The following is a 57,671-nucleotide window of genomic DNA, read 5'->3' as shown; positions in this document are numbered from 1 at the left end:
CGGGAATAATCAGACCGAATGATCTGTCCTTGCTGAAAGGTATGCGAACCGGAAATGAAAAACTGGGTCCGATCGTCCCCTCCTGACATGGACATGTCGTATATTTGTAGCCTTCCGTCCCGGTATAGGGCTCCCAGCCAATCGGTGGTTTCCAACTCCCGGTCTCCAGGACTACCAAAAAGCTGCTCTGCTTCCAAAGGATTCAACCCTGCATTGATATAAGCCTGTCGCTTGATGGAGGCCAATTGATTGGCATTCATCATGTCGTAAAACGCTATTGGCTGCACAATCCCTTCCTGTGCACTGATACGCACGTTGGTCTTACCCTGTTTACCCCTCTTGGTGGTTATCAAGACCACACCATTGGAGGCCTGCGCTCCGTAAATGGAAGCCGCCGCCGCATCTTTAAATACTTCGATAGACTCGATATCATTTGGATTGATAGATGCCAGTGCATTTTGAGAACCTTGCCCAGATAGTCCGCCGGGGGCTATCTGCACCCCATCCACGATATACAGCGGTTGAGTCCCGGCATTAATCGACCCTACCCCGCGAATTCGAACATTCAGCGTGCCGCCGGGCTGGCCAGAGGCCGCAGTGACTTGTACACCAGCTACCCGACCCTGCATCGCACGGTCAAAGGACTGCATCGGCAGATCCTGAAAAATCTCCCCTTTCACTGAAGCGATGGCCCCCGTGACTTCGCGGCGTGTTTGGTCACCATAAGCGGTCACCACCACCTCTGAGAGAGAAGTCAGTTCTGGCTGCATGGAAATCGTCAGGCTGGTCCTACTGCCAATTGCCACCTCTTGGGTTTGCAACCCCACAAAACGAAACACCAACACATTCCTGTCGTCTGGGACAGACAATTGAAAATTACCGTCCAAATCGGTAATGGTGCCCTGCGTGGTCCCGCGGATGACAACAGTAACACCCGGTATCGGTTCCCCATCTTCAGCGGAAGTCACCACCCCACGGACCTGGCGCACCTGTGCCTCCACGGTGATAGATACTGCAAACAGGAAAATAAACGCCAGTAATGCTTTCCTCATATCGAATTTTTTAAGCAGTTTACGTCTTCCCAATATATCAAAATTACCACCATAAATAATCGCCTTCCGTTACTTTATTTCTAAACCCATAAATGCTTTGTTTACTGTGCGATCATTTTTTCCGGATTGTATCTAGTCTCCTTCTTGCTGCACAGTGGAAATATTCCATGATCCAATTTCCCTAATTGGAATCGGTTGCAACTTGCTTTGAATCAAGTGGCATCTCCAAATAAACACCTTAACTTCGATTGAGTTTGAAAAAATCGCAAACATTATAATACAAACGGTAGATATTTTTTTGACCAACTACCCTGAATCACAAAATCACGACCTCGATTCTTCTGTTCAAGGCTCGATTTTCCTCTGAATCGTTGGGTACCAAGGGAGATTTATCTCCCTTTCCCAAAACATCTACGGTCTCGGAGGCTACACCTGCCTGAATCAAAAAATCTCTCACACTCTCTGCACGCTGACGGCTTAGCTTTTCATTGTACGCTGTATTCCCTACATTGTCTGTGTGGCCTTCGATTCGAATGCGCAACCCGGGATTTTGGGTTAAAAAAGCCTTGAGTCTGTTTAGCGACGCAATGGAGTTTTCCTTCAAATCTGTTCTATCGAAATCAAAAAAAACATTCTCGAAAATAAAGTAAGTCCCACTTTCAATCGGATCGAGAGAAATAACCAAGTTATCCCGATTTTTGAGGCTGTCCTTTTCCACGTTGAAAATCTTAGGAACAAAACCCTCTCTCTCCACATACAGCCCAGCCTGACCCTTGTCGGGATACAGCATCAAGAATTGCCCCGTCTTGCCGTCTGACCGAAACTCGTACATGGTACTGTCATTTTCCAACGCCACCAACGATAACCTAGCATCTATGGGCTCGCCAGTCTTGGCATCAAGGACCATCCCCTCGGTGACCAGTATTTTTTCCCCCAGGTAGATGTCCTGGGGAAAATTGAACCGATACAAGAAACTACTGTCTGGTCTGCCTTCGTGGAAGATATTCTCAGTATAGTAGGCATAATCCATCTGGGCCGTGATAAATAGTGCCAATTGGTCATTTTGGTCGTTTATTGGATAACCGAGGTTTTGTGGCTCCCCAAACTCACCTCCACTGAAGCGGGACAGGAACAAGTCCTTGCCTCCAAACCCCAGGTGCCCATCCGACGCAAAAAACAGAACCTCGTTATTGAAAAAAATATAGGGGGAAACCTCGTCTCTTTCTGTATTCACCTTGGGTCCCAGATTTTTTGCCACACCCCAAGACCCGTCGTCCAATCGCTCAGAATACCAGATATCGTTTCCTCCAAACCCTTCCCGGCGATTGGAAGAAAAGAAAAGTACCCGACCATCGGCCGATAAGGAGGGTTGGGAATCCCAAAATCTGGAATTGACGTTCTTCCCCATATTCACCGGCCTTTGCCATACACCCTTTAATTTTTGGGAAAGGTACAGGTCACAACTACCAAAGGAGTCGGGGGTGTCACAGGAAGTGAAAATCAATAAATTACCATCTGCAGAGATGGTGCAGGTACCTTCATTGTATCGGGAATTAATGGATTGGGAAATGGGCTGTGGTGGGGACCAATTCTCCTCGTCGTCCAAATACGCCACGTAGATATCCTCGTGTTCGTGGTTTTGGAGACCATCCCGTTTGGTAAAAAGTATCTTTTTGCTATCTGCTGTCAATACTGGGAAGTATTGAAGTCTAAACCCGTTGAGAGGGTCAGGCAAGCGTTCCTTGTGGATATCCAGCTGCTCACCCAACTGCTCTGAAATAAACTCCAACTGACGACTTCGTTGCTGAAAACGCTCGGTTTCCTTCAAAGACTCCTCAAGCAGGGGAACACTGGCCTCGAAGGTTTCGATCGCAGCCTGAAAATCTCCCTTTTGAAAATGGATTTCTGAAATAAGCCAGCCAAACCGTCCTTTAAAGCCCTGCTGATTCTTTACTCTCCGAGCTCCCTTTTCTGCAATCTCCATGGCCTTGTCCAGACTACCCCGGGTCAACAGCACTTGGGAATGGCGCAGGTAGGCCTCAAAAAAATCGCTGCTTCGTTCATAGGCCGCTTGATAGCTTTTTGCGGCTTCATCCCACTGCCTGGTCCCGGAAAACTGCTCCCCCTCTTCGTACAATCGAATCGCCCGCCGGTCTATGATGGAATACTCCTGCCCAAAAGTGAATAAAGGACTGAGAAGGAGAATTACAAGGAGGCTATTCCGGGCAATCATACATCAAGGAATATTCATGAATTTATGGGTCTGTAGAGAAATCTGCCAGGTTGGGTGATTTTTCGCATAAGTTATGATTTTTTCCAGCATTACACCAGACTTTGACCATTCCGGCTGCAATAATTTGACACAGCGATCCGAAACCCTTGCAGCATGCTCCTCGGCAAACTGGAAATCACTCTTGTTGTAAACCACCACCTTCAATTCGTTCGCCTTGTCGTAGATATCGGGATGTGGCTCCTTGAACTTTTTGGGCGAAAAACACACCCAGTCAAACTCTCCCGTAAAGCGATGTGCTCCGGAAGTTTCAATATTTATCTGGAAACCATTTTCCTTCAACATGCGCGTCAATGGCCCTAGGTCATGCATCAAGGGCTCCCCTCCCGTGATTACAGCCAACCTTGCAGGATGGGTTAGTGCCCCCGCTACGATGTCTGCAATATCCACCGCCGGCCACCGATCCAAATCCCAAGAATCCTTCACATCGCACCATACACAACCCACGTCACATCCTCCTAGCCGAATGAAATAAGCCGGATGTCCGGTAAATTTACCTTCGCCTTGAATCGTATAAAAAGCTTCCATCAAAGGTAATTTCAACCCTTGTGTAGCTGCTGTAGTTTCTTCCATGAAATTTTTGGTAAAGCGGGTGATTGAACCGCTGGTGAATGTTTTTATGTAAACGAGGAAATCAAGGATAAATTTTCCGCTCCGCCGCTAAAAGCGTATTATAGAGCAAGGATGCGATGGTCATGGGACCTACTCCTCCAGGAACAGGTGTAATGGCAGAGGCCTTAGAAGCGACCTCGTCAAACTTTACGTCACCGATTAAGCGAAAGCCGCTCTTCTTCGATTCGTCAGCGACTCGGTGTATACCTACATCAATTACCACAGCTCCTTCCTTGACCATCTCAGCAGTCACAAATTCTGGACGCCCCAATGCAACAATAAGGATATCTGCAGACTTGGCTATTTCTGCTAGATCTTTGGTACGGCTATGGGTGATGGTAACCGTGCAATTGCCCGGGTAGTCGTTTCTGGCCATCAGGATACTCATGGGTGATCCAACGATGTGGCTTCTTCCAATGACCACGCAATGCTTTCCGGACGTTTCTATTTCATAACGCTTCAAAAGCTCTAGGATACCATATGGCGTAGCAGAAACATACGTGGGCCAATTCAATGCCATTCGGCCAACATTGGCAGGTGTAAAGCCATCCACATCCTTTTCGGGTTTGATCTTGGCCGTTACTTTCTCCACCGAAATATGCTTGGGAAGGGGTAATTGTACTATCAGCCCATCGATGTCTGCGTCATCATTGATACGCTGCACTTCATGAAGCAATGCATCTTCGGTGATGTCCGCGTCCAGCCGAACGAGGGTAGATTGGAATCCTACCTGCTCACAGGCTTTTACCTTTGCCCCCACGTAGGTTTGACTCGCTCCGTCTTCACCTACCAAAACCGCCGCCAGATGAGGGATTTTTCCTCCCGATGCCTTGATTTCTGCTACCCGCGAGGCTATTTCAGATTTGATTTGCTCAGAAGTCTTTTTCCCGTCTATAAGTATCGCCATGTTGAACGTTTTCTGGTACGAATTCAAAAATTAATAAAATCGGTTTGATGGTCCCGCATCATGAGACGCCATCCTCGGAGGCCGCAAATGCACCCCTAGTTATGCATAACGCTTAGTCCAGTTTAAGTACTGCCATGAATGCCTCCTGAGGCACCTCTACGTTACCGACCTGGCGCATGCGCTTCTTCCCTTTCTTCTGTTTTTCAAGTAGCTTACGCTTACGGGAAATATCACCGCCATAACACTTTGCCAACACGTTTTTACGCATTGCCTTTACAGTTTCCCTGGCAATGATCTTGGAACCTATCGCAGCCTGAATCGCAATCTCAAACATCTGCCTGGGCACAAGTTCTTTGAGTTTTTCGCAAAGCCTCCTTCCCCATTCGTAGGCCTTGTCACGATGCACGATGGCTGAAAGCGCATCCACCGGCTCCCCATTCAGCATGACGTCCAAGCGGACCATGTGGGACTGCCTAAATCCAATCAGCTCATAATCCAGCGACGCATATCCCCGCGAAATGGTTTTTAGCTTATCGAAGAAATCGAATACGATCTCCACCAACGGCATTTCAAACGCCAACTCCACGCGCTCTGCAGTTAGATAAACCTGATTCTTGATCAGCCCTCGCTTATCCATACAAAGCTGGATAACAGGACCCACATACTCCGCAGCCGTGATGATTGAAACCTTCACGAAGGGCTCCTCAATATGCTTGAAGAGATTTGGTTCCGGCATGTCGGAGGGAGCATTGACCACTTTGTATTGGTCATTGTTCATCAGGGCCCTAAACTGCACGGAAGGAACGGTGGTGATCACCGTCATGTCAAATTCCCGCTCCAGACGCTCTTGTATGATCTCCATGTGCAGCATACCCAAAAAACCACAGCGGAACCCAAATCCGAGGGCCGCAGAAGTCTCTGGTTCCCACACCAAAGAGGCATCGTTCAATTGGAGCTTTTCCATAGAGGCCCTTAGTTCCTCAAAATCGGTGGTCTCCACGGGATAGATCCCCGCAAAAACCATGGGTTTGACGTTTTCAAAACCCTGAATACTTGCTGCACAAGGTCGCTTTACATGGGTGATCGTATCCCCCACTTTGACTTCCTTGGCTACTTTTATTCCAGAGACCAAGTAACCAACATTACCGGCTTTCATCGTCTGCTGGGGCTTTTGCTGAATTCCCAATATGCCAATCTCATCCGCTTCGTATTCCTTGCCGGTATTGACGAATTTGATTTTATCCCCTTTGTTCATGGTACCGTTAAAGATGCGGAAGATAACTTCCACGCCTCGGAACGGATTGTACACCGAGTCAAAGATCATAGCCTGGAGGGGTGCCTCTTCGTCTCCTTTGGGTGCGGGAATTCGCTCTACGACGGCATTGAGTATTTCCTCAATCCCCAAACCTTCCTTGCCGGAGGCCAATATGATGTCATCTCGGTCGCAACCTATCAGGTCCATGACCTCGTCTGCAACCACCTCTGGATCTGCTCCTGGAAGGTCAATCTTGTTCAGTACGGGAATGATCTCCAAATCGTGCCCGATCGCCAAGTATAAATTTGAAATGGTCTGTGCCTCCACACCTTGGGAAGCATCCACGATCAGCAGCGCTCCCTCACAGGCAGCGATGGACCGGGAAACCTCGTAAGAAAAATCCACGTGACCGGGGGTATCTATCAGGTTAAGCGTATATTCCTCCCCTTGATAGGTGTATTTCATCTGAATCGCGTGGGACTTGATGGTAATTCCTCTCTCGCGCTCCAGATCCATATTATCCAAAAGCTGATCCTGCATCTCTCGTTCCGTGACCGTGTTGGTAAATTGCAGCAGGCGATCTGCCAAGGTGCTCTTTCCGTGGTCGATGTGGGCGATGATACAGAAGTTTCGTATTCGTTGCATATCCATAATTGGGTGCAAAAATAGTAAATAGTTAGGGTATTAGAATGCTTATAGGCATTATATTCTCACCACAGTGGCTGACTGTCAAACCTAAAAAGCGTTTGCACTGTTTACAATAAAACTTATTTTGCCCTAAATTTGAGACATGCTGTTCAATGCGTTGAAAATTGTTGCCTTTTTGTGTATCCTACTAACCCTGAACCATGGTACTGTGCAGGGAAAGATTGCCAACGACGATGAAAAAGTGGCCATCACTCCCAACCGAACGTTGGAATGGAAAGACTTCAAAACTGTGAAAGTAATCCAAGGAAAAACTAGCATCAATGCCCTTTGTCTAAGCACCTGCGACATCGAGATCCAACAAGTAATCCCCAAAGGAAACTACGTACAACTGAATGTGAAAGCGATCGTAAAGCATCAGAAGGATCTTTCCCAAGTGACCGAAAACTTCCTTACGAACAATACCGACGATACCAAAGCGCAGGTTTTGCACCATGAAAACGGGCATTTTCTCATTGCCCAGATTATTGGCTACCGTATAGTCAAAGATGCTCAGGGGTTTCAGTTTCATCCAAAAAACTACAAAGCACAACTCAATCAGATCATCAACGGGCACTTCCGTTCTTGGAAACAAATGGATCAGCTCTACGATTTGGAGACGACCAAACCTCGGAACCCCGCGATGCAGAAGAAATGGGACGAGTATTTTTCCAAAGAACTCACCAAACTGAAAGCCGCCATCAACTAACTTTATCACACGTGGAATCAATTGCTAAGCAAAAGTTCAGCGAAAGCATCGGTGAATACCTCCTTTACATGTACCAAATGGAAGACCTGATCCGGTCCTACCAGTTCAACCTACCGGAAATAAGACACTATGTGGTCTCCCATTACCCTATTTCGGATGAGGAAAAGGAGAAAACCATGGAATGGTTTGCCGATTTGTGTTTGCAAATGAAAGCGGAAAACATCGAACAGAACGGACACCTTAGCACCGTCCAAAAGCACGTTGACCAGCTTGCAGACCTACATTGGCGATTGTTAAAATCGGACAGGGAGTACTTCGACCTATACCAACACGCCAAACCCCATGTGATCAACCTGGTATTGGGGGCCGGATCAGCGGATCCCGGACATGAAATCCAAGTATGCGTCCATGCGGTATATGGTCTCTTGCTGTGCCGCCTGCACGGCAAACAAGTGCCCGAATCAATAATAGAAGCCACCGCCCACTTTGGAAAAGTCCTCCAATACCTAGATAAAGCCTATATCCGGTAAAAGTTTTTTGGTGAAATCTGGGCACGGTCAATCAGGACTCTTGTAATTAGAAGTATCTTTGCAATGTCTCAGTAGAAACCCTGGTCAAATGCGAACAAACTCCTTTTATTATTTTTCTTGGCTAACTATTGGTATATACTGGATGCATCTCTCCGCATCACTGGCCCAAACCAACGCAAGTGCCGAGGCTTGGATTAATGAGCTGCAGCTTGGCATGCCCCTAGAACCTCTAAAGCCTTCCGTCTACCTAATTACTGGAAAAGAACAGGTGTATCGAAACAATCCCTGGCTGGCACAGAGTTACCTCCGAAACCTAGACCGTGGGATCCTGGAGGCTATTTATGAAGGAACAACCGCCAACTACCTCAATGGACGAAAAGCATCGGACACCAAACTTCATTTTTTCAACGAGCAGGTCTATAAAATCCGATGGACCTTCGAACGTAAGGATCTAGGCAATCCCAAAACACACTTAGAAGACTTTAAGGCTTACTTTATCAAAAAATACGGCAACCCCACACAAGAAATTTCAGGAGACACGTTTATCTGGGAAAAAGCTGGCCAACGTATGCAGCTCTTTGCAGACCATGAATCCTTACAGGTGGAGCTGCGGGACAATGAAATCGAAAAGAAACTTAAAAGCCTCTAATTTTCTTCGTTGCCGCCATCCTATCAACCTGGACGGACGCTGGGCCCACAATTGCTCAGGTTTCGATCCATTCGTATATGCTACTGTAACCAGCTTTTTCATCCACGTAATCCAAAAAGCGTGCGTAAAATGGATGACTCGCCAGCGTGGAACTGTCGCCCACAACGATCAAGCGGCGCTTCGCCCGGGTCAACGCCACATTCATACGGCGAACATCCGACAAAAACCCAATTTCTCCTCCTGCATTACTTCGAACCAGACTGATCAGAATCAGGTCTCTTTCCTGCCCTTGAAAACCATCTATCGTATCAATGGTAAGTATGGATTCCATGGAACGAAGCAACACAAAGGCTTCCTCATCCGCTACCAATTCCTTGAGGTATTCCACTTGGGCACGATAGGGGGAAATCACGCCAACATTCCAACCGTTTTCCTGAAAAACCTTTTTTCCAATCCGTTTTACGAGATCTGTCAGCACCTGGAGCCCAAACCTCCCCTCCTCGTTGTTTCGAGTACTTAACGTTTCTTTATCGGTAAATTCCGTGTATCCACTCCCGGCGGTGTCGATGAATGTCAGGGTGGGCTCATCGCCCAACTGATGGGAGATTGTATTGGGGGCGGCAACCAGTCTGTTTTGATAAAAATACCGGCTGGAAAAACCCATGATCGCTTCGGGCATTCTATATTGGGTCCAAAGCATACAGGAAGCCTCGATTTGTCGGGCTATCACTTTCTCAAAAAGGGTCTCACTCAGTCCCTTTTTTGCGGCCTCTATGGATTTAACGGTTGGGGGCAGTTGGCAGTGATCGCCCGCCATGACCACCTTGTCGCTGATGAGCAACGGTATCCACGTGGCTGGCTCCAGCCCTTGGGAGGCTTCGTCGATAAAAACCACCGGAAAACGCATTCCCTTAAGCGCGGATGAAGCGGCACCCGAAAGCGTCGTTGCAATCACCCGGGCCTGCTGCAATACATCAAATCGAATATAATCCTCCAAATGAGCAATCTCTTCCTTTACCCGGCGGGATTCATCGTACAGGCGCTGCTTCTGGCTTCTTTCCTGTGCGCCAAAATGCCTCTTATATTTACCAGCCTGACGCTTTAGTTCTGCCTGGGATTTTTTGAGCCTTTTCAGATCCTTATAGCTCGGATGACTAGAAATCTTGGCATCTAGGGTCTGATTGATAATTTGGTCGTCCACCCGGGCAGGATGTCCAATTCTCACGGTATCAATCCCCGTATCGGAAAGCTTTTCTACCAACAGATCCACGGCCGCATTGCTGGGAGCGCAAACAAGCACCTGAACGTACCGCTTAAGCACTTCCGAAATCGACGCCACCAAGGTGGTAGTCTTGCCTGTGCCGGGAGGACCGTGAATTACCGCCACATCTTTGGCCCTGTTAACCAAGCAAACTGCTTCAGATTGGCCTTCATTTAACCCAATGGGTTGGTAATTCTGCCCCGCATCCTCCTCAAATTGTGCCTGCTGCTCTCCCAACAGCACACGTTTTAGGGTTGCCAATCTCCCGGTTTCTGCCCGCCATACCGCATTAAGGGTAGACTCCATCTGCCGATAGGTATTCTCATCAAAGAGCAAATCTACGCCAAGTTTCCCCTCGTTAAGCCAGTCAGGTGCATGTTCTACACCCAATGTCAGCATCATCACATCTCCTTTGACATAATTGACCACGCCGTTCAGGCTGTCTTTGGAGCTGTCTCCTTCTCCGGTGTTAGAAAACAAGGCCACCGACTTGCCTGATTGAAAGCCATGTGACAGGGTACTACCGTTTTGGCGGACTTCGATCAGTACCTTATCCGCCAAGCCTGTCCTTACCCGCTGTACCTGAACGGGGTACCAACAGGTTCCCGCCGCTTTTCGTTCTACAATAGACTTGCCCCAAGTGCGCCGTTTAAACTGCTCCAAATCCTCTTTCCATTCCGTTCTTAAAAGATTTTTAACGATTAATAATTCTTCCTGTATATTTGCCATGTTGTTTACTTACCCATCATTCTTGTAATAGCAGTCGCCAAAGTTAATTGTTTTATTCTTTGTGAATTTTCTTGCACACGCATATTTGTCATTTGACCAACCAAAGGTACTGGTGGGCAATTTTATCGGCGATTTTGTAAAAGGAGACCTTACAAAACAGTTCGATGCCGAAATAGTTATTGGGATCAACTTACATCGGGCTATCGACCGATTCACCGATTTACACCCGGTGGTCAAGGAATCTCAGGAACTACTAAAGCCCATTTTTGCTAGGTACTCCTCTGTGATCACGGATATGTTTTTTGATTACTTTTTAGCAAGAAACTGGCCACAGTACCATGCTGTTCCGCTCGAAGTGTACGTAGAGTCGGTATACCAACTGATGGAAGAACATGCGCCCATCCATCCGCCAAAATTCAGGGAAGCCTTCAAATACATGCGAAAAGAAAACTGGCTAGTCGCCTATGGAACTCCTTCCGGAATCCAACGGGCCCTAACGGGCATTTCTTACCGCACCACCTTTAAATCACATTTGGAAAAAGCACCTCTTTACCTAGAAAAACACCACGCCGATTTTGAACGTTGTTTTAATGCATTCTTTCCGGATCTAATCCGGTTTTCGGAAGAAAAATTGCAGGAGCTTAGATCGCAAACCCTATGATACATTGTAGACCAAAAACCAAAACCTATGTTTCGCTTGGTACGATTGTACTGATTTTGACAGTAGGCTTGATATACTTGCTGGTGGACTTTTCCCGTGGTCCGACGTACAGTTTTTGGTTTTACCTGATCGGTTGCACGCTAATAACCGTGGTTTTACTGATGTTGATGGTCAAGATGATGGCGGGATTTAAGTTCATCTCCGCAGGAAACAATGAATTGGTGGTACGCATTCCGATGAAGTCCCTGAAGGCCACCTATTCCATTTCGTCCATTTTGGGCTGGCAGGAAGAAATCATCAAAGCCAACAACCGACAGTTCAAGCAACTAAGCATCCTTTTTGATCGAAATACTTCCTTTTCCATCAGCAATCACGAACACGAGCGATACGAAGAGTTGGTCAAGTACCTCCAACGAAAAATCCCGAAGAAAAAGATCAAATCCTGATTTTCTCCGGGATGCGGTATGAGGGACGGACTGGCGAGAACCTAATGGCTCCAAACAAAGCCGTCAATTTTTTCGAGGCACGCCTTTAATAGGTCTATGCTGGCAGCAATGTCTTCTTTGTGGGCCATTTCGATCACTTGGTGTAAATGGCGGGTGGGAATGGAAATTGCGCCTGCAATCGCGCCTTGCTTTCCCATACGCTGTACACCGGCCGTATCGGTACCGCCAGCTGTAAGAATTTCCGGCTGCCACGGGATGCCTTGCTCGTTGGCTGTTTCTTTCATAAAGGTAACCATACGATAGTCACAGATAGCGGATGCGTCCATGATCTTGATGGCCGTACCCTTGCCCAGTTCGGTGATTTTCTCGTACGGAGATGCTCCAGGCACATCGTAGGCTATCGTGGTGTCCAGTGCAATTCCAAAATCCGGGTTAATTAAGTGCGCCGATACGCTGGCACCCCGTAGACCTACCTCCTCCTGTACCGTAAAAGTGGCATACACGTCGTAGGCAGGATCTTGGAGGGTTCTCAGCGTTTCGAGCAATATGAACACGGCCACCCGATTGTCTATCGACTTACAGTTAACGCAGTCACCCATATCAATCAGCTCCCGCTCTCGGGTAATAGGATCCCCAACCGTCACGTATTTTTCCACCTCTTCCTTCTTCATGCCGAGGTCTATAAAAAAATCGGTAGTTTTTGGAAGCTTTTGCCGCTCCTCCTGTGTCATAACATGAATGGGCTTGCTACCCATTACTCCCATCAGATTCTTCTTACCGTGTACAATCACCCGCTGTGCGGTCAGCGTCTTTGGGTCAAACCCTCCCAGGGTATGAAAACGCAAAAATCCATTCTCATCGATATGCGTTACGATAAACCCTATTTCATCCATGTGGGCTGCTACCATGACACGCTTTTTCTCGGGGTTTCGACTTCCCTCTTTCACGGCAATGATATTCCCCATATTATCTACTTCCACCGTATCTACCAAGGGACTGACCTCCGCCAAAATAAAATCCCTGATCTCCTTTTCAAATCCCGGTGCTCCGGGAAGTTCACAGATTCTCTTTAATAGTCCGACGTTGATACTCATCATTTTTTGGGTGTAATTTCCGGTATGCTTTGTATGAATAGATTGACAAAAAAGGCAGCACATCACTGCCTATCTAATCCCGAGATGGCTATTTCTTAATACGCTCTCACACCTTTTCCTTCCATGTAATTCACAAAGGCTCGGTTCACGACTTTCATACCTCCATGGGTGGGAAAGTTCCCCGTAAAATACCAGTCGCCCAAATGGTCAGGGCAGGATAGGTTGAGATTCGCTACGGTTTGGTAGATCACACTAACCTCCGCCTGAATGGCGTCAGAAGTGATGATTTGTGCTATTTTGTCTGAAATCTCCTGATCGGTAAAGTTGGCGTAGATTTCTTTTACGAAGTTCTCTTCTGCATTCGGGTAAGCGAGGCATTTATCTTTGACCTGATCCAGCACGTAATCCTGACCTCTCTCCCTCAGCAAGGCCACGGCACCGCGAAATGCGATAAATTCCTTCATCTTGGACATGTCTATGCCGTAGCAATCGGGAAACCGAATCTGCGGAGCGGAGGAAACGACGATGATTCGCTTGGGATTCAGCTTGTCCAGAGTGGTCAGGATACTTTTCTCCAAGGTGGTACCCCGGACGATACTGTCATCGATAACCACAATCGTATCCAACCCAGGCCGAATCACCTCGTAGGTGGTATCATACACATTGGATACCATCACATCCCGGTCGTTATCGTTGGTAATAAATGTCCGTAGCTTGACATCCTTGGCCACGAGCTTTTCTACCCGCGGACGGAAGCTCAGCAACTCCTCCAAATCATCCAGATGGGGCTTCCCTTCCAGCAAAACTTCTTTTCGCTTGGCACAGAGGTAATCCTCTAGGCCTTCGATCATTCCATAAAAGGAAGTTTCCGCGGTGTTTGGAATATAGGAAAACACCGTATTCTTGACATCAAAATCTATGGCCTTGAGAATTTGCGGCACCAGCGCTCGTCCGAGCTTCTTTCGTTCCTGATAAATATCCGGATCGGTACCCCGTGAAAAATAAATTCGCTCAAAACTACAGGATTTTTTCTCTTTGGGTGGTAAAATTTCATACTCTCCGTACGTTCCGTCCTTATTGACGATCAACGCGTGGCCGGGCTTAATTTCCTTAATCGCACTGTATTCAACATTAAAGGCCGTTTTAATAGGAGGTTTCTCTGAGGCGATCACGACAATTTCATCGTCTGCATAGTAATATGCCGGCCGAATGCCAATCGGATCACGGACTACAAAACTGGCCCCGTTACCAATCAGTCCCGCCATGGCGTATCCACCGTCAAAATCCCGGCAGCTACGTCGTAGGATTCTCGCCACGTCCAGTTCCTGTTCGATGTATTCGGTAATATCTTTGTTCGGCAATCCCCTGTATTTATCAAAGATTCGCTGATTCTCCTCATCCAAAAAGTGTCCGATCTTCTCCATCACGGTGACGGTGTCGGTCTTTTCCTTTGGGTGCTGTCCTAATTTGACCAGATTCCCAAAAAGCTCCTCCACATTGGTCATGTTGAAGTTTCCTGCCATCACCAGATTTCGGCTTCGCCAGTTATTCTGTCTCAAAAAGGGATGACAGGTTTCGATACTGTTCTCTCCGTGCGTACCGTATCTCAGGTGCCCCAGCCACACTTCCCCGCTAAACGCAATATTTTCTTTGATCCAGTCTGCATCTTCCAGGTTTTCCTGCGTACCTGTCTTCTTGGCCTTTTTAAACTTTTTGGCGATCTTTCCAAATATGCTGGTCACCGCATCCGTCTCCACCGATCGGTATCGGCTGATGTATCGGGTACCTGGGCAAGTATTAATCTTGATGTTGGCCACCCCGGCACCGTCTTGCCCCCTATTGATCTGCTTTTGCATCAACACGTAAAGGCGGTTGGCAGCGTAAAGAGGCGTATTGTATTTATCTATATAGTATTGAAGGGGTTTCCTAAGCCTGATCATGGCTATTCCGCACTCGTGTTTGATCTGATCACTCATAGGTCTGGCGTGAAGTAATATGCATACAAAGGTAACGCATTTTTTTAGAATTAAATTCTAGAAAAAGCACAACATCCTTTATCGAAAAAAAAATCCAAGCACCCTTGGTTGATTTAAAAAAATTTCGCCTACGGAGCTGTACTCCTCCGCGAATAGAATAATCTCGCCGAAAATGCCGCTATTCCCAAAGAGGATACCGTTCGAGCTTGACCGACTTTCCAAAAAACAAGGCGGTGGCATGCTGAAAAGAGGCTGTGAAGTCCGATACCAAAAAGCGATCATCTCCCTTCGGCAGGTCATTCAATAAACCACGGATTTCCAAAAAATGCTTCATCGCCCGTGCTACGATTTCTGAACTGTCAATCACATCTACTTGAAACTCGAAATAGGCATCAATCTGCTTTTTGATTAAGGGATAATGCGTACATCCCAGTACCAATGCCTGTATATCTTTAAAAGCCTCGTGCCCCAAATACGACTGAATGATGGTATCACTCACCTCATCCCGCTGAAAACCCTCCTCGATCATGGGGGCCAGCAAGGGTGTGGCCAACGAATGCAGGGTGATCGCTGCTTGCAGTGCCTCCACCTTTTTAAAATATACGCCGGAGTTTATGGTCTGCTTGGTGCCTATCAGCCCCACACGTTGCCCTGCATGCTGCACACCCAGATATTCCACCACCGGATCAATCACATTAAATACATGGGCCCGAGAAGCTGCATACTCCTTAACCAGTTCAAAGGCCGCTGCAGAAGCCGAATTGCAAGCTATCAGGATCAACTTGCAGCCAGCCTTTAATAGCACATCGGCGATCTTCACCGAGTAGGCCTGTATCGCCGCAGTGCTCTTATCGCCATAGGGCAAATGGGCAGTATCCCCAAAATAAATCAACTGCTCCCCGGGAAGCAATTCCCGAACAGCTTTCGCGACGGTCAACCCACCGATTCCAGAGTCAAAAATACCTATGGGCTGATTGGCATTCATCGCACACATGGCGTGTTTTTCATTTGCAAAGGCTATAAAAAACCCCCAAGCGCCTGGCTTGGGGGCATCTGTGCAAGCAGAGAGTGAAGAATATATTACGAGCTACAAATATACAAAATATTATTACCTCACATAAAACTGCCCACTGAAAATCGTTTGAAGGGTTTATTGCCCCGTTCGTTTTGAATAGGCATGGTGGGCCAGCGCTACCTTTAACTCAAAGTAGCTGTACTTCTCCCCAAAAAACTCCTTTAAGGGCTTTAAGAAACCGGTATCTTGCTTGCGGTATTCTCCCAAAATCTCGTCCACTTCATCCACCGTCAAAAAACTGCCCACCGGTATTTTCCCCTGTTCTATCAGATCAACCAGATGACCTTCTACGGTCTTAGGGCTAAGCGCACGCTCTTGGGCGATTCCCTCCAGATCCAACCCTCGCTCAAAAAATCGGAGGGTTTCAGATACCGTGCCTGCAGGCGCACTTTTGGCAGCCTTCTTGATTGGCTGCGGCATCGGTTTTTTGGGCTTAAGCTGGTTTTCTATGATGTAATTTCGGATAAGACGGAGGAAATCATCCCCGAATCGCTCTGCCTTTAGCTGCCCCACTCCATGAATTCGCCGGAAGGCCATCGCATCCTCTGGATAATGAACTGCCATCTCTACCAGTGTAGCATCGGAAAACACCAGGTAAGGAGGCACGCCCAGCTTTCGGGCAAGGCTAAAACGCAGATTTTTCAACTTCTCAAAGAGACCCTTATCGTAACTATCCTCTCCGACCAGACCTTGCCGGAATTCATCACTCTCCAGCGCAAGCTGAATCTTTTCCTTACTCTTTAACTTGTCCCAAGCTAGTGGACTCAGGGAAAGCACCGGATAGGGATCCCCTACACTTACCAAATATCCCTCCCGTATCAGTGCATTGCCAAGCTTTTTCCAGTAGTCTTCGGATTGGCTTTTTCCGATTCCAAAGACGCTAAGGGATTTGTGGGCTCCTTGAATCTTTGCGGAGGCGGACCCTCTCAGCACCAGAATAACATAGCCCATCCCAAAGCTTTCACCCAAACGGACTACCGCCGAAAGAAACATTTGTGCAGGAACGGTGGCATCGAGCTGCTTTCCCGCTCGAAAACACACGTCACAGTTTCCACAATCCTCACTAGGCTTCTCGCCGAAATAGGTCAACAGGTAACGTCTTCTACAGCTATTTAACTGGCAAAACTGAACCATCTTGGCCAGTTTAGCCTTGGCTACCTCTACGTATTCGGGGCTATCTGCATTTTCGAGCATTCTGGTTAGGGTGACACTATCTCCATAGCTGTAGAACAACAGCGCCTCGCTGGGCAATCCGTCACGTCCCGCTCTGCCTGTTTCCTGATAGTACGACTCAATGCTTTGGGGCATATTCATGTGTACTACAAACCGGACGTTTGACTTGTCTATCCCCATCCCAAATGCGATGGTAGCCACCATGATCTTTACTTCATCCTTGATAAACAGGTCCTGATGCCGGTCCCTAACCTCCTTTTCCAATCCGGCATGGTAAGGAAGCGCACTGAACCCTAAGCCAGCCAACTTTTCCGCAGTGTCTTCCACACTCTTTCGGGAAAGGCAATAGATGATACCAGAATCTTCGGATCGGCCAGAGAGAAATCCCATGAGCTTCTGAAAAGAATCGCTGCGAAGTGCCACCTGATAGGAGATATTGGGACGATCAAAGGAGGAAATAAACCATAAAGGGTCCTTGAGCAGCAGTTTTTCGGCAATATCCTTTCGGGTTTGGGGATCGGCCGTGGCAGTGAGCGCCAGAAAGGGAATATCGGGAAACGCTTCCCGTAGCATGCCAATCTTTAGGTATTCCGGGCGGAAATCATGGCCCCACTGGGACACGCAGTGCGCTTCGTCTACAGCCACCAAGGACAGGTTTGCCTTCTGCAAAAACCCGTTCCAACCGTTAGATCCTGAAAAAAGCCTCTCCGGGGCTACACAAAGCAATTTTACCTTTCCCTGCAGCACCTGCTCGGAGATAAACCGCTGCTCGCTGACGCTCTGGGTGGAATTGATAAAAGCAGCCGGTATACCCAACCCGTTCAGTGCATCTACCTGATCTTTCATCAATGCAATCAGCGGAGAGATGACCAGCGTAAGGCCGGACACCACCATGGCTGGCACTTGGTAACACACCGATTTACCTGCCCCTGTCGGCATCAGGGCGATGCTATCGTGCCCTTGCAGCACCGCCGTTATCACAGCCTCTTGGCTGCCGCGAAACTTATTGTAGCCGAAAAAATCGGTTAATACCTGCAATGGATTCATGCCAAAAACGAATTAGGTGGTAAATGAAAGCCCCAAATTAAAAAAATCCGGCCAATGGAAGAAAGCGCCTTTGGGTTAAAAATAAAGGAAGGCCTATTTTTTAATCACTTTCAGTCGGGTAACTTCCGTTCCCACCGTCAACTCGAGCACATACATGCCCTTGGGCACCTGTTTGATTGCATCTGCCAGCAGACCGTTTAAATGAGGCACATCCGAGGCTATGATTACAGAAGCATGGGAAAAAGAAATCAATCGCGCTTGAATAGCATCGGAATCAGCTATACTGCCCTCGTAGTGTATACGGAAGGCATCTCCGGTAAGCGGATTCGGGAATACCTGCCAAGAGGCTCCCACCAATGCTCGCTTTGGAAGGCGAAGTGGCCGCAGTTCGGTATAGTAGCTACTGCCATCCAGGTCTACCTGCTTGATACGGAGGTAGAGGATTTCCTCCGCGCCGTGCGGAAGGGTGGCGCTGAATCGGTAATGCTGCACCTCTGTGGCATGGCCTGCTGCCGCTACCCTTCCCAAAACCTGAAAATCAGCCAACCCGGTGCGGGAGTATTCCACTTCAAAATGGCTGGACTCCGACTCACTGGCAGTAGACCAATCCGCTACCAGCGACTTTCGGTCGTCAGATAAAGCAACCTCAAATGATAGAAAATCGACGGGGAGGAAGGAGCAAGGTAAAAATTTCCCCTGATTCTCCTCTACCGTTCCAGGTCCGGTTTCTTTTGGGACGGGATAGTTTCCACAGATGTAAACCTTGCCATTTTCTTTGGCTGTCATTGTTGCGTTGCCTTGTACAGAAATATCTTTTTCGACAACTATTGTACTATTCCCTCCAAAATTCACTAGTGCTACCAGCGAGTGAAATACTCTCCTCTACGTTAACTAGTGCATCTCCATAGGTATTGAGTTGATTACTAGACCCTCCCCGAATAACCAACCCACGTGTTTGAAATTCACCCCAGATTTCAACTTTACGGTTCAATCCTTGAATATCAATAACCTCTGAATTAATAAAATTACCTCCAGCCAGTACATTTAAAGTTGTATTGTTATTTATCTTGGTATCATTGGCAGACACCTTCCCTGTTTTATCCCCGGATACATTTAATTGTGTTGGTGTCGCAGACGGTCCCCCCGGTCCTTGGTTTAAAATCAATTCACCATTGACTCGTATCTCAGCTCCATTATTGGTAATAAACTCAATTGACCGCCCTGCCGCAATCGTTACATTTTGATCAAAAATCAGCAAACCGTCGGCACCCTCCGCTGTGATGCTTACAAAATTCCCACCAAATGTTCTGTTTCCAGGCACATTCATTGGATGTCGAATAATCACTGACACAGGACATGCATTCGCGTTGGGCGAGAAGGGTGGCGAGAGAGAGGTGCTGTTTGTACACCCTAACACGTTGACTTTAGTCCAGCAAGCAGGGTTCGTCCATTCAGTGCAACCCCCACCAACGGTCGTATAGGTTTGCGCAGAGAGATCCGACCCAAAAAAAAGGAACAGTGGAATCAGGTAAAAATAAATGGTGTTTTTTGCTATTTGGATCATTTTTAATGCATTTCAACCCATAAAAACGAAAGTAGCGAGAAATCACGAAACTAAAAAATATGGCTTTTAGCGAAGCACTAAGCCAATTAATATTATAATAAATGCCAAGCAATAAATAAACACTATTTAATACCAGATCAATTACAAAAATGACAAAAACCAGCTTGAAAAAAATCGGTAGACGATCCGCATTTTTTTTCTCCTTACAGCTAATTCTCCATAAAAATCGGTTTTTGTACCCTGTCACTACTGCTTTCCTTCAACTACGTGGCTGCTAATAGAAAAACCAAGACCCATGGTATAGAACAATCTCCCTCCCAGGCCCTACGCCGAAACGCTCATGCACTTTTGCCTGTCCGGAGAGGTAGAAAAATAAATACGTGCTGCACCCACCCCTCCTCTTCTCAAATACAAAATTTTATTGATATCTTTCAGACGGATTTTTACGGTAGCCTGTATTTTTCCATTAAACAAAATCAGTAATTCGTTTACCCCGCTAGCACCGGGACTTCCATGATTTTTAAAAAAAGGTTTTGCTGGTTTTTTGTAGCGACAGCTCTATGGTCGCTTCTGCCGATTATCCTGTCCCATGCACAGATCGACAACAGGCTTCCCTTTCGACAAAGGGTAGGAAACCCTGCCCCGGAAAACAACCTTTTTCGGATCAAGGGAGATTTCACGATCATCGGCAACACCAACCTGACCCTCGCCGAATACGACGACAACAAAGAGAACTCGCTGAAAGAAATGGTTTTTGTAGACATCGACCAGGATGCCGCAACGGCAAACTCATCTTCGGCAACCTTGGTGTTTTCTCAGGAAAATGGAGCCGACCCATCCTGTTCAGACATCCTATATGCCGGTCTCTATTGGTCGGGTCGGGCCAAGGAGGGACTCGGGGTGAGTTTTGACGTACTTCAAGGCTACCTGCCCGGACAACCCCAGCAAATAGACAAGGCTGTTCAGCAACTTTATCAATACGACAGTCTTCATTATTCCAACCTTTCTTCTCTCTCCTTCTCTATAGAAGACGAAGACTATTCGCTGTATCCCTTGTTTATGCTGACTTCAAAGACAGGCCTGGAGGACATCGTGTTTGAATTCAGAAATCGCGGCCCCGACAGGGTGCGCGTTGGATTTGGCGGGTTTGATAACATGCAACCTGTCACCGGTCTGAAAATCAGCCAAACCGATACGACCATCACCGCAACCTTTGACCCGGTCACCTTTTCCGAAAACGGAATGCTTTTCTACGTGGATAAGATTACCCGCTCATCTGGCACGGGCTATGATTCCTATGTAAATGAGCACAACAGCCTAGAAATCACCATCTCCGGCACCTTTATTCCCCAAGTACCCCAAATTAAGCGGTTTGACAAGCGAAAAGTCAAAATAAAAGGTCCGTCCGCCTCGGAGTATATCGATGTCACCGCTACAGGAAACCAGATCCTATTCCCGACGAGAGACCTGCGGGACATGTATGTGGGATACGCTGATATCACCCAATACGTAAAAACCCATGGCCAAGGAGAGTATACGGTTGCCGACTTGGCCTTAACCGGGGGCATAGGAGATGCCACCGGAAACTACGGCCATTGGGGCCTGGTCGTGGTGTATCAAAACGCCGCAATGCACTGGAGGGACGTGACCATATTCGACGGGTTTGCGTTGGTACAGGCTCTTGACTTTGCAGAACATAGTGGCGAAATCAGCATAGACGGATTCGAGACCGTGAAACAGGGACCTGTAAACTTAAAACTCGGCGTCATGGCAGGAGAAGGGGACCGGACGATTGAAGGAGATTTTTTGGAAATCATCAACCAACAGGGCGAATGGACTCGACTAAGCCACCCACTCAACTCCTTCGAGAACTTCTTCAATTCCTCGATCTATACACCCGTCTCCAACCGGGACGGTTTCTTGGTACAGAATCCCAGATACCCAGAATTATTGAACAATACTGGCATCGACATTGTCCAATGGGAAATTCCCAATCCAAACAACTCGATCATAGGGAATAGTCAGACATCAACCCGATTTCGTTTCGGAACCAAGCAGGACATCTATAATATTTACGCGATGGCATTTTCGGTACGCAGCTACCTGCCAGAAATTCAGGCATTGCATCAGTTAACAGCGATAAATGACACCCTTCCAGGGGAAGAACCATCGGTAAAGCCCGGGGAGGAGATGACCTTTAGCTTGGAGATCAGAAACCGGGGAACGGAAGAAACATCAGAAACCCATGTCGTTATCCCCCTCCCATACAATACCACATTCGTAAATGCCCAAACAATGCCTTCCGACCACGGTAACATCCTTTTTAACCCGGATTTGGGTATAGCAGGTTCAATAATTTGGGAAATCGGACCGGTCCCATTGGCTACCAACCGCGACGTTCCAATTGCATCGTTGCTGTATACGCTCAAGGTTACCGAGGATTGTACCATACTGGCAAATAGCCAATGCGAAGCGACCATTTCCGTCCAGGGAGGTATTTATGGGACCGGTAAAACTACCCAAAGTACTTTTGCCAACATACCGTTTATTCAAGGTATTGAGGAAGATGGCTGTGTGGGCAAGGAGATAATTGATCCTGTGGAGCTCGCGCTGACCGGCGTAGCGGAATTTGTGGAGGCTCAATGCGGAGATGTGGAACTTACTCCGGGCTTGGGTACTATAGCCCTTCCCGATTTTTGCCAGGGAGACTCCCCTGTGGATTTGGGCACCTTGATTAAACCTACCCGTGAGGGGTTTTCTATCTTTTATTTTTCAGATGTACAAAGTCAAAGCCCATTTTACGAGTACACAGTAAATACCGGTTTGGTCGGCACAGATACGGTCTGGGTAGCAGAGGGACCCTCGATTACCTGCACAGGCCAGCGGGTACCCGTGAGATTGAATGTACGTCCAAGATCGCCAGCACCCAACGTATACAATCAACGTGTTTGCAGCGATGAGTCGGTTCTGGCCTATGGAATCCAACACAACGGGGCCTATCAGCTGCGTTACTACGTAGACAACGATCCCGAGAGCGATCCAATCTCTGGCACGCCATCTGCGGATTTGGCGGTACCTGGAATACATACTGTCTGGGTAAGTCAATTTAAAGAGAATGAGTGCGAGAGCCTGCGACGTGAGGTAAAGATAGATGTACGGGATTGCAGTTTATTTGCTGATATCAAAGTCAGTATTCAGTCGGACATTCAGGCATTTACTACTGCGGGAGAGGTGGTCACCTACACGATAGAGCTGACAAATACCGGAAAAGTGTTGCTCACAGAAATCCACCTGATGGAAAGCCGGAGCAATACGTCATGGGACATCCCGCAGTTGGAAGTAGGGGAACGGTTGAGTTTCACCGTTACCTATACAATTACCCCTGATGATTTAACCATTGGGAGTCTGTACAACTACGTCTATACAGTGGGATTTGCAAATGAATTCGGCCAGGTAAGCCACGAGGATCAGTCCACCATCTACCTGTTGCCAAGAGGATTTCTGGACTTCCAAGTCACCCCCTTCGACGAAAACTGCCCCGACCAAGGCAGCCCTACCGGGAAGATAGAGCTTAAATTCCTTTCCAGCCGTCAAAGCGGGAGTTACCTGCTCGTGAGCGAGCAAGACGGCAATGAATACAGTGGAGGGTTTGAACAACAAAATCTGCTGAACGTCAACGTGCCGGTCGGCACGTACCGTATGACCCTCATCCACCCAGACGGCTATGTGCATCGCATAAACGAGTCCTTTGAAGTCAAAAAGAAGGAACGCGTTGAATTTGCAGTTCCAGGTCCCATCGATGCTTGCCTCGCTTACACCTTCCTCGCGGATGGCTCCCTAAACCTCGACTACATTCTCCGCGGTCCCGATGGTGCCCTCATTCGTCCTAGCCAGACAAACAGCTATGAACTGGTTCAAAGTGGCACCTACACGCTGTGGGGATCAGACCCTACCGGTAGCAGGTGCCCAATGTCAAAAACCTTCCAGGCTACCATTAGCCAGCCGGCCAATCTCAGCCTTGACGTCACGCCATTTTGTGGAGACCAAGCTTTTACCACCATCCAAGTAGATGCCCAAGGGCTATTGGTGCATTGGTTCCTATTGGAAGAAGGAAAGGAAGTTCCACTGCCTTGGGCCGAAGGATACGAATTACTATTTGTGGAAATCGAAGGAGACTACTTGGCTACCCTTACCGACACGGACGGCTGCAGGGTTGCAAAAGGCCAGGCATCTATCAAACGGGCGAATGTGCTGGCCCCGGCGTTAGAACCGCTCTATAGCATTTGTTCCGCCAAAAAAGTAGGGGTAACCCTACAGGCAGGCAGGGAGTTTGCCCAATCGGAGTGGTATAGAGAGGGTATTTTGGTCAGTACCGCTCCGCTCTTTTCTGTTGAAACGGAAGGCACGTATACCTTAGTAGCGACGGATGAGTCTGGCTGCGAACACAGCGTTGGTTTTGAAGTGGAAGATAAGTGCAAATCCACTCTTCGCTATCCCAATGCAGTCGTGCCTGGTAATCCCGAAAAAGCGTTTCTGCTTTATCCCGACAATTTGGTAGAGTGGCTGGAAGTGGCTATCCAAAACCGGTGGGGAGAATTGATTTATTTTTGCCAGGATAAAACCCCCATCTCCGGCAAGCCATCTTCCTGTATGTGGGACGGCACCATCCATGGGCAGCGGGTCATCAACGGGTCCTATTCTGTCCAGATCCGGTATGAAATCAAGGGGCATGGAGAAGTTGTGGTCGAGCGAGGGGGCATTTTCGTCGTGGATTAGTCGTTTTAGAGCATGGTTTGGCCTAGCAAAAGCAAGCCATTTCATTTTCAGACCGGCTTCGATCCCTATAAAACGTCAAGCCCTATCCCTCAATGCTTCATGATTTTTAGGTGATGAACTTGGCTATCTGTTGCCACTTCGATCAGGCAAATGCCCTTAGGGGCTAATCGTATTTCCTCTGCAACCATCAGAGATAGAATCTCTAGGCTTTCAGCCTTAAGCAACTTACTGCCACTCCAGGATTTGAAAGTTGCCGAAATGGTTGTTGGTGCTGTGGCAGGCTGCTCAAAACGAATTTGAAATTTATCCCCATTGGTGGGATTGGGAAACGCAATAAGCTTCGAAGAAGTACTGGGTGCGTTATCCACCTGAACACCGATCACATCGGAATAAACCTCCTTGCCATCGTAGTCAACTTGCTTTACGCGATAGTAAACCATCCCTTTTACTGCGGGGAGACGTGAATCGAAAAAATCGTACGATGATGGAAGGTCTGACCATCCAACAGCCTGAATAACCTCCAATTCGGTGAATTCTTGGATGCCGCCTATAGACCGTTCAAGAATAAAATGGCTATTATTTTTCTCCGAAGCTGTGGTCCAGGATACTCGGACATGACTTTGAGTCTGAAAAAAAACTGCGGTCACCGATTCCCACAAAACCGGCAGGCGAACACAGCCTTCACCGTAAAAACTATCTCCTTGCACCTCAATGTTGGACGCACTCCGCTGAGTGGAGTTTGGATAATCACAAATAAACACCGCAGAGCTGTTAACTGTAGTAACGGAACCATTAGTAGCTGTTAGCCTTCCACCTATGTTAAGCTCCGAAAACTGACCGGTCTGGATTTCACCGTCTGGTAGAGTCACATTTCTGACCACGACACCACTGCTGTTTTGTGCAAGTGTCAGTCGAGCCCCCCCACTCATCTCAAGACCCTCATCCAATCGAAAGCTCGCCGAATTCTCTAGTCGAAACCTGGAACCATTGGAGAAACTTACCTGCTGGCCCAAAATGGCCGTCGCAAAATCCTTCATTTGAATAGCACCATTTTGTCTGGCTTCTGTCTTTCCGCCCACCACCAACTTCGAACTTCCATTAAGATCCAACAACCCTCCAGCCAGGGTTAAATCATTGACTACTTCGATGGAGGCCTGCAACCCCGTCGCATTCACCGTTCCTCCGGATGAAAAGGCCAATTCCCCTGTTTGAAATTTACCCTGTATGTTCAGCGTAGCATTGGTTCTTAAGGTAGTCTCACCTTTTACAATCAGCTCTGCCCCTTCTTCCACCGTTACTACCGGACTGCTATTTCCAATAAATAGATCGTCTACTACCCACTTAGCCCCTCTCGGAATCGTCAAAGATACAGCCCGATCCAGCCTCAGCGTACCTCCAATATGCAGCTCCGCTCCCGACTCCATCCGGATGTAAGGAGCGGAGCCACCACCTCCACTCATGGTCACATCCCCGGAAAAATCCAATCTTCCACTAGAAGCAATTTCCACCCCTGCAAAGACGCCGGAGCCGAAATTATTGATATTTCCGTTGTAAACAACATGGTGCCGAACAAGCACAGATACGGCACATCCATTGTTTTTAGATGTCGGAGGAAAACCGGTGGAATTATTCCGATTGCAATTGTCACCGATAGACCATACTGATGCATCCTGCCAATCGCCATTTTTAACAGAGGTAAAAACCTGGGCACGCACTGACCCAGCATAGCCAAACACCAATCCCAAAAAAATGCCGACAAAAAGGAGTGTAAATCGGTTGGTAAGTTGATGCTGCTGTGACATAAGTACTGGTTTTATATGGTTGACAGAAACAAACCTACAGCGGATAGTCTGTTCATTTTAAATTAATCGTCAAACCTGGAAAATAGACCGGTGAACCTCTTTAAATAAGAGGTGAAAAAAATTTGAAATGCTTTTTTTGATATTTAAAACGCTTTTTAATAACTACATGACCAATATTGTGGACTACCCACTATTACGCTATTCAGTCGGTACAAAAAAAGAAATCCTGCTCTATTGCTAAAGCAGGATCCATTATTTTGTAGTATATCGGAGAATACTATCCGTTCATACTGATCAAAAATTCGGCGTTGTCACGGGTACCGCGCATACGCTGCAACAAAAATTCCATTGCCTCTTGCGATGTCATGTCAGACATCAATTTACGGAGTATCCATACCCGCTGCATTTCCTCTTTGTCCATTAATAGATCTTCCCTACGTGTACCCGATCCAGGCACGTCAATGGCAGGATAGATCCTCCTATTGGATAATTTCCTATCCAAGGAAAGTTCCATATTACCGGTTCCCTTAAATTCCTCGAAGATTACTTCGTCCATTTTGGAACCTGTCTCTACCAATGCCGTGGCAATAATGGTCAGAGACCCTCCGTTTTCCACGTTCCGGGCCGCACCAAAAAAGCGCTTTGGCTTGTGCAGCGCATTGGCATCCACACCACCAGAGAGAATTTTACCGGAAGATGGGACTACGGTATTGTGCGCACGTGCCAAACGGGTGATGGAATCCAGCAGGATGACCACATCATGACCACATTCTACCATTCGTTTCGCCTTTTCAAGCACCAAAGACGCCACCTTTACGTGACGCTCAGCCTGCTCGTCGAATGTGGACGAAATCACCTCAGCTTTTACGGAGCGGGCCATGTCGGTTACTTCTTCAGGCCGCTCGTCGATAAGCAGGATCATCAGATGAACTTCCGGATGGTTTTCAGCGATGGCATTTGCTATCTTTTGTAAAAGAACCGTTTTACCGGTTTTGGGCTGTGCCACGATCATACCCCGCTGCCCCTTACCAATGGGTGCAAACAGGTCCACAATTCGTGTGGAATAGTTGTCCGGTGTAGTAGTCAGTTTCAGGCGTTCTTCGGGAAATAATGGGGTAAGGTATTCAAAAGGAATCCTATCCCTGATCTCATCCGTGGTTTTTCCATTAACAGAGATCACTTTCAGCAAGGCAAAGTACTTTTCCCCTTCTTTAGGTGGACGGATCTGTCCCTTGATGTTATCACCGGTTTTCAGTCCAAAAAGCTTAATTTGAGAAGGGGAAACATAGATATCATCCGGCGAAGCCAGGTAATTGTAATCCAAAGAACGAAGAAACCCGTACCCATCGGACATAATTTCCAGTACGCCCACGTTTTCAATGATGCCGTCAAAGTCCTTGATGGTCATTGCAATTTTTTTCTTAGACATGTAGGGCGCCGGAGAGTCAGAAGCCGGAATTTGCGGCTGCTCTTCGAAGTCCTTCATATTTTTTCTTTTGGGAAGCTCAACTTCCGAAGAGGAACTTGCCTCCGAAGCCATCCTTTCCTCTTCCAAATCCACAACAGCCCTTCTTCTAGGCCGGAAGCTTCTGGATTTTTGATCGTCACCTGAAGCAGTCGCCTGTTCCTTTTTGGCTTCAGCGGGAGCTGAACTATTCTCCGGCTTAGCTACCGGCTCCTTTGCAGGTGTGGGATCCTTGCGTTCTTCCGCCTTCGGTGCGATACGATCTTCCCGCTTCCTAGGTCTGTTTTCCCTGTTTTCACGAGGTGTAGGCTTTGATGCGGGCTCTTCTTTGTCTGTTGCTGCTGAATTGCTTTCGGGTGTCTCTTTCGGGATTTCCGTCACGTTTTGCCTTCGGAACTTGGGCTTCTCTTCTTTAGCGGAAACGGCCTGATCGGTAGGGTCACTTTTAGGGGTAACGGAGGCGGGGACGGGCTCCTCCACCTCTACTTTGGAGGGCTTTTTCTTGGGGAGATCGGTCTCGGGTAAAATAGCCTGCTGATCGAGGATGGCATAGACTAGTTCATCCTTCTTTAGCGACTTAAAATTTTTCACGCCAAGTTCTTCGGCTATTTCCTTGAGTTCGGACAACAGCCTAATTCGTAATTCTTCTATGTTATACATAAAAAACGTATGAGGGTAATATCAACTGATTAAATGTGAGTGATGTATATCTTGATTGCTGTAAAAAGGTACTCAGATTATACTAAAATCTCCAGGAATGGGATTTTGGACACAATGACGCTACAATATTACAGTAACATAAATTAAAACGCAAACATTAGCAAAAATGTTGCGATTCATGCGGAAACACAAAGGTAATCAAAAAACACCAATTTCACGTAAGAATTTTCACGTTTACAAAAAACAGGGGACACAGCGCTTTCTTAGGTACCTGTAGGGGAAATGCTTATCTTTGTGGCAAAATCAAAGAGAGACTTCCCATTACACGTATTTTATGCTGCAAGTATCGTTTATAAGAGAGAATTTTGACCAAGCTGTGCTGGGCCTACGCAAACGGAACCTGAACGACGCAGAAGCGCTGCTCAAGCAAGCGATTGAACTTGACGACGATCGCAAAAGCATTCAACTGCAACGCGATCAGCTTCAAGCAGAGTCCAACAGCATCTCCAAGTCTATCGGCCAACTCATGAAAAGCGGTCAAATAGCCGAAGCGGAAAAAGTGAAGTCACGCACCAGTGAAATCAAGCTTCAGGTAAAGGAACTGGAGGTCAGCTACACCGAAAAGGAATTGCAACTAACCCAACTTTTGTATACGCTGCCCAATATCCCGCATGAATCCGTACCGGCGGGCAAATCAGCCGATGACAATGAGATCGTTCTCTCCCATGGTGCCATACCCGTATTGAATGTAGACGAGAAGCTGGCCCATTGGGACCTGATCAAAAAATACGATATCATCGATTTTGAATTGGGCGTGAAAATTTCCGGAGCAGGGTTTCCCGTATATAAAGGAAAGGGCGCACGGCTACAACGGGCATTGATCAACTTTTTCTTGGATGAAGCCCTACAGGCAGGATATGTAGAAATACAACCTCCCATCCTCGTCAATGAAGACAGTGGCTACGGCACCGGGCAACTTCCCGACAAGGAGGGGCAAATGTATTTTGCAACCGAAGACAACCTGTACCTCATTCCCACGGCTGAGGTGCCCATCACCAATATCTATCGAAATGAAATAGTTCAGGAAGAACAGCTTCCGATCAGAAATGTGGGGTACACGCCTTGCTTCAGACGGGAGGCAGGCAGTTGGGGAGCTCATGTGCGCGGCCTAAACCGCCTGCATCAGTTCGACAAAGTAGAGATTGTCCACATCTCCCATCCAGACAAATCCTATGAAGCGCTGGAAGAAATGAGTGCCTACGTACAAGGCCTGCTTAAAAAGCTAGGGCTGCCCTACCGCGTGTTGAGGCTATGTGGCGGAGACATGGGCTTTACTTCTGCACTTACCTATGACATGGAAGTATTTTCCGCTGCCCAGGAAAGGTGGCTGGAAGTAAGCTCCGTCAGCAACTTTGAGGCGTTTCAGGCAAATAGGCTAAAACTACGCTTCAGGGACGAAAGTAAAAAGATGAACCTAGCGCATACCCTAAATGGAAGTGCACTCGCATTGCCCCGGATTGTAGCAGCCATACTGGAAAACAACCAACAAGCAGCGGGCATCAAAATGCCGGAAGTGCTCGTTCCCTACTTGGGATTCGAGTGGATCCAGTAAAAACAGCACTACCATCGTACCAAAAAGGTCTTGATTCCACTCATCGGTGGAATCAAGACCTTTCTTTTTGCCTCAGTGAGGGGGCTTTCCTCTAGCTTGTCTGACCGCTCATATTCCCAATCGCTCCTGCCAACCTTTCACCTCGGCCACCAACTCGTCCAATACCTGCATTTGTGCCCTTTCCAAAGGACCTTCGGTGCTGCGGCACTTTACGGGTGTCTCAAAGCCCCGTTTGGATAAAAAGTAGCGCGCTCCAAGCTGGTATTGCCGTCCGATCTTTTGCTCTGCCACCCTGAGTTGTTCCTGTAGCCAATCCACATCGCTTCGGCGGCTTGGATTTGCGGCATGGTCGCACATCCATGAGATGATTTCCGGGTAAAAATTACCAGCGATTGGAGAAAGCCCTGCACCTCCATACTGCAACGAAGCTGCTGCACTGCCGATATGCGCATTGTAAATTCCTAGTTCAGTTCCCTCACTTTTATCCAGCTTGGCTCGTATTTGATCGATGTCTTCGGTGGTATCCTTGTGATAAATAAACCGGTCAGACGCTACCATGAAATCCATAACCTCCGGGGTCACAATGCGCTTATAGGGTGAGGGGCACTCGTAAGTACCTAGTGGGATTCCCGACGTCTGCGATAAAAACTCATCGAGCCGTTGGATCAAGTGTTCGTCTGACTCGGACTTTTCCGCAAAATGACTGGTAATCAAGATCACGGCATCTACTCCTGTGTCGTGCATTTTCCTGGCAAAATCCGCCTGATCCCCGATGCTATCCCCAAACGATCCCGTCGCCACTACGGGAATTTTGCCTCCAACATGATTTACCACATAGCTAGTCAGTTGAATTCGCTCTTCATCGGACAGGTGATACATTTCACTGCTCAGGCAGTTGGCAAAAAAGCCCTTCGCACCTGCCTGTAGGTAATAGTCCATCAGACGGCTCATGCCACTATAGTCTATCGATCCATCTGCCCGGTAAACTGTCAACATCACAGGAACAAACCGGTGGGGAGCCGAAGGTGGTATTGGAGAGCCAGGCAATCGGGAGCTAAATGACTGACCTATAGCATCCATACCAACAGATGCCATTCCCAAGCCCATACCAAGCTTGCTTAAAAAGTTTCTTCTCGACACGTCAACAGGCAATTTCATCATGCATGGGGTTAGTGTGTAACTAGCGTTCATTTAGTCATAGTGTAAAAGGGTAAGCGATTCGATGGCTCCCTTACACCTGCTCTATGGCATACTGCCAAGCCCCCAAAATAGACCAGTCTATCACAGGTTTTTCTCTCCTATCTCTTTTGACGTGCCAAATACGGTACTTTACCAATACTTTGTATCTTTGCCGCATCATGTGGGAGGAAATCATCGCTTTGGTAAAGAAAGAGGCTACGCTGGAGTGGCGGCAAAAATACGCCCTAAACGGCATATTGCTCTACGTGATCAGCGCGGTCTACGTCACCTACTTGAGCGTGGGGGTAAAAGGCGGAGCGCTACAGGTCCCCACTTGGAACGCCTTATATTGGATTATCATCCTTTTCTCTGCCGTCAACGCAGTGGCCAAGAGTTTTATCCAGGAGAGCCAAGGCAGACAATTGTACTACTATATGATCGCCTCACCTGAAGCCATCATCCTTTCCAAAACCCTCTACAATACCGGGCTAACCATGGTGCTTTCCCTATTGGGATACTCCGTTTTTTCGGTCGTAATGGGAAATCCGGTTCAGGATCAATTCCTGTTTTTGTTAAATCTGCTATTGGGAGCCATAGGGTTTTCTTCCTGCCTCACCATGGTGTCTTCCATTGCAGGCAAAGCCGGTAACAACGGTACACTGATGGCCATACTGAGTTTCCCCATCCTCATCCCCATTCTGCTCCTTACTATTCAAATTTCCCAAAACGCGATAGACGGCCTGGACCGGAGTGTCAGCTACGATAAAATCATCACACTACTGGCTATCAATGGGTTAATTGGCGCGTCTTCCTACATACTCTTTCCTTACCTCTGGAAAAGCTAACCGGATAGACCGACCAGCCCTGCAAAATAACTGCCCAAATAGGCCCCGCTATGCTTGGTCAAATAAACCCTGTAATGATACGGAAATAGGGATTTATACCTTACTTTTGTGTCGCCCCTCCTTGAAACTGAACATCCTGGAAGGGTCACACGTAAAGGTGATTACTAGACAAGAAAAATTGCCATTCCGACACCCTGCGGGTATAGGGCAAATGAAAATCAATACATAGGTATGAAAGCAACTTGGTGGAAAGTGTTGGCTATTGTCCTGTTGGCTTACACCGTCATTGCAGGAATCTTGGCGGACGTTCCGAGACTCCCCATTCTCAACGAAACGATCCGCGCCCTGTATTTTCATGTCACCATGTGGTTCAGCATGATTATTATGCTCACGGTAGGCATTGTATACAGCATACGCTTTTTGAAAAACAATCGGCTGGAGGATGATGACATGGCTGTGGAGTTCACGAATGGCGCTATCTTATTTGGTGTCATCGGCATCGTCACCGGCAGCCTTTGGGCCCGTTTCACCTGGGGAGCCTATTGGACTAACGACCCTAAGTTGAATGCCGCAGCAGTAGGGCTACTGATGTATTTCGCCTACCTTATCCTGAGAAACTCCCTAACGGACATGCATCAGCGGGCAAAAATCAGCGCCGTATATAGCATCTTCGCCTACGCTGCATTTATCCCCCTCATATTTATTCTGCCCCGACTAACCGACAGCCTTCATCCCGGAAATGGTGGAAACCCAGGATTCAATGCGTACGACATGGACAGTCAGCTTCGGATGGTCTTTTATCCGGCGATTATCGGATGGACACTCTTGGGTACCTGGATCAGTACCGTACGCGTAAGGGTACGGCGATTGGAGCGAAAAATGGAGGAAACGTTAATTAACCAATAGACAGATGAAAAAATTGTTATTCATTTCGCTGATCATGCTTTCCCTTTCTCTACAGGCGCAGGATAAAATCGAAATAACTGGAGAGGATTACCAAAACACAGGAGTAGAGATGGCCGACATCATGCGATCAAATGGCAAAATCTTCGTTTTGGTGGGAATAATTGGAATTGTTTTGGGTGGAATTTTGGTTTATGTGATACAAACCGACCGAAAGATCTCCAAATTGGAAGAGCAATATAAAGAGCTCTCCTAATACCGAGAAAACTACTACCGTCAGAGGGAGGAAGAATCATCTAAGAATGAGCCTGCATTCCTGAAAAAAACGGTCGTGTAACACGTTATAAAAAATATTTACAGATGAAGAAAGGACATATCATTGGACTGGGTATCATTGGCATAGCCATTATGATCATTATCACCTCCATAGGAGATGCCAGTACATACGAGAGTTTCTCGACTGCCCGCATGTTGGCCAGTAACGGAGACCTGAAAGCGATTCACGTCGTGGGTGAGCTCAAAAAGAACGAAGCAGGAAAAGTGGTAGGCATAGAGGTGGGAGAAGACAAAACCTCCTTCACCTTCCTGATGGTAGATAACGATGGCACCGAGCAGCGTGTATATTACAATGAACCAGTCCCTGCCGACTTCGAGCGTTCCGAGCAGGTGGTCGTGATTGGTTCGTACAAAAACGAATCCATCTTTGTGGCCGAAAAAATTCTGATGAAATGCCCTTCTAAATACCAGGAGACAGACGTTCAAGCTGCTTCCATGTGATTCCGTTTCCCACCTTATTAATCAACCCAAAGGATAATGATCAATACCTTCGTTGGTAATTTGGGGCACATGATGACGATCGTCGCTTTTGTGACAGCCATCATCACTGCCTTTTCCTACTTTCAATACATCAAAGCAGCGGAGCTTGAAAAGGCTTCTTGGAGGAAGTTTAGCCGCATCGTCTTTTATGTGCACGCTGTTGCCAGCGTGGGGATGGCCGTGGCTTTGTTTGAAATAATCTACAGCCACCGTTTCGAGTATTTCTACGCCTATTCGCATTCTTCCATGGCACTTCCGGTGCATTACATGATTTCCAGTTTTTGGGAAGGACAAGAAGGTGCATTTATTCTGTGGATATTTTGGAACGTGGTGCTTGGGCTCATTCTCATTCATACCAACAAGTTTTGGGAAGGCCCTGTGATGTTGGTATTTGCGTTGGTGCAGGCATTTCTGGTTTCGATGATTTTGGGAGTAGTGATCGGCGACCTAAAAATCGGAAGTTCCCCCTTCATCTTATTGCGAGACGTGTCAGACGCCCCCATCTTCCAGATCAACCCGGATTTTATCCCGCAGGATGGCACCGGATTGAACCCCCTACTCCAGAACATCTGGATGGTAATCCACCCTCCTACCCTATTTTTGGGGTATGCCTCCACATTGGTTCCCTTCGCCTACCTAATGGGTGGACTGATTATGAAAAAATATTCCGAGTGGGTCAGACCTGCACTCCCATGGGCGATATTTTCTGCCATGATATTGGGAATGGGGATCATCATGGGGGCTTATTGGGCGTATGTTACGCTGAACTTTGGAGGGTACTGGAACTGGGACCCCGTAGAAAATGCCGTATATGTGCCCTGGCTGGTGATGGTTGCGGCCATACACACCATGATCACCTATAAGAAAAGTAGTACTGCACTCAAGACTTCTATCGTCTTGGTCATCAGTTCCTTTATATTGGTGCTCTATGCTACTTTCTTGGTCCGTAGCGGAGTGCTGGGTGACTCATCCGTGCACTCTTTTACCGATCTGGGGCTTTCGGGGCAGCTGTTGATCTATATGTTGTTCTTTCTCTTTGCGGCAGTTTTCTTTGCCGTCAAGGAATGGAAACACATCCCGACTTCTGAAAAGGAGGCCTCTGTATATTCCAGGGAGTTTTGGATTTTTATTGGGGCTACCACATTGGGTTTGATGGCTTTTCAAGTAATCGTACCTACCTCTATACCTGTTTATAATGCAATCGTAGAAGGATTGGGTGGCATATCCAACATGGCTCCACCTGCCGACCAAGTAGGTTTTTATACCAAATTCCAACTTTGGTTTGCCGTTGCCTTGGCGTTATTGACCGGCATTGGCCAGTATTTCTGGTGGAACAAGATGGACAAAAAGGATCTGAAGGAGGCCTTGGTGACCCCTTACATCATATCCATGATTTTGGCGGCGATCATCATCACGCTCGGAAAGGTCTACGACATTAGCTATATCGTGGTGGTTCTGGCAGGTGCATTTACCATCGTCGCAAATGGGTCTATTTTGATCAAGTTGATTAAGTCGGGTTCCCTAAAACTCACCGGGGGATCAATGGCGCATATAGGGCTGGGCATGGTACTGATTGGCGTGATGTTCTCCTCGGGATATTCTGACACCATCTCCATTAACATGTCTGGATTGACCTATAAGAAAGATTGGGAGGACGAACTCAACAAACAAAACGTACTTTTATGGATTAACAAACCCCTTCAGATGAAGGAGTACGAAGTGATTTACCGCGGGCGCCATAAGAAAGTATCGGGGGTACCGGGGTATGTAAAGGCAGATTTGTTGGAGTCTACCGACGGTGTCAATCAGGCCATTGCGCTAGATGATATCCGGGTAAAAGACAGGCTGTACCACCGAAAAGGGGACACGGTGGACATCGTCTTGGAACAAAACAGCTACTTTAAGGTAGAGTACTACCAGAACGATGAATTGAAATTTACGCTGTATCCCATGTCACAGCCAAATCCTACCATGGGATTGATCTCTTCGCCGGATTCCAAGCGTTATTTATCCAGAGACTTGTATACCCACGTTTCTGCTATCAACGATTATACCGATCCCGAATGGAAGGATGATCAATTCGAAGGTGCAGCACCGGGTGAGCAGTTTTTCATCAATGATTTTGTGACGTATTTTGAAGGCGCAGAAATTGTGAAAGATGTGGAAGGAATGGATCTCATGGAAGGGGATATCGCCGTAAAAGCCACTCTGATTATCAATGATTACGATGTGGAAAAAAGGCTGGAGCCCATCTTCCTTATTCGCGGAAATCAGGTAGGAAAAATCTCCCATGTGGATCATGATCTCGGCATCAAGGTTGAAATAGAAAACATTCTCCCGGAAGAAAATAAGTTCATGTTTAAATACAACACCTACCAAAAGGACTATGTGGTGATGAAAGCGTCAGTTAAGCCCTTTATCAATGTCCTTTGGTTGGGGACCATTATCATGCTGATCGGGTTTACTGTGGCCATTTACCGCCGGTACGATGAGTTTACCAAAATGCGAAACAAAGGGTTGGAATAAATTTTCGAGACATATTGACTATCTTCATAGCCCCTGACCTTGTCTGGGGCTTTGTTGTTGTAAATTCACTGGAACGATGGAATTTAAAATCGCCATACTAGGTACCGGAAACGTTGCTTGGCACCTAAGTGGGGCGCTGGAAAGCGCCGGGCACATCATCACGGAGGTCTACGGACGAAACCTGCAGCATGCCGAAAAAATAACCGATCGACTCTATGCTACCGAAGCAAAGGACGATCTAGACTTTAGCGAAAGCGAAGCTGAAATCTTTATCCTTGCGGTGTGTGACCAAGCCATTGCATCCCTAGCAGATGCCGTGATTTTGCCCGAAGGCAGTATATTGGTACACACAAGCGGTAGCATGCCGCTAGAAATCCTTGGCTATAGCTCCGCGTCCTATACCGGCATTCTATACCCCCTACAGTCCTTTAGCAAACACCATCGGTTGGATTTTTCAGACGTAGCACTCCTATTGGAATCCGACGACGCAGACACGCTGAAAAAACTACGCAAACTAGCCGGCAGTTTGAAGTCGCCGCACTATACGGTCAAAAGTAAAGACCGAAAGGCTGTACACGTGGCCGCGGTTTTCGCCAGCAATTTTACCAATCACCTGATCGGCATTGCCGAAGGAATCATGGAACGTCAGAGCCTGGACTTTGAAATGCTCAAACCCCTGATTATAGAACAAATCAGCAAAGCTTTAGAGATCGGCGCTACAAGAGCCCAAACGGGACCGGCCCTGCGAGAGGATCTTGATACGCTTGAAAGCCACCATCACTTCCTTCAATACGACGAACAACTGGCGGAGATTTACCGTATAATCTCCCAAAACATACTGGACGCTTCGTCTTCCCGAGGGTTTTAATAGCCCCGAAAGATCTCTATGGCAAATGCTGAATCGGCATTGCCCCATGTGAATAGTACAAACTACAACCTATGCCTCCAAAAAAAATTAAACAGGTCAGCGAGTTGACAGAATGGGAATGGGAGGAGTTGGATTCTGGCAAGCAATCGTTGGTGTCCGCAGCGCAAAAAGCGCTAGAAACGGCTTATGCCCCTTACTCTCAGTTTTTAGTTGGCGCTGCTGTATTGCTGGACAACGAAAACGTCTTTGCCGCGAGCAATCAGGAAAACGTTTCTTTTCCCGTAGGAACCTGCGCTGAACGGCTTGCATTAGGGTATGCCTATGGGCAGTTCCCCAAAGCCAAACCCTTAAAAATTGCCATAGCTGCCCGGCGAACATCCGACCTCTCTACCTACGCGGCCGTGACTCCCTGTGGGATGTGCCGCCAAAGCATTAGCGAGTACGAAGTTTTATTCGGGCAGGAGATGGAGATCCTCATCCTGACACCCCAAAAAACGGTACTGATCGGTGAGGGGATCAAACAGTTCCTGCCCTTTAAGTTCGAAGACCTCAATCGCTAACTCCATGAACTCCTTTTATCAAGGAAAGGCCCGTTTTTCATACGACAAATCTTACCTGTGCTCGTCCAAACCAGGTCTTGGGGTCCTAGAGATTTGGATGGTATTGCATGGCTATGGCCAATTGGCACCCTTTTTTTTACGTAAATTCCGACCGCTATTCCACCCGGAAAGACTTATTATCGCCCCCGAAGGTATCAACCATTTTTATCAAGAGGGATATTCCGGGAGGGTAGGTGCCAACTGGATGACTTCCCATGAAAGAGAAAATGACATCAAAAACACCCTATCGTACTTGGACGAGGTCCTGATAGAAACGCTTCAGCAAATACCCATCACCCCCACTATCAATGTACTGGGTTTTTCCCAAGGCGCGGCAACCCTTAGTCGTTGGGTTGCCCAGTCCGCCCATCCCGTAAAAAAACTGGTGCTTTGGGGAGGGGGACTGGCACACGATCTGGATGTGGCAGCCTTTCGTGAAAACATATCCAACACCTCCATAATCCTCGCAGTTGGCAACCGGGACGAATTCCTTACACCCGAAAGACAGCGGGAGCAGGAAACCCTTTGGAGCGAGGTAAATCCGGGAAATCGGCAGATAAAAACCTATGACGGCGGACACGAGTTGGACGATCGGCTATTGTATGAGATTTTTACCACCTAGCTTTTCTTGGCAAAGGTTCCTTTCATTTGCTTATCCAGATTAAAAAAAAACTTATTATATTGAAAGGCTATTAAAATCTAACCGATTAGAAACATGCTTTTCAAAACTCCGCATTTTCTTTTCCCAACGCTGCTTCTCGCCATTATCCTACAGGGCTGCGGGCAGCCTGAAGAGGAAGATTCCCGAAAATGGTACAAAGGAAACCTGCATACCCACTCCTATTGGAGCGATGGAGACGAATTTCCTGAAATAATCATGGACTGGTACAAATCCCATGGCTATCATTTCGTGGCTCTGACCGACCACAACATATTTGCAGAGGGTGAAAAGTGGGTAACGATCAACGAAGACAGCGTCTACCAGACAGCCTTTCAGAAATACCTGAAGCAATATGGTGAAGACTGGGTCAATTACACCGATGAAGACGGAACTGTACAGGTGCAATTAAAAACGTATGCCGAATACGCACCCTTGTTTGAAGAAGAAGAGCGTTTTCTGATGATCCCGGCACAGGAAATTTCCGATGGATACAAAGGCAAACCCCTGCACCTGAACGTCACCAACTTGGATAAAATATTCCTGCCCACTGGTGGTGAAAGTGTGGCAGAGGTGCTCCAAAACAATATCAATGCAGTGCTAGAGCGAAGACGGGAAACCGGCCAACCCATGCTGGTACATATCAATCACCCCAACTTTCGCTGGGCAATCACCCTGCAGGATATCGTGAAGCTGAAAGGAGAGCGCTTTTTTGAAGTGTACAATGGCCACCCGCAGGTTCACAACATGGGGGATGGCCTGCGAATGGGCACCGAGCGGATGTGGGATTTCATCAACATCGCCTACATCCAAAAAGGTCAACCCCTCCTCTATGGATTGGCTACAGACGATAGCCATAATTACCACCACCTGGGAAGAGAATTTAGCAACTCCGGGCGGGGCTGGGTCATGGTATTGGCCGATTCCCTAAAACCAGGAGCATTGATTGACGCGCTGGAGGAAGGGGATTTTTACGCTACCACCGGAGTAAACTTGGACAAAATCGGCTATACAGACAACACCCTGTACGTAAAAGCTACCGAAGAATCCGGTGTGTCCTACACCATTGAATTTATTGGTTGTCGGGAAGGGGAACGTGAAACCGAAGTATTGGCTACTGTAAATGGATCAGAGGCACGCTTTGAAGTGACTCCGGACCTACTTTTTGTAAGGGCAAAAATCACCTCTACCCGCAGACAGACCAACCCCGTGGAGGACATGGAATTTGAGATGGCCTGGGTACAACCTGTCAGGCCGTCCTAGGTTGGTTTCCAGTCATTCTTATCTAAACCGAACCTCATTCAACGCATGCATTTAAAAATTATCCCCCTAGGCCTCCTGATCTTCTGTGTCGCCACTATCGATCAACTTGTGCTAGGACAGCAAATGGACTTTGAGGACTACGATCCCAAATCCACCTTAGTGGTACCCGAAAACCCCGTGTACCGTGCTAAATTCCCATTTGTAGACATACATAGTCACCAATCCAATGTAACCCAAGAGCGAATCAACCTCTTGCTACGGGAAATGGGTGAGTTAAATATGGCCACCATGGTCAATCTGAGCGGAAAATCCTTTGCTCGCGGACGCAGTGAGATCGATGCTCAAGAGTACCTGAATTCCATGATTCGACGGTTCAACGGGGTAGCACCCGGTAGGTTCGTCGTCTTCACCAACCTCTCATTTGAAAACTTCGGAAGCCCGAATTGGACCAAAAAAGCGGTTGCTGAACTGGAAACCGACGTGAAAAATGGAGCCAAGGGACTGAAGATATTCAAGAACCTGGGCCTTTCCGTTAGAGATATCAACGGAAAACGAGTACCGGTGGATCACCCTCATCTGGACCCCATCTGGGCCAAATGTGGTGAACTGGGTATTCCCGTGTTGATACACTCCGCAGACCCTGCCCCCTTCTGGGAGCCCATGAATGCCGAAAACGAACGGTGGCTAGAACTTAAGATACACCCAGGAAGGCGTAGAGGTGCCGACAACCCCGCTCCCTTTGAGCAGATCATCGCAGAACAGCACCGCGTATTCCGGAAACATCCCGCTACAACTTTCATCAATGCCCACATGGGCTGGATGGCCAATGACCTAGACAAAGCCTCAAAACACTTAGACACCTATCCCAACGTCAATTTTGGCATCGGAGCAGTGATCGCTGAATTTGGCAGACAGCCCCGGAGAGCTAGGGAATTCTTTATCCAATACCAAGACCGGCTGCTATTTGGAAAAGATGCGTACAACAAAGAAGAGTTTTACACCTACTTCCGGGTACTGGAAACCGAGGATGAATACTTCCCTTACTACAAAAAATACCACGCCTTTTGGCGCATGTATGGACTAGGTCTACCGGATGAGGTATTGAAAAAAGTGTACTACCAAAATGCCCTCCGCATCATCCCCAATATGGACAAAAGCCTGTTTCCCAATTAGCGCTGGAACAGGCCCGTAGTCGTTATCGAATAGCCCACACCCTCCGTCCGAAATTCGGAAGATGGGCGTGGGTCATTCATTAAAGGGCTAAAAATGAAAGGTTTTGGTATTTCCATTGGCATCTTTTACTTCCATATATACCTTGTCCACTGTGGTATCGGCCAGGCGATAGTCTCTGGAAAAGCCTGCATATTCCTCTACATAATCGAAATTGATTTTACGCTGGGTTCGACTATCGTAGAACGTTACTTCCGTGCCGGGTTTTTCAATACCAAACACGGTAAGTGTAATTAGCTTATTGCCTGTGGCCTTTGCGTAAGCGAATAGCTTCTTTTCAAGAGGTTTCTTAGACGTCACCGGAAAAGTAACCGCATCTTCTTTGCTGCTTACATGAACCCTGTACTCCCCTTCGGGTATTTGAGTAAGGTTAAAGGGTACAGATACCGGTTCGTTTGCGCGAAAGGATACCTTATCAATCATTTTACCCTTTTCGTTGTAAATAGAGACCGTCACTTTCCCTACTGCTTCTTTGATGATCAGATTGAAGCGTTGGTCTTTAAATTCCAGTACTGCCACTTCCTCCAGCTTCTTTTCCGGGAAAATGGGATTGGCAAATGACATAGTAGAAACCGAAATTGCAAGAAATAAGGTTATCAGCGTTTTCATGGTGTAAGAGGTTTTGGTTGACTTGTTTGTTGTTGTTTGACTCACCCATTGCCAATGCCATACCATATGCCAATTGCCCCCTCCAATAGCTAGCAGAAGCAGCTCAAAAAATGTACAAAACAGGGTCCTGTATGGCCACATAAACACTTGCCGACCTAGCTAAAATGTCTCAAAATCGGACACCTGTACAAAAAAATGCTTTCCAAACAGTACACTTTCTGCGGTAAATCTCCTCAACCTACCTCATGCAAAGGTTGCATCGCGGATCAAAAAAAAAGAATCTATTTTTCTTTACAACTCCCTAATATTCTATGGTTTAAAAATCCTTATGTTTCAGTATCGGACACTCCAATGTACCATTCTGACACATGCCCCGACCAAAGGCACAAGCAATCCTAGAGAATCCCCAAGCACCAAAAAAAAAAGCCTCCGCATTCTTTGACCGATTGGATCGAGTCACAGAATGCGGAGGCCCGTTAAAGAAAGTACCCCTCGTTAGAACGGCCTGCCTAGTGCTGCATACCAGATTCCTCCCAAAATATGGGTCAAGAAAGATTCGTCCTGAAACGCTTCGTCGGTATGTCCCAACCCGGTATAGAATATTCTCCCTCCGTCAAATACATGGTACCAAGAAATCGGATGGTCCACCATTCCCATGGATTGCCCGTTTCGCTGCCCCACATCATAGGATGTTTCGTCGAGCTTTACCAATACATTCACACTTTTATTGAAGTTCTTGAAAGCGTACCATTCGTCGGTCATCAGCCAGTTCTCCTGCAGGTGATAGGTGGATGGGTGGTTCCGGTTTACTACTTTCAGCCTGGCCGTCTGCTGATGGGGATGGTGCGCAAACTGCGCTCCAATCATGTCGTTGTACCACTTCCAGTCGTATTCGGTATCAGTGGCACTGTGGATGCCTACCACGCCTTTTCCGCTTTGGACAAACTCCTGAAAAGCCGCCTTTTGCTCGTCATTGAAGATGGTCCCGGTTGTACTCATCAAAATGATCACATCGTACTTCTCCAGCTTCTCTTTGGTGAACTCTGCTTCGTCTTCGGTGGTATATACTTGAAATCGATGCTTAGAAGCCAGCTTTTTGATAGCCATCACGCCGTCGGGAATAGATTGATGGCGGAATCCCTTGGTTTTACTAAACACCAAAGCCCTAAACTGGCTTTGTGCCTGACTTTCAGTCGTATGAAACGAAAGCAACGCCAGCATTACGATTGCTAAGGACAATGCCTTTACTCGGAAATTTTTGCTCATGGGTATTGTTTTTTGAAACTAAGGTCGATTATACAATTATTATTCTACAATTTCGAATTTTTCCGCGGCTACTTTTCTGGAGAATGCATCAAAATGCCACCATTCCGAGCCAATCCCTTTAAATCCAGCGCCATTCATCACGCCCCTTAGTAGTTCACGGTTTTGGATATGCGTCTGTGTAATCTTTCCCTCCCGTAGCATCTGATCCTCCCTGTCAGGATAGGCAGGATACCCAAAAAAATCGTAATGGGTACCCATATCCAATGCTTCGCCCGACTGCTTGTGTGCCAGCGTAAGGTCTACCGCTACGCCATAATTGTGTAAGCTTCCACGTCGAGGATCTGCTACGTATAAGGGCTTTAGGCTGTCCGGCTTATCCAGATTATCCCATAAAATCCACTGCACGGACCGGGGCCGGACACCATCGTATATCAAAAGCGTCAACTCGGGGTGACGCTGCTGTAGCAGCCCATATGCCTTCTTCAGCATCTCCGCCACCTCGGGCTGCAAATAGGCGTTTTGCAAATCCCCATACACATCCATCCCAAAGAAGTTATCCGTAGTAGAATACTTCAAATCAACCAACGCTTCGGGGATCACTTCCTGAACATTTGCCAAACCCGCATCAATCAATCGTTGCTCCAACTCACCAACCGTTGGTGGGGTGTCAGATATGCGCTCCATGGTCGCCGAAACCTCTACTTTCGGCTGCGCAGTAGGTGACGCGGCTTTCTCCGGTCCGGACTGGCCACAACCCATCGCCCATACGGCGAGGATCAGAAGTTTCGCCTGCCTCACGTTTGATTGCGGTTAAATACCGTGGCGCTGGCCTGGGCAAGCGGCAATAGCAACACATCTGCCATCACCACGTGCCTGGGGCGGGTGACAGCGAAAGCGATAATCTCAGCCACATCATCGGCAGTAAGTGGGTCAAATCCGTTATATACCCCCGACGCCCGGTCAGAATCCCCTTTGAAACGAACCAGTGAAAACTCTGTCTCCACCGCTCCGGGGTGAACGCCCATTACTTTTATCCCATAGGGATTAAGGTCTACGCGCATACTTTTGGTTAGGGCATCCACGGCATATTTCGAGGCACAGTACACGTTACCCTTGGGGTAAACCTCTTTTCCGGCTATAGAACCTATATTGATGACCTGCCCACTTTTGCGATCTACCATCCCTGGAATAACCTTTCTAGATACATATAGTAATCCTTTGACATTGATATCCATCATGGAGTCCCAATCTTCCACGTCACCCTGGTCTATGGTATCTAGACCGTGGGCATTCCCCGCATTATTGATCAAAACCTCTATCTCCTGCCATTCCATTGGCAGGGACTCAAACGCCTGATTTACCGCCGCCTGATCCCGAACATCAAAAGACAAATACTTATAGGGCGTCTCAGGAGGAAGGACCTTGGCCAACTCCTCTAGACGCTCAATCCGCCGTCCACAGGCGATGATGGCAAATCCTGCCTTAGCCAAATGGATGGCAGTCGACCACCCAATACCGGAGGTGGCGCCAGTAATACACGCTATCTTTTTTTCCATGCCTGAATTTAAAAAATTCCCCGAAGGGATAAAACCCCGAAGCAGTTAAAATACCGGCTTGGTAAAACTATTGAAAGTTCAGGTAAAGGGTAATGCTCTTTCGGCGGATATCACTGACGGAATCGGTGACCCTGGGATCACCAAATCCGGGCCGGTAGAGGTTTGTCAATCCGTGTGAAAAACGGATCTCGGGAGAAAACTTGAAATATTTAAAATACAGATCAAACCCCATTCCCATCTCCAAGGCCAGATCCCGACCCCTAAGAACCACAGGGTCCTCATCCGCTTCCTCCTGATTCTTGGTACGCAGTTGCCCGTTAACACCGCCAATGAAAAACATGCGGGTATTGTTAAACCGCTCAGATTTATACTTAAACAGTACGGGCAGTTCAACCAAGGTCTCCTCGGTCATCAAAGGAACAGTATTGATTCCAACTCCTCCCGCAACATTTGAGGCGTCGGTAAATACCTGCACCTCCGTCTTATGTTCGTAAAACCCGACTTTGGGGGTTAGCATGAGGTTCAACTGATCGTGTAGGCGTGTGGTCACCAAAAACCCCAACGCAAACCCCGGCGAAAACGTGGGCATTACCGCCCTGACATTTGACAATCCGGCATTGGCAGGATCCATAAACGCCTCGGAGTATTTCACCCGCAAGGTACTGTTGTGGGCCGCTAAAAAGAACCCGTAGGAAATAAACTGATCATCGTTTCCAGAGGGGTGTATTTCGATATGCCTTTCTTGTGCAATTAAGCCGTTGGAAACCAACAACAAGAGGGTGAAGAGAATTATTTTTCCCCTACATAGATGGAGCTTATTCCGAACGTGAGTGGTTTGCATGTTGTGTTTTTGAAGCCTACCTTTTCCAGAATATCCAGAAAGTCTTTTCCATCCGGAAAAACCTGTACAGACTCCGGAAGATAGGTATAAGCGGCATTGTCTTTTGAAACTACCTTTCCAATTTTGGGTAAAATATATTTAAAATAAAAATTATATGCTTGTTTCATCGGGAATTTTTTGGGTTTGGAAAATTCCACAATGATGGTCTTGCCTCCGGGCCTCAATACACGGTGCATATCTGTCAGCCCTTTTTCGAGATTTTCAAAGTTCCTGACACCAAAAGAAACGATGACAGCGTCGAATTTATTTTCCTCGAAGAGTAACTTTTCTGAATCTCCCAACTGCAACTCTATGCGATCATCCAGCTTTCGTTTTATCAGTTTCTTACGACCTTCAGAGAGCATTCCCTCAGAAATATCCACTCCAATCACCTTGTCGGGATTGAGTGCCAATGCCTCAATAGCGAAATCGCCTGTACCGGTAGCAATATCCAATATCAGTTTGGGCTGATCCTTCTTGAGTAGTCTTATGGCTTTCTTTCGCCAGATAATGTCTATGCCTAAGCTTAAAACGTGGTTCAGCAAATCGTATTTTTTGCTGATGTTGTTAAACATATCAGCCACCTGCTCTTTCTTGCCACCTTCTTTGTCTTTGTAGGGAACTACTGTCATATCGCTCATTTAAACGCCAAAGTTACTAAGTAAACCCTAGCTATGGAAAAATGTTAAAGATTAATTGGTAGGCACGGTTTAATGAGAAAAGCTTACCTTTGTGAAAAAATCCAGTACGATGATCAAGCAAGCCAAATTTTTAATCAGCAATACGGACTACAAAAAGTGTCCTTCTCCGGATAAGCCGGAGTTTGCCTTCATCGGCCGATCCAATGTTGGCAAGAGCTCGCTCATCAACATGCTAACCGACCACAAGAATCTGGCGAAGACATCCGGTACCCCTGGAAAAACGCAGTTGATCAACCACTTCATCATCGACAACAAGTGGTATTTGGTCGATCTTCCTGGATATGGATTTGCGAAGGTCAGCAAAACCCTAAAGGCAGAATGGGATAAGATGATTCGGGAGTATCTGACTGAGCGGGATAATCTGGAAGCGGTCTTCATACTGATAGACAGTCGACTGGACCCACAAAAAATCGACCTTGAGTTTACGTATTGGTGTGCGGAAAGAGGCATTCCCTTTGCCTTGGTTTTCACAAAAGCCGACAAACAATCGATCACCAAAACAAACGCCAATGTGGATAAATTTTTGGGAGAGATGAAAACTCTGTACGGCGACCTGCCAGATTACTTCGTCACTTCAGCAGAAACGGCGATGGGGAAAAAAGAACTGACTGCCTACATAGAAGAAAATGTGGCCGAATTTTACCACAAGTAATCCGCCACCCCTACTGTTTGACCAACCAACAAACCTTATTTATACCCTAATTACAATTATTGCATCATGGAATTTAAAGAAATAGCAACCGTATCCGGAAAACCGGGCCTGTATAAGGTACTGAAGCCTAGTCGAAGCGGTGTCATCTTGGAATCACTCGACGAGAAAAAAGCCAAATTGGTAGTCGGAGGTAGTCAGCGGGTTTCCCTGCTAAGCGAAATCTCCATTTATACCATGACGGAAGAAGGGTCTACCCCTCTTCATGAAGTGATGAAAACCATCGAAAAGGAATTCGAAGGCGATACCGGTGTACAGGATGCCGATAATGAGGAGCTAAAAGCTTTTTTGAAACACGTGCTGCCCGATTACGACGAGGACAGGGTATATGTGTCAGACATCAAGAAACTGATCAACTGGTACCACATCATCCGGCAGCAGGCGCCAGAGGTGCTGATCGAGTCGGAGGAAGGCACAGAGGCCAGTGCAGAAGAAGGTTCCGTTGAATCCTGAATCCGGCTTTGAAATCCGAAGACAAACCGTTTTTGCCCGCTTGCGCGAAAGATCTAAAAGAAAGGCTGGCTCTGCCGGACACCCCAACAGGCGTGTCCAGGGAGGAGCTGGCTTCTTGTATTTGTCCTACCATCAGCCGGCTTTTGAACCAGCACATGGAAAAGCTATTGCAGCTTTGCTATCAGGTGGACCTAGGAGAGGAAAAACTCAAACAGATTCTCAACCACTCCCCCGTTTCGTCGATGGCCATGGACCTAAGCCTGGCACTCGTAGATCGGCAACTTCTTAAAGTTCGTCTGAGAGCCGCCTACCGCAGTGATCCGGACACGTGAGGGTCACTATTTCCAACGGGTCTTATCCGGTGGAAAAGTACTCACAGATGCCCCATCAATTCATCCACCAACTCCCGAGAACCTATATACAGCGGGGTCCGCTGATGCAGTGATTCAGGCTGAATTTCCAATACTCTTCGTTTACCGTCCGTGGCCAAGCCTCCAGCCTGTTCCGCCAAAAAGGCCAACGCATTGGCCTCGTACAGCAGCCGGATTTTTCCGGTAGGATTTTTAGCTGAAGCCGGATACAGGTATATACCCCCCTTCAGCAAGTTACGGTGAAAATCAGCAACCAAACTTCCGATATAGCGGGAAGTCCTTCCTTTTCGTTTGCATGCGTTTAAAAACTCAACGATGCCCAGCCCTACCGAGGGGGTAAGGCCGTCGTTGATGGTAAAGATCTCACCGGAATCAGGTGCTTGTATATTCGGATGGGAAAGGAAAAATTCTCCAAGAGATCGCTCGTAGGTAAATCCGTTTACTCCGCTGCCGGTCGTATATACAAGCATGGTGGATGAACCGTAGAGTACGTAGCCGGCGGCCACCTGCTGGGATCCCTTTTGAAGCACATCTTGGGATGCAATAGGCGACCCCTGTGGTGTTACCCGCCTATAGATCGAAAAAATCGTCCCTATGGACACATTCACGTCAATATTAGAGGACCCGTCCAAAGGGTCTATCGCTACCACGTATTTTCCGGTTTTGTTTTGCAGGTCGATGACTTCATCGTCTTCTTCCGACACCACTGCACACACCTCTCCACCTTTTGTCAATGCCCGGGTAAAACGGATATTGGCCACTACATCCAGCTTTTGCTGCTCCTCACCCTGCACGTTGGTGTTGCCAAATGCCCCGGTAACATGGGTCAATCCGGCCCTGCCTATTTCCCTGGAAACGATCTTGGAGGCCAGTGCAATGTCCCGAAGCAACTGGGAAAGCTCCCCCGTAGCATAGGGAAAATCGGACTGCATACTTTTGATAAAGCGGTCTAGGGTCACACCCACTGTGTATCCCAGCGGTGAGTTGTCTTGTATGTAAGGCTTGGTCTTCATAACTTTGACGGAATTTACAAAAAATCTGCGGATTTAACCCATTTCTCCTGCATGGTTCAGCCTTTTGTTTTCAAATTTGGCGGTGCTTCCGTCAAAGACGCTCCCTCCTTTCAAAATGTCGCAAACATCCTCAAATCCAGATGGAAAAATGGCTTGGTAGTCGTGGTTTCAGCTTCTGGAGATACCACCGACCACCTAGAGCTGATCATCGAAAAGGCCTATGCAGGGACTTCCTTTGACGGGGAACTGGCTGAATTGGAAACCTACCATCGGGAAATCTGCGCGGCTCTTTTCCCGGCAGATCACGGCATTTTTACACAGGTATCCAATTCCTTTTCCCAGCTAAAACGAAAGCTAGGCAGCGATCCCAAGTCCGAAGGCAAGGCCTTCCTATACGATCAAACGATCGTCTTTGGCGAACTGATCTCTACCCGTATCCTACAGGAGTACCTTTGCCTCAACGGGCTTTTCTGTGTATGGCAGGATGCCCGCGAACTCATAGCCACCGACTCCACCCATAAGATGGGAAAAGTTGATTGGGTCCTGACCATGCAAAGATGTCGAAAATACCTCTCTCCTAAGCTGGAGAATTACCCCGTGATCACCCAAGGGTTTATGGGCAGCGATTGGCTGGGACATACCACCACATTGGGCCGCGAAGGCTCGGACTTCACAGCAGCAATCCTTGCCGTAAGTCTGGGAGCCAAATCGGTCTCTATCTGGAAAGATGTGGCCGGAATCCTGAACGGCGACCCAGACTTATTTCCCGACGCCGTGAAGTTTGATCACCTCGACTTCGAAGAAGCTGCCGAGATGACATACTTTGGCGCCAAGGTGATTCATCCCAAAACGATCAAGCCCCTGGCCAAACAGAAGATCCCGCTGTACGTCAAATCCTTTGTAAATCCGGAGCTTCCGGGCACTGTGATAGGTAGCTTCGAAGACCACCCGAAAATCCCGATCACGGTCATCAAAACCAAGCAAATTTGGATTACCTTCCGGGTTCGGGATCTTTCCAAGGTGGGCGGATTCCACTACGAGGAGATCTTTAAAGCAGCCAAAACTTTTAATTGGACCGTAAACCTGCTCCAAAGCAGTGCGGTAACCGTCCACTTGGTGATTGACCAACCTGAGCAGATGCCGAACCAGTTTCCTAAACAGTTACTGGAAACTTTTCACATCCATAAAACCGAAGGGCTTCAACTTGTAACAGTGAAAAACTACGATGAATCCCATGAAGCGACCTACAGAAAAACAACTGAGGAGGTGTTTTTGACCGAAAAAAGCCCCAGCACGTTGCACATGCTGGTTCGATAAGGCGTTAGTAGAAACGCTCTATCACCCGAAGGATACCCGGGAGGTAGCCGGTTCCAAATAAATTTAGATGAACCAACAAAGGATACAGATTGTACACATCCTTCCTTTCCTCAAATCCAGGCTCCAATGGAAAAATATCGTTGTATGTTTCATAAAACTCATCAGAAAACCCGCCAAAAAGTCGGGAAAATGCAAGATCCATCTCACGATGTCCATAGTATACCGCCGGGTCTATCAAGACAGGCTCGCCTCGAGTAGTCCTCATGATATTGCCCGTCCATAGATCCCCGTGCAGCAGGGAGGACTTTTCACTGGGAAAAAACCCCTCGAGGAAAGGGTAAATGGCCCGTACTTTTTGCAGGACTTCCTTGGTAATTAACTGATGGAAATAAGCCCGTTGTAGCATAGGTTCCAATCTTTCATCGATAAAAAAACTGGTCCAGTCTCTATGCATCTCGTTGGGCTGGGGCAAAATGGAGATGTAATTGGGGTGATCGAGGCCAAAACCTACCTGAGTTGCCATGTGAAGCTCCGCCAAGCCCTCTCCAAGCACCCTCCAATAATCTTTGGAACGGACCCCCTCCCTAACCCATTCAGTCACCAGATAATTGATCCCGTCGACCTGCCCAAAACCGTATACTTCCGGGACAAAAAGAGACGTGTTCTCGGCCAGCAGTTTTAGGCCAAGAGCCTCTTCCCGAAATAGGTTTTCGTCGGTCTCTTGATTTATTTTTAGAAAAAAACTACCCCAGGAAGTCCTTAAACATAGGGCCTGATTGGCGTGGCCGGCAGCAATTAGGGTGTATTTTTTAAGAAAGATGTTCCCGCCGAACACCTTTAAAAGAATAGAGTCAAAGGATTCACTGGGGTTTTCCATGAATACTTGGAAGGTGTTCCAACTTAGCCAAAAACTGATCTAACGAAGTATCCAGAATACGGTATACCTCCTCAAACCCATCCATGCCTCCATAATAGGGGTCGGGAACATCTACAAATGAGGCATCGGGGGCAAACTCACTGAGTAAGTGTACATGTTCCGTCTTCTGCTTGTAACGCTGGCCCAGCTTCACAGTGTTTTGATAGTTGGAGGTGTCCATCGCCACTAGGTAATCAAAATTCCGGAAATCGCTTCGATGCAATTGCCTTCCCCGGTGATTGATCGGAATCCCGTATCGGTCTGCGCAAGCCAGGGTACGCTCATCGGGAAGCTCGCCGATATGGAAATCCGACGTGCCGCAACTATCCGAACTAAGAAAACTCCCCAAACCACGGGCAGCCACCTTGGCATTAAAAATCGCTTCCGCTAAGGGGGAGCGGCAGATATTTCCCAAACAAATAAATAATACTTTAACCATTAATGGGCGTTTAATAAAAGCGTAGTTTCTGATAGCGCTGGAACAGACAAACGGAAGTATTAAAATTAAACATTTTATTAAATATCATCCTTATGAATTGACCAATTCTTGTCTTAATTTTGTGTTCAGATCAGAATACGGACACAATTTTAACAAAAATTGTTCCGAATAGTAAACCCAAATACCTTTTTTAAAGCCGGATAGCCCCCATGGCTATTTTTAACCCAAAATACCCAAAACCAATTTAGCTGAACATCAATCGCTTATTGAATTGACTGCATTTACCCAAATTTTAAATAATTATTTCGAGAACTTAATTCAAATTGTATTGGTTCAGAATATTCAGTTGAAAACACCCGAGGTAATCCACTTCTAGAAGAATTTTCAATTTTACCATAAATCAACAACAATTATGTCATTAGTAGGAAAAAAAGCACCTTTGTTTCATGCCGCTGCCGTAGTGGATGGAGAAGAAATCGTTGAAAACTTCTCGTTAGAGCAGTATATTGGAAACAAGGACGTTATTTTCTTTTTTTATCCAAAGGACTTCACCTTCGTGTGTCCAACGGAAATTTTGGCCTTTCAGGAAAAACTGGCCGAGTTCGAAAAAAGAGGCGTTGCCGTAGTAGGAGCTTCGTGCGACACCGAAGAGTCACACCTGGCATGGTTGATGACTCCAAAGGCGCAGGGTGGCATCGAGGGCGTCACCTACCCCATCGTAGCAGATCCAGTTAAAACCATTGCCCATAACTTTGGCGTATTGGCCGGAGACTGGAATTACAACGAAGAAGGTGCTCTTACGTATGAAGGCCTTCCTGTAGCCTACCGTGCCACCTTCCTGATCGATAAAGAAGGCGTGGTTCGTCACGAAACTGTCAATGACCTGCCACTTGGTAGAAATATAGACGAAATGCTCCGACTGGTAGACGCTCTAAGGCACGTGGAAAAATACGGAGAAGTATGTCCGGCCAACTGGGAAGAAGGAAAAGAAGCGATGACTGCGAGCAGAGAAGGCGTTGCTTCTTACCTTTCTAAAAACTAAACAGTTCAAAACTATTCCTTTTTTCGCAAAAGCCCCCGGCATCGTCCGTGGGCTTTTTTCTTTTTGCCACAGCATTGTGTAACAAAAGTACCTGACCCCCCTCAAAAATGCACCGATATTTACGTCATCGAACATTGCCTGCCTAGTTGGCCGGGAGGTGTTCGATTTCACCAAAAACCCAAAAGATCATGCAAAAAAATATCGGAAATTTAGACAAAATAATCAGGCTATCCATCGCAGTCCTCATCGGTGTTCTTTTCTTGACAGGCGCCATTTCGGGTACCCTCGCTATCGTGCTTGGAGTGGTAGCTGCCTCCATGTTGATCACCTCTCTCGTCGGATTTTGCCCACTGTATTGTCCATTGGGAATCAATTCCTGTAAAATCAACAAAGGATAGACAGCTAACAAAGTCATCTCCTTGGCGTATGGACACCTCCACCAACTCTAGTAGATGATAGGTAGAGGATACCGCAAGTTCCCCCTGAAATCGGAACTGGGGGATTGCTGTTTTGTCGATCATCCATTGCTTCTTCCCAAATTGAACGATTTGTCCTAACTTTGGAGTTATCATTGGATTACATAAAGCTTTTGATATGCACAGATTAGTAACAGCCCTATTGGTTTTGGTCGGTCTCAGTTGCGCACCTAGACAGCAGCAAGAACAGCAAAGCAGTCAAGTGACCGACAAAATAGAATTCACGGCAGGTGAATTTAATGAGCTGATTAAAAAGGCCTCCAACCTTCAACTGGTAGATGTACGCACGCCGGAGGAGTTCCGCAAAGGACACATCGAGCATGCCGCAAATGTAAACATCAACGGCGATCAGTTCAAGGATCAAATGCGTGCCCTGGACAAATCCAAACCGGTTTACATTTACTGCCTTAGCGGTGCCCGAAGTAAAGTGGCCGCGCAATACCTACGCGAGAATGGATACCAAGAAGTCTATGAGATGCCCGGTGGAATTTTGGAGTGGAGGAGCGCCGGGTTACCGGAAGTTGTACTCGAAAAGCGCGAAAGTGGCGGCATGAACCTCGCTGAATACGAAGAACTGCTTAAAACCGACAAGTTGGCGCTGGTGGATTTTTATGCGGCCTGGTGCGCACCTTGTAAAAAAATGGAGCCTTATCTGGAGAAAATTTCCGAGGAAATGGCTGATAAGGTTACGGTAATACGTATAGACGCAGACGATAACCCGGATCTATGCAAAGAATTAGGCGTCTTGGCACTGCCTGTTCTGAAGCTGTATAAAAACGAAGACCTGGTATGGGAACACTCCGGGTACATTGAAGAAGAAGGAGTCCGGAGTCAGTTGAATTAAACGGTTTCTTCAGACCCCTTCTTGCTTAAAACGTTTTACAGGACACTCAACAGTTTAACCGTAAAAATCCGGAGTTGGGTTAAGTGTCTTATTTTTCCACTGATGCCAATAGGGGTAAGCTGGTGGAACCTCGCTTGCTGCATCCAATCGTTTGATTTGCTCTACAGAAAGCGCCCAACCTACAGCACCCAGGTTCTGCCGCAGTTGCTCTTCGTTTCGTGCGCCTATGACCACCGAGGAAACGGTTGGACGCCGCAGGAGCCAGTTGATGGCTACCTGGGCAATACTTTTACCGCATTCCTGTGCAATTTCACCCAGCACATCCACCGTATGGTAAAAGACTTCTTCATTTACCACCATATCTGGAATGGGGCTGCCACCCTGTGCGATCCTTCCCTCTTGTGGTATGGGGCGATTTCTTCCATATCGGCCACCCAGTCTACCCGCCGACAAGGGAGACCATACCAGTGCTCCTACTCCCTGATCCAACGCCAACGGCATGAGTTCCCATTCGTAATCTCGATTTGCCAACGAATAATACACTTGGTGTCCCACATAGCGATTCCAGGCATAGCGGTCCGACAGGGCCAATGATTTCATCAAATGCCATCCCGAAAAATTGGAGGCTGCCAGGTACCGGACCTTCCCGCTTTGTACCAGATCATCCAAGGTACGAAGGGTTTCCTCCACAGGGGTCACCCCGTCAAAGCCGTGCATGTGGTAAATATCAATGTAGTCCGTCCCCAAGCGCTTCAGGCTGCCCTCTATCTGTCGCAGGATATGAAACCGGGAGGATCCCTGATTATTGAGCCCCTCCCCAAAGGGAAAGGTAGACTTGGTAGACAGCAAGAGCGTGTCACGTCGCTTGCCGGCAATCGCCTTACCGAGTACTTCCTCCGAAAGGCCTCCCGAATAAACATCCGCTGTGTCAAACAAATTTACGCCCGCCTCCAAGCAGATATCAACCAGCTTCTCGGCTTCCTCGACTTGGGTGTCTCCCCAAGCTTTAAAGAACGCGTTGCCTCCGCCGAATGTGGCTGTCCCAAAACTTAATACAGGCACCTTGAGTCCAGATGCTCCCAGAAATCGGTATTCCATGGTTTAAAATAAGTTACGTTTGAGGAAAATTTACGAATTAGGTATCGGAGCGCTTGCCGAGATCAATCGCTCATGCTTCAGTTCTTCCCAAAAGGCCCCAGGAATAACCGCTGTGAATGAGGCCGCATTCTCCTCCACCTGCTGCACCGTATGTGCCCCCGGGATAACCGCCGATACGCTATTTGGCGCCGCAGAAAATTGCAGGGCAGCAGTTCTCAGGTCCACGTGGTGGTTTGCCGCCACACGCTGTAGGGCCGCTAGCTTCTCACGGACTCCCTCTGGAAAGGTCCCTCCATATAGATAACGGTCTTTTCCGGACAAAAACCCGGCACATAGAGGAGCTCCTACCACGACCGAGATATCCCGCGCCGCCACCTTTGGGAAAACCCGCTCCAAGAGGTCTTCGTGCTTGATCAAAGAATACTGACACGCAGAAAGAAACACATTTGGATCAGCCACCTCCATGGCTTTGAGGATCGGTTCAATGGTATTCACACCAAATCCCCAACCTTTTATGATTCCCTCATCCCGCATTTTGGTCAGTTCGGGCATGGCACCCTTGGCTGCCGCATCAAAATACGTCACCCAATCTTCCTTCATGTCTCCATTGTCGGGAGACAAATCGTGGATAAACACGATATCCAAGGAGGACAGGCCCAAACGCTGCAAACTATCCTCTACACTCCTGCGCACCCCCTCCGCAGAATAATCGTACGTGTAGCGGAAATTTAACTTGCCCTTCCAAATGGTATGGCTGAGGTCAAAATCCTCGTGGGGATGCAGAATCCTGCCAATTTTTGTCGATAGCGTGTAGGCGTCTTTGGGTTTATCACTTAGTGCTAAGCCTAACCGGCGCTCACTGATACCCAGTCCATACCAAGGGGAGGTATCGAAAAAACGTACTCCTGCGTCCCATGCAGCCTGAACCGCAGCGATACAGTCACCGTCCGGGTTTACCTGAAAGCCATTTCCAATCGCTACTCCGCCGAATCCGGATTTTTGGCTCAATGATTTTGTAGTGGTAGTTGGTTTTTTTTCCATAGCTGTTGAATGTAAAGATACAAACGGGGAAGCGGAGGCGCCAAAGGGCATCATTGCAGAAATAGACCCTACGGCAGATTTTGACAAAAACGATCTTCTATCCATAGCTTCTACTTGGGTTAGGGTGCTTCGGCAGAAGCCCAAGAATGACCTCAGTGCTTGGCTACCGCCTGTTTGTATTCAATCAACTCAAACCGGTTGCCCCAGGGATCCCTGAAAAAGCACCGGTCACGCCCGTCTATTTCAGAGGAGTAACTGACATCAACACCCCGACTTAACAGGAACGATTTGGCCTCGGCCAGGTCTCGAATTTCAAAAGCGGGATGGCGGGAGGAATCCGAGGTATGCCCCTCCTCTTCCCGCACGTGCAGCTCCGCATCGCCCAACTGAAACCATAGGGCCCCATGGGGATGCTGGCCTTGAATCTCGGTAAGGGCCAACACCTGGGTGTAAAACATCCTCGCCTGAGCGCGCGACCCTGGCGGAATGCTGATCAACACATGGTCTAGACGTATAAAATCTATCATATATCTTGCCCTTTGTTCTCAAAAATAAGGACACCTACACGAAAGACAATAGCCAATGAAGATAAATTTTGAGGTGGCTCCAAACAAAGATTTTCCAATCCCCGCTGTTTAGCGGAATTATTTCTCCGCATCTCCAATCCTCCGCGCGTTTGACAAGCTGGCAGATAATTTCTATTTTCACCTTATGAAAACGACTGTGGTGCTATAATTTCGCTTTTGGGCTTCTTTTCTTAAGCAATGCGCTATGTTCCTAACATAGCAGCCTTTTTATGTTGTTCACCTTTCATTCACGGTTTTCACCAAATTAACTGGTCAAAGGAAGCCTTTCGCTACTTGTAAGGATCTATACCATTAAACACATGTCAGAAATGCTAAGTGAAAACCAAATAGAACAGTTTATCCTCAGTGGGTTTCTTCGCATCGACCAGGCATTTTCCCCAGCAGTCGCAGATGCAGCTTTAAACATCCTTTGGAATGACCTTCCTTGTGATAGGTAAAATCCATCCTCTTGGAAAGAACCTGTGATTCGTCTGTGTATGTATACGCAGCAACCATTTATCGAACCGCTAAATACACCGAGATTGAAATCGGTTTTTGATCAATTGGTTGGCAAAGGTAAAGGGAGCCCTTGCCAAAGTGTTGCAAGGTTATTATCCAAAGAAGGCGATCTAGGTCTTTCTTTTATGGAACTCGCAGGTAAGTTAAAGGAGCTCCCGAAAAGAAAAACAATCCATGCAACCGGTAAAGCAAGCACCATTTTTTTATGCCATCCGTTTCTGGTTCACTCGGCACAACCGCATAGAGGAAGTACGCCTAAATTCATGGCACAACCGCCTTTGTTGCTAAGAGGAGAAGTGTCTACTTCTGGCTATGACAGTAGCCTCTCTCCCGTTGAAAGAGCTATTCGTTTGGGAATAGATTAGGCATAAAGAGGTTTATTTTGGAAGAGGTTGTTTTTTAGCAGCGCCTTTGATGGCTGATCTCCCGAGCATCGGGACCATCGGAGGGTCTATCTATTGGTTGCCCAATAGTCCTCCATCCATTTCAAAGCATTCAGCCCATAGAGGTTGATTCAGGCCACACACGGTCTACGGTAGCCGTAGTTGCCGGAATTCGAAGATGAAAACTGTCAACCGAAAGCGTGACCGATTAAAGGCCCCAACCACCATAACCTCACATAAACAGACAATTACGGTTACCATTTATTGTGGGTATGTGCCTACTATTCTTGGTCATCTAATCCTTTTACAGTCATTAACAAAAAATCAAGGCATTTTGAGTAATCTAAATCTCCATGTTCAAGTCCAATCTTTCTAACATTTGAATAATAATCTTTTACGTTTTTATAATAATTCTTTTCTAATTGAACCGATGTTGGATATTCCGGTGATGCTGACCCCCCAATCCAGCCATACTGACCCCCCCTGGATTTGAGGTTTTTGGAACTTAGTAGCCTGACAAAGTTACATATTTTTTCTTCTTCTGCTTTCTCCCCTC

Annotated in this window: 54 protein-coding genes and 1 pseudogene (1 of these 55 running past the window's edge); 26 read left to right on the top strand and 29 right to left on the bottom strand. The window is 47.4% G+C overall.

Annotated elements, in window-relative coordinates; all coding sequences use genetic code 11:
• The 5 genes from JJU34_RS05630 to lepA form a co-directional block, all read right to left on the bottom strand.
• Positions 1 to 1,052 carry the 5' end (the start) of a TonB-dependent receptor gene (locus tag JJU34_RS05630; RefSeq protein ID WP_228691352.1) on the bottom strand. 1,924 nt of this gene lie to the left of the window's left edge, so the window shows 1,052 of its 2,976 coding nt (coding positions 1–1,052); the start codon lies at positions 1,050 to 1,052; its stop codon lies off the left edge, out of view.
• A gap of 316 nt (positions 1,053 to 1,368) precedes the next feature.
• Positions 1,369 to 3,285, bottom strand: a complete 1,917-nt coding sequence (locus tag JJU34_RS05625; RefSeq protein WP_228691351.1) for an OmpA family protein — start codon at positions 3,283 to 3,285, stop codon at positions 1,369 to 1,371.
• A gap of 3 nt (positions 3,286 to 3,288) precedes the next feature.
• The gene (locus JJU34_RS05620) at positions 3,289 to 3,915 is read right to left on the bottom strand and encodes a 7-carboxy-7-deazaguanine synthase QueE (protein WP_228691350.1); all 627 of its coding nucleotides are present in this window, start codon (positions 3,913 to 3,915) and stop codon (positions 3,289 to 3,291) included.
• Positions 3,916 to 3,976: 61 nt separating this feature from the next.
• Positions 3,977 to 4,861 (bottom strand): tetrahydrofolate dehydrogenase/cyclohydrolase catalytic domain-containing protein, encoded by an 885-nt coding sequence (locus JJU34_RS05615; RefSeq protein WP_228691349.1) that lies wholly within the window; start codon positions 4,859 to 4,861, stop codon positions 3,977 to 3,979.
• Between the two features lie 112 nt (positions 4,862 to 4,973).
• The gene (gene lepA, locus JJU34_RS05610) at positions 4,974 to 6,767 is read right to left on the bottom strand and encodes a translation elongation factor 4 (RefSeq protein WP_228691348.1); all 1,794 of its coding nucleotides are present in this window, start codon (positions 6,765 to 6,767) and stop codon (positions 4,974 to 4,976) included.
• A 139-nt stretch (positions 6,768 to 6,906) separates the two neighbouring features.
• Here lepA and JJU34_RS05605 point away from each other — a divergent pair, with 139 nt between their 5' ends.
• The 3 genes from JJU34_RS05605 to JJU34_RS05595 all read left to right on the top strand — a co-directional run bounded on the left by JJU34_RS05605 (position 6,907) and on the right by JJU34_RS05595 (position 8,688).
• A complete protein-coding gene (locus JJU34_RS05605) occupies positions 6,907 to 7,509 on the top strand; it encodes a hypothetical protein (RefSeq protein WP_228691347.1) in 603 nt (200 codons plus the stop codon).
• A gap of 11 nt (positions 7,510 to 7,520) precedes the next feature.
• Entirely contained in the window at positions 7,521 to 8,039 is a 519-nt protein-coding gene (locus JJU34_RS05600; RefSeq protein WP_228691346.1) for a DUF4924 family protein, read from the top strand.
• 88 nt (positions 8,040 to 8,127) lie between these two features.
• Positions 8,128 to 8,688, top strand: coding sequence for a hypothetical protein (locus JJU34_RS05595; protein ID WP_228691345.1), 561 nt, complete (start codon positions 8,128 to 8,130; stop codon positions 8,686 to 8,688).
• A gap of 55 nt (positions 8,689 to 8,743) precedes the next feature.
• On the opposite strand, the gene JJU34_RS05590 is transcribed toward JJU34_RS05595, so the two are convergent.
• The gene (locus tag JJU34_RS05590) at positions 8,744 to 10,678 is read right to left on the bottom strand and encodes an AAA domain-containing protein (protein ID WP_228691344.1); all 1,935 of its coding nucleotides are present in this window, start codon (positions 10,676 to 10,678) and stop codon (positions 8,744 to 8,746) included.
• Between the two features lie 61 nt (positions 10,679 to 10,739).
• Between JJU34_RS05590 and JJU34_RS05585 the strand changes: the two genes are divergently transcribed.
• Together JJU34_RS05585 and JJU34_RS05580 are read left to right on the top strand one after the other, a co-directional pair.
• Entirely contained in the window at positions 10,740 to 11,339 is a 600-nt protein-coding gene (locus JJU34_RS05585; protein ID WP_228691343.1) for an ACP phosphodiesterase, read from the top strand.
• The gene (locus JJU34_RS05580; RefSeq protein ID WP_228691342.1) at positions 11,336 to 11,785 is read left to right on the top strand and encodes a hypothetical protein; all 450 of its coding nucleotides are present in this window, start codon (positions 11,336 to 11,338) and stop codon (positions 11,783 to 11,785) included. The genes JJU34_RS05585 and JJU34_RS05580 overlap by 4 nt, the downstream gene beginning before the upstream one ends.
• A gap of 41 nt (positions 11,786 to 11,826) precedes the next feature.
• On the opposite strand, the gene JJU34_RS05575 is transcribed toward JJU34_RS05580, so the two are convergent.
• The 6 genes from JJU34_RS05575 to JJU34_RS05550 form a co-directional block, all read right to left on the bottom strand.
• Entirely contained in the window at positions 11,827 to 12,879 is a 1,053-nt protein-coding gene (locus JJU34_RS05575; RefSeq protein WP_228691369.1) for a M42 family metallopeptidase, read from the bottom strand.
• A gap of 95 nt (positions 12,880 to 12,974) precedes the next feature.
• A complete protein-coding gene (locus JJU34_RS05570; protein ID WP_228691341.1) occupies positions 12,975 to 14,855 on the bottom strand; it encodes an amidophosphoribosyltransferase in 1,881 nt (626 codons plus the stop codon).
• Positions 14,856 to 15,033: 178 nt separating this feature from the next.
• A complete protein-coding gene (murI, locus tag JJU34_RS05565; protein WP_228691368.1) occupies positions 15,034 to 15,840 on the bottom strand; it encodes a glutamate racemase in 807 nt (268 codons plus the stop codon).
• Positions 15,841 to 16,005: 165 nt separating this feature from the next.
• On the bottom strand, positions 16,006 to 18,150 hold the full coding sequence (gene recQ / locus JJU34_RS05560; protein WP_228691340.1) for a DNA helicase RecQ: 2,145 nt from the start codon (positions 18,148 to 18,150) through the stop codon (positions 16,006 to 16,008).
• A 93-nt stretch (positions 18,151 to 18,243) separates the two neighbouring features.
• Positions 18,244 to 18,936, bottom strand: coding sequence for a T9SS type A sorting domain-containing protein (locus JJU34_RS05555; protein ID WP_228691339.1), 693 nt, complete (start codon positions 18,934 to 18,936; stop codon positions 18,244 to 18,246).
• Between the two features lie 46 nt (positions 18,937 to 18,982).
• A complete protein-coding gene (locus JJU34_RS05550; protein WP_228691338.1) occupies positions 18,983 to 19,714 on the bottom strand; it encodes a hypothetical protein in 732 nt (243 codons plus the stop codon).
• A 513-nt stretch (positions 19,715 to 20,227) separates the two neighbouring features.
• Between JJU34_RS05550 and JJU34_RS05545 the strand changes: the two genes are divergently transcribed.
• Complete coding sequence (locus tag JJU34_RS05545) at positions 20,228 to 24,490, top strand: hypothetical protein (RefSeq protein ID WP_228691337.1); 4,263 nt, start codon at positions 20,228 to 20,230, stop codon at positions 24,488 to 24,490.
• Between the two features lie 89 nt (positions 24,491 to 24,579).
• Here JJU34_RS05545 and JJU34_RS05540 read toward each other — a convergent pair whose 3' ends face one another.
• Positions 24,580 to 26,292: a hypothetical protein gene (locus tag JJU34_RS05540; RefSeq protein WP_228691336.1), complete on the bottom strand. Its 1,713-nt coding sequence runs from the start codon at positions 26,290 to 26,292 to the stop codon at positions 24,580 to 24,582.
• A 277-nt stretch (positions 26,293 to 26,569) separates the two neighbouring features.
• A complete protein-coding gene (gene rho / locus JJU34_RS05535) occupies positions 26,570 to 28,417 on the bottom strand; it encodes a transcription termination factor Rho (protein ID WP_228691335.1) in 1,848 nt (615 codons plus the stop codon).
• Positions 28,418 to 28,751: 334 nt separating this feature from the next.
• On the opposite strand from rho, the gene serS reads away from it, so the two are divergent.
• Entirely contained in the window at positions 28,752 to 30,029 is a 1,278-nt protein-coding gene (gene serS, locus JJU34_RS05530) for a serine--tRNA ligase (protein WP_228691334.1), read from the top strand.
• A gap of 108 nt (positions 30,030 to 30,137) precedes the next feature.
• Here serS and JJU34_RS05525 read toward each other — a convergent pair whose 3' ends face one another.
• Both JJU34_RS05525 and JJU34_RS21670 read right to left on the bottom strand, forming a co-directional pair.
• Positions 30,138 to 31,190, bottom strand: a complete 1,053-nt coding sequence (locus tag JJU34_RS05525) for a dihydrodipicolinate synthase family protein (RefSeq protein ID WP_228691333.1) — start codon at positions 31,188 to 31,190, stop codon at positions 30,138 to 30,140.
• A 70-nt stretch (positions 31,191 to 31,260) separates the two neighbouring features.
• Positions 31,261 to 31,389 (bottom strand): hypothetical protein, encoded by a 129-nt coding sequence (locus tag JJU34_RS21670; RefSeq protein ID WP_301005330.1) that lies wholly within the window; start codon positions 31,387 to 31,389, stop codon positions 31,261 to 31,263.
• On the opposite strand from JJU34_RS21670, the gene JJU34_RS05520 reads away from it, so the two are divergent.
• The 10 genes from JJU34_RS05520 to JJU34_RS05475 all read left to right on the top strand — a co-directional run bounded on the left by JJU34_RS05520 (position 31,388) and on the right by JJU34_RS05475 (position 40,859).
• Positions 31,388 to 32,053: a heme exporter protein CcmB gene (locus JJU34_RS05520; protein WP_228691332.1), complete on the top strand. Its 666-nt coding sequence runs from the start codon at positions 31,388 to 31,390 to the stop codon at positions 32,051 to 32,053. The genes JJU34_RS21670 and JJU34_RS05520 overlap by 2 nt on opposite strands.
• 231 nt (positions 32,054 to 32,284) lie before the next feature.
• Positions 32,285 to 32,959 carry a cytochrome c biogenesis protein CcsA gene (gene ccsA, locus JJU34_RS05515; protein WP_228691331.1) on the top strand — a complete coding sequence of 225 codons (675 nt, stop codon included), beginning with the start codon at positions 32,285 to 32,287 and terminating at the stop codon, positions 32,957 to 32,959.
• A gap of 4 nt (positions 32,960 to 32,963) precedes the next feature.
• Complete coding sequence (locus JJU34_RS05510) at positions 32,964 to 33,212, top strand: CcmD family protein (protein WP_228691330.1); 249 nt, start codon at positions 32,964 to 32,966, stop codon at positions 33,210 to 33,212.
• A 104-nt stretch (positions 33,213 to 33,316) separates the two neighbouring features.
• Positions 33,317 to 33,733, top strand: a complete 417-nt coding sequence (locus JJU34_RS05505; RefSeq protein WP_228691329.1) for a cytochrome c maturation protein CcmE — start codon at positions 33,317 to 33,319, stop codon at positions 33,731 to 33,733.
• A 36-nt stretch (positions 33,734 to 33,769) separates the two neighbouring features.
• Positions 33,770 to 36,298, top strand: a complete 2,529-nt coding sequence (ccsA, locus tag JJU34_RS05500; protein WP_228691328.1) for a cytochrome c biogenesis protein CcsA — start codon at positions 33,770 to 33,772, stop codon at positions 36,296 to 36,298.
• A gap of 76 nt (positions 36,299 to 36,374) precedes the next feature.
• Positions 36,375 to 37,166: a Rossmann-like and DUF2520 domain-containing protein gene (locus JJU34_RS05495; protein WP_228691327.1), complete on the top strand. Its 792-nt coding sequence runs from the start codon at positions 36,375 to 36,377 to the stop codon at positions 37,164 to 37,166.
• A gap of 71 nt (positions 37,167 to 37,237) precedes the next feature.
• On the top strand, positions 37,238 to 37,726 hold the full coding sequence (locus JJU34_RS05490) for a cytidine deaminase (protein WP_228691326.1): 489 nt from the start codon (positions 37,238 to 37,240) through the stop codon (positions 37,724 to 37,726).
• Positions 37,727 to 37,730: 4 nt separating this feature from the next.
• Positions 37,731 to 38,387, top strand: coding sequence for an alpha/beta hydrolase (locus JJU34_RS05485; RefSeq protein ID WP_228691325.1), 657 nt, complete (start codon positions 37,731 to 37,733; stop codon positions 38,385 to 38,387).
• Positions 38,388 to 38,480: 93 nt separating this feature from the next.
• Entirely contained in the window at positions 38,481 to 39,686 is a 1,206-nt protein-coding gene (locus JJU34_RS05480) for a histidinol-phosphatase (protein WP_228691324.1), read from the top strand.
• Between the two features lie 123 nt (positions 39,687 to 39,809).
• A complete protein-coding gene (locus tag JJU34_RS05475; protein WP_228691367.1) occupies positions 39,810 to 40,859 on the top strand; it encodes an amidohydrolase family protein in 1,050 nt (349 codons plus the stop codon).
• A gap of 87 nt (positions 40,860 to 40,946) precedes the next feature.
• On the opposite strand, the gene JJU34_RS05470 is transcribed toward JJU34_RS05475, so the two are convergent.
• The 6 genes from JJU34_RS05470 to ubiE form a co-directional block, all read right to left on the bottom strand.
• Positions 40,947 to 41,525, bottom strand: a complete 579-nt coding sequence (locus tag JJU34_RS05470) for a hypothetical protein (RefSeq protein ID WP_228691323.1) — start codon at positions 41,523 to 41,525, stop codon at positions 40,947 to 40,949.
• Between the two features lie 495 nt (positions 41,526 to 42,020).
• The gene (locus JJU34_RS05465; protein ID WP_228691322.1) at positions 42,021 to 42,791 is read right to left on the bottom strand and encodes a ThuA domain-containing protein; all 771 of its coding nucleotides are present in this window, start codon (positions 42,789 to 42,791) and stop codon (positions 42,021 to 42,023) included.
• A 39-nt stretch (positions 42,792 to 42,830) separates the two neighbouring features.
• Positions 42,831 to 43,475 (bottom strand): M15 family metallopeptidase, encoded by a 645-nt coding sequence (locus JJU34_RS05460; RefSeq protein WP_228691366.1) that lies wholly within the window; start codon positions 43,473 to 43,475, stop codon positions 42,831 to 42,833.
• A gap of 110 nt (positions 43,476 to 43,585) precedes the next feature.
• Positions 43,586 to 44,347: an SDR family NAD(P)-dependent oxidoreductase gene (locus JJU34_RS05455; protein WP_228691321.1), complete on the bottom strand. Its 762-nt coding sequence runs from the start codon at positions 44,345 to 44,347 to the stop codon at positions 43,586 to 43,588.
• A gap of 67 nt (positions 44,348 to 44,414) precedes the next feature.
• Positions 44,415 to 45,188, bottom strand: coding sequence for an outer membrane beta-barrel protein (locus tag JJU34_RS05450; RefSeq protein ID WP_228691320.1), 774 nt, complete (start codon positions 45,186 to 45,188; stop codon positions 44,415 to 44,417).
• Positions 45,137 to 45,859 carry a bifunctional demethylmenaquinone methyltransferase/2-methoxy-6-polyprenyl-1,4-benzoquinol methylase UbiE gene (gene ubiE / locus JJU34_RS05445; protein ID WP_228691319.1) on the bottom strand — a complete coding sequence of 241 codons (723 nt, stop codon included), beginning with the start codon at positions 45,857 to 45,859 and terminating at the stop codon, positions 45,137 to 45,139. Before ubiE ends, JJU34_RS05450 begins: the two co-directional genes overlap by 52 nt.
• A gap of 118 nt (positions 45,860 to 45,977) precedes the next feature.
• Between ubiE and yihA the strand changes: the two genes are divergently transcribed.
• The 3 genes from yihA to JJU34_RS05430 all read left to right on the top strand — a co-directional run bounded on the left by yihA (position 45,978) and on the right by JJU34_RS05430 (position 47,422).
• Positions 45,978 to 46,580 (top strand): ribosome biogenesis GTP-binding protein YihA/YsxC, encoded by a 603-nt coding sequence (gene yihA / locus JJU34_RS05440; protein WP_228691318.1) that lies wholly within the window; start codon positions 45,978 to 45,980, stop codon positions 46,578 to 46,580.
• A gap of 66 nt (positions 46,581 to 46,646) precedes the next feature.
• Positions 46,647 to 47,090, top strand: a complete 444-nt coding sequence (locus JJU34_RS05435) for a DUF5606 domain-containing protein (RefSeq protein ID WP_228691317.1) — start codon at positions 46,647 to 46,649, stop codon at positions 47,088 to 47,090.
• 8 nt (positions 47,091 to 47,098) lie between these two features.
• Positions 47,099 to 47,422, top strand: a complete 324-nt coding sequence (locus JJU34_RS05430) for a hypothetical protein (RefSeq protein WP_228691316.1) — start codon at positions 47,099 to 47,101, stop codon at positions 47,420 to 47,422.
• 41 nt (positions 47,423 to 47,463) lie between these two features.
• Here the strand turns inward: JJU34_RS05430 and fbp are convergent, their stop codons facing one another.
• Positions 47,464 to 48,474, bottom strand: a complete 1,011-nt coding sequence (gene fbp / locus JJU34_RS05425) for a class 1 fructose-bisphosphatase (protein WP_228691315.1) — start codon at positions 48,472 to 48,474, stop codon at positions 47,464 to 47,466.
• A gap of 51 nt (positions 48,475 to 48,525) precedes the next feature.
• Between fbp and JJU34_RS05420 the strand changes: the two genes are divergently transcribed.
• The gene (locus tag JJU34_RS05420) at positions 48,526 to 49,791 is read left to right on the top strand and encodes an aspartate kinase (RefSeq protein ID WP_228691314.1); all 1,266 of its coding nucleotides are present in this window, start codon (positions 48,526 to 48,528) and stop codon (positions 49,789 to 49,791) included.
• Between the two features lie 4 nt (positions 49,792 to 49,795).
• Here the strand turns inward: JJU34_RS05420 and JJU34_RS05415 are convergent, their stop codons facing one another.
• Both JJU34_RS05415 and JJU34_RS05410 read right to left on the bottom strand, forming a co-directional pair.
• Positions 49,796 to 50,668, bottom strand: a complete 873-nt coding sequence (locus JJU34_RS05415; RefSeq protein WP_228691313.1) for a fructosamine kinase family protein — start codon at positions 50,666 to 50,668, stop codon at positions 49,796 to 49,798.
• The gene (locus JJU34_RS05410) at positions 50,652 to 51,146 is read right to left on the bottom strand and encodes a low molecular weight protein-tyrosine-phosphatase (RefSeq protein WP_228691312.1); all 495 of its coding nucleotides are present in this window, start codon (positions 51,144 to 51,146) and stop codon (positions 50,652 to 50,654) included. Before JJU34_RS05410 ends, JJU34_RS05415 begins: the two co-directional genes overlap by 17 nt.
• A gap of 412 nt (positions 51,147 to 51,558) precedes the next feature.
• On the opposite strand from JJU34_RS05410, the gene JJU34_RS05405 reads away from it, so the two are divergent.
• The 3 genes from JJU34_RS05405 to JJU34_RS05395 all read left to right on the top strand — a co-directional run bounded on the left by JJU34_RS05405 (position 51,559) and on the right by JJU34_RS05395 (position 53,508).
• Positions 51,559 to 52,188, top strand: coding sequence for a peroxiredoxin (locus JJU34_RS05405; RefSeq protein WP_228691311.1), 630 nt, complete (start codon positions 51,559 to 51,561; stop codon positions 52,186 to 52,188).
• Positions 52,189 to 52,376: 188 nt separating this feature from the next.
• Positions 52,377 to 52,586: a DUF2892 domain-containing protein gene (locus tag JJU34_RS05400; RefSeq protein WP_228691310.1), complete on the top strand. Its 210-nt coding sequence runs from the start codon at positions 52,377 to 52,379 to the stop codon at positions 52,584 to 52,586.
• Between the two features lie 196 nt (positions 52,587 to 52,782).
• Positions 52,783 to 53,508 carry a thioredoxin domain-containing protein gene (locus JJU34_RS05395; RefSeq protein WP_228691309.1) on the top strand — a complete coding sequence of 242 codons (726 nt, stop codon included), beginning with the start codon at positions 52,783 to 52,785 and terminating at the stop codon, positions 53,506 to 53,508.
• Between the two features lie 54 nt (positions 53,509 to 53,562).
• Here JJU34_RS05395 and JJU34_RS05390 read toward each other — a convergent pair whose 3' ends face one another.
• From JJU34_RS05390 to JJU34_RS05380, 3 genes are read right to left on the bottom strand one after another with little or no spacing between them, the layout of a single operon-like run.
• Complete coding sequence (locus JJU34_RS05390; protein WP_228691308.1) at positions 53,563 to 54,606, bottom strand: aldo/keto reductase; 1,044 nt, start codon at positions 54,604 to 54,606, stop codon at positions 53,563 to 53,565.
• A gap of 30 nt (positions 54,607 to 54,636) precedes the next feature.
• Complete coding sequence (locus JJU34_RS05385; RefSeq protein ID WP_228691307.1) at positions 54,637 to 55,752, bottom strand: aldo/keto reductase; 1,116 nt, start codon at positions 55,750 to 55,752, stop codon at positions 54,637 to 54,639.
• 47 nt (positions 55,753 to 55,799) lie between these two features.
• Positions 55,800 to 56,174, bottom strand: a complete 375-nt coding sequence (locus JJU34_RS05380) for a VOC family protein (RefSeq protein WP_228691306.1) — start codon at positions 56,172 to 56,174, stop codon at positions 55,800 to 55,802.
• A gap of 359 nt (positions 56,175 to 56,533) precedes the next feature.
• On the opposite strand from JJU34_RS05380, the gene JJU34_RS05375 reads away from it, so the two are divergent.
• Together JJU34_RS05375 and JJU34_RS05370 are read left to right on the top strand one after the other, a co-directional pair.
• Entirely contained in the window at positions 56,534 to 56,671 is a 138-nt protein-coding gene (locus JJU34_RS05375) for a hypothetical protein (RefSeq protein ID WP_228691305.1), read from the top strand.
• Between the two features lie 39 nt (positions 56,672 to 56,710).
• Positions 56,711 to 57,097, top strand: coding sequence for a hypothetical protein (locus JJU34_RS05370; RefSeq protein WP_228691304.1), 387 nt, complete (start codon positions 56,711 to 56,713; stop codon positions 57,095 to 57,097).
• Between the two features lie 299 nt (positions 57,098 to 57,396).
• Here the strand turns inward: JJU34_RS05370 and JJU34_RS05365 are convergent.
• Positions 57,397 to 57,671: pseudogene (locus JJU34_RS05365) on the bottom strand (hypothetical protein); the annotation flags it as partial.

The sequence above is a fragment of the Lunatimonas sp. genome, from assembly GCF_020832325.1.
Classification (GTDB): Bacteria; Bacteroidota; Bacteroidia; order Cytophagales; family Cyclobacteriaceae; genus Lunatimonas.
Note: the sequence above shows the minus strand (reverse complement) of the source record. Positions and strands in the feature narration are given on the sequence as shown.

Bases quoted from the DNA above. Each gene is read 5' to 3' on its own strand.
- JJU34_RS05625 (WP_228691351.1), bottom strand. From the start codon at position 3,285: ATGATTGCCCGGAATAGCCTCCTTGTAATTCTCCTTCTCAGTCCTTTA.
- JJU34_RS05620 (WP_228691350.1), bottom strand. From the start codon at position 3,915: ATGGAAGAAACTACAGCAGCTACACAAGGGTTGAAATTACCTTTGATG.
- JJU34_RS05615 (WP_228691349.1), bottom strand. From the start codon at position 4,861: ATGGCGATACTTATAGACGGGAAAAAGACTTCTGAGCAAATCAAATCT.
- lepA (WP_228691348.1), bottom strand. From the start codon at position 6,767: ATGGATATGCAACGAATACGAAACTTCTGTATCATCGCCCACATCGAC.
- JJU34_RS05605 (WP_228691347.1), top strand. From the start codon at position 6,907: ATGCTGTTCAATGCGTTGAAAATTGTTGCCTTTTTGTGTATCCTACTA.
- JJU34_RS05595 (WP_228691345.1), top strand. From the start codon at position 8,128: ATGCGAACAAACTCCTTTTATTATTTTTCTTGGCTAACTATTGGTATA.
- JJU34_RS05590 (WP_228691344.1), bottom strand. From the start codon at position 10,678: ATGGCAAATATACAGGAAGAATTATTAATCGTTAAAAATCTTTTAAGA.
- JJU34_RS05580 (WP_228691342.1), top strand. From the start codon at position 11,336: ATGATACATTGTAGACCAAAAACCAAAACCTATGTTTCGCTTGGTACG.
- JJU34_RS05575 (WP_228691369.1), bottom strand. From the start codon at position 12,879: ATGAGTATCAACGTCGGACTATTAAAGAGAATCTGTGAACTTCCCGGA.
- JJU34_RS05570 (WP_228691341.1), bottom strand. From the start codon at position 14,855: ATGAGTGATCAGATCAAACACGAGTGCGGAATAGCCATGATCAGGCTT.
- murI (WP_228691368.1), bottom strand. From the start codon at position 15,840: ATGAATGCCAATCAGCCCATAGGTATTTTTGACTCTGGAATCGGTGGG.
- recQ (WP_228691340.1), bottom strand. From the start codon at position 18,150: ATGAATCCATTGCAGGTATTAACCGATTTTTTCGGCTACAATAAGTTT.
- JJU34_RS05555 (WP_228691339.1), bottom strand. From the start codon at position 18,936: ATGACAGCCAAAGAAAATGGCAAGGTTTACATCTGTGGAAACTATCCC.
- JJU34_RS05550 (WP_228691338.1), bottom strand. From the start codon at position 19,714: ATGATCCAAATAGCAAAAAACACCATTTATTTTTACCTGATTCCACTG.
- JJU34_RS05545 (WP_228691337.1), top strand. From the start codon at position 20,228: ATGATTTTTAAAAAAAGGTTTTGCTGGTTTTTTGTAGCGACAGCTCTA.
- JJU34_RS05540 (WP_228691336.1), bottom strand. From the start codon at position 26,292: ATGTCACAGCAGCATCAACTTACCAACCGATTTACACTCCTTTTTGTC.
- rho (WP_228691335.1), bottom strand. From the start codon at position 28,417: ATGTATAACATAGAAGAATTACGAATTAGGCTGTTGTCCGAACTCAAG.
- serS (WP_228691334.1), top strand. From the start codon at position 28,752: ATGCTGCAAGTATCGTTTATAAGAGAGAATTTTGACCAAGCTGTGCTG.
- JJU34_RS05525 (WP_228691333.1), bottom strand. From the start codon at position 31,190: ATGATGAAATTGCCTGTTGACGTGTCGAGAAGAAACTTTTTAAGCAAG.
- JJU34_RS05520 (WP_228691332.1), top strand. From the start codon at position 31,388: ATGTGGGAGGAAATCATCGCTTTGGTAAAGAAAGAGGCTACGCTGGAG.
- JJU34_RS21670 (WP_301005330.1), bottom strand. From the start codon at position 31,389: ATGATGCGGCAAAGATACAAAGTATTGGTAAAGTACCGTATTTGGCAC.
- ccsA (WP_228691331.1), top strand. From the start codon at position 32,285: ATGAAAGCAACTTGGTGGAAAGTGTTGGCTATTGTCCTGTTGGCTTAC.
- JJU34_RS05510 (WP_228691330.1), top strand. From the start codon at position 32,964: ATGAAAAAATTGTTATTCATTTCGCTGATCATGCTTTCCCTTTCTCTA.
- JJU34_RS05505 (WP_228691329.1), top strand. From the start codon at position 33,317: ATGAAGAAAGGACATATCATTGGACTGGGTATCATTGGCATAGCCATT.
- ccsA (WP_228691328.1), top strand. From the start codon at position 33,770: ATGATCAATACCTTCGTTGGTAATTTGGGGCACATGATGACGATCGTC.
- JJU34_RS05495 (WP_228691327.1), top strand. From the start codon at position 36,375: ATGGAATTTAAAATCGCCATACTAGGTACCGGAAACGTTGCTTGGCAC.
- JJU34_RS05490 (WP_228691326.1), top strand. From the start codon at position 37,238: ATGCCTCCAAAAAAAATTAAACAGGTCAGCGAGTTGACAGAATGGGAA.
- JJU34_RS05485 (WP_228691325.1), top strand. From the start codon at position 37,731: ATGAACTCCTTTTATCAAGGAAAGGCCCGTTTTTCATACGACAAATCT.
- JJU34_RS05480 (WP_228691324.1), top strand. From the start codon at position 38,481: ATGCTTTTCAAAACTCCGCATTTTCTTTTCCCAACGCTGCTTCTCGCC.
- JJU34_RS05475 (WP_228691367.1), top strand. From the start codon at position 39,810: ATGGACTTTGAGGACTACGATCCCAAATCCACCTTAGTGGTACCCGAA.
- JJU34_RS05470 (WP_228691323.1), bottom strand. From the start codon at position 41,525: ATGAAAACGCTGATAACCTTATTTCTTGCAATTTCGGTTTCTACTATG.
- JJU34_RS05465 (WP_228691322.1), bottom strand. From the start codon at position 42,791: ATGAGCAAAAATTTCCGAGTAAAGGCATTGTCCTTAGCAATCGTAATG.
- JJU34_RS05460 (WP_228691366.1), bottom strand. From the start codon at position 43,475: ATGGAGCGCATATCTGACACCCCACCAACGGTTGGTGAGTTGGAGCAA.
- JJU34_RS05455 (WP_228691321.1), bottom strand. From the start codon at position 44,347: ATGGAAAAAAAGATAGCGTGTATTACTGGCGCCACCTCCGGTATTGGG.
- JJU34_RS05450 (WP_228691320.1), bottom strand. From the start codon at position 45,188: ATGCAAACCACTCACGTTCGGAATAAGCTCCATCTATGTAGGGGAAAA.
- ubiE (WP_228691319.1), bottom strand. From the start codon at position 45,859: ATGACAGTAGTTCCCTACAAAGACAAAGAAGGTGGCAAGAAAGAGCAG.
- yihA (WP_228691318.1), top strand. From the start codon at position 45,978: ATGATCAAGCAAGCCAAATTTTTAATCAGCAATACGGACTACAAAAAG.
- JJU34_RS05435 (WP_228691317.1), top strand. From the start codon at position 46,647: ATGGAATTTAAAGAAATAGCAACCGTATCCGGAAAACCGGGCCTGTAT.
- fbp (WP_228691315.1), bottom strand. From the start codon at position 48,474: ATGAAGACCAAGCCTTACATACAAGACAACTCACCGCTGGGATACACA.
- JJU34_RS05420 (WP_228691314.1), top strand. From the start codon at position 48,526: ATGGTTCAGCCTTTTGTTTTCAAATTTGGCGGTGCTTCCGTCAAAGAC.
- JJU34_RS05415 (WP_228691313.1), bottom strand. From the start codon at position 50,668: ATGGAAAACCCCAGTGAATCCTTTGACTCTATTCTTTTAAAGGTGTTC.
- JJU34_RS05410 (WP_228691312.1), bottom strand. From the start codon at position 51,146: ATGGTTAAAGTATTATTTATTTGTTTGGGAAATATCTGCCGCTCCCCC.
- JJU34_RS05405 (WP_228691311.1), top strand. From the start codon at position 51,559: ATGTCATTAGTAGGAAAAAAAGCACCTTTGTTTCATGCCGCTGCCGTA.
- JJU34_RS05400 (WP_228691310.1), top strand. From the start codon at position 52,377: ATGCAAAAAAATATCGGAAATTTAGACAAAATAATCAGGCTATCCATC.
- JJU34_RS05395 (WP_228691309.1), top strand. From the start codon at position 52,783: ATGCACAGATTAGTAACAGCCCTATTGGTTTTGGTCGGTCTCAGTTGC.
- JJU34_RS05390 (WP_228691308.1), bottom strand. From the start codon at position 54,606: ATGGAATACCGATTTCTGGGAGCATCTGGACTCAAGGTGCCTGTATTA.
- JJU34_RS05385 (WP_228691307.1), bottom strand. From the start codon at position 55,752: ATGGATAGAAGATCGTTTTTGTCAAAATCTGCCGTAGGGTCTATTTCT.
- JJU34_RS05380 (WP_228691306.1), bottom strand. From the start codon at position 56,174: ATGATAGATTTTATACGTCTAGACCATGTGTTGATCAGCATTCCGCCA.
- JJU34_RS05375 (WP_228691305.1), top strand. From the start codon at position 56,534: ATGTCAGAAATGCTAAGTGAAAACCAAATAGAACAGTTTATCCTCAGT.
- JJU34_RS05370 (WP_228691304.1), top strand. From the start codon at position 56,711: ATGTATACGCAGCAACCATTTATCGAACCGCTAAATACACCGAGATTG.